Source organism: Jhaorihella thermophila (genome assembly GCF_900108275.1).
Classification (GTDB): Bacteria; Pseudomonadota; Alphaproteobacteria; order Rhodobacterales; family Rhodobacteraceae; genus Jhaorihella; species Jhaorihella thermophila.
In genome coordinates, this window is record NZ_FNVD01000003.1 from 111,720 (window position 1) to 168,760 (window position 57,041).

The following is a 57,041-nucleotide window of genomic DNA, read 5'->3' on the forward strand; positions in this document are numbered from 1 at the left end:
GGCCTACGTCAATGTCGGCACAAAGCCCCTTCCGATCGCGATCGCGGCGGCGCTGCTGTGGACCGCCGCTGCCATGCTGCTGCGCGAAGGTTTGCGGGCCGAGGATGCCTATCGCGCCCGCAAGGTTGCCCGCCGTCCCGCCTTTCCGCGCAAGATCGCGGCCAGCCTGCTGACCGGGCTTGGCGCGGGACTGGCGTCGTGGTGGAACGAGCCGGGGCTGACGGCGGCGCTGGTCTATGGCGGGATAGCGGCGGGGCTGCACCTGATCGCCTTTGGCCCCGACCCGCTGAAGAACAAGGGGATGGAGGGCATCGACAGCTTTCAGCAGGACCGCGTGGCGCGGGTGGTGGAAGAGGCCGAGGCCGTTCTCGAGGCCATGGCCGAGGCGGTCCGGCGTTCGGGCGACCGGGCGATGGAGGCCCGCGTCGAGGCATTCCAGAAGACCGCACGCGACCTCTTTCGCACCGTCGAGGAAGACCCGCGCGACCTGACCGGCGCGCGGCGTTACATGACCGTCTATCTGCGCGGGGCGCGGGATGCGACCGAGAAATTCGCCGACATCTGGTCGCGCAGCCGGGACGCGAAGGCGCGGGCGGATTTCGCGGCGCTGCTGGACGACCTGGAACAGAACTTTGCCGCCCGCACCCGCGAGATGCTGGCCAATGACCGAACCGATCTGACGGTGGAAATCGAAGTGCTGCGCGAAAGGCTGCAGCGCGAAGGCGTCCGGCTGGACGGCTGAACAGGAAGAAAGGAAAACCCATGTCCGAAGACATCCGCAGAAAGGCCGAACAGACGCTGGCCGAGGTCGAGGAGGTGACCGCGAAAATCCTGCCCGAGCCGGCCGGCGGCATTGCCCCGATGGAGGAGGCCGACGAGGATCAGCGCGCCGAGATCCGCAAGCGCATGGACGAGATCGACATGGCCGACACCAATTCGATCGTGTCCTTCGGGTCGGCCGCCCAGGCCGAGCTGCAGGAAATCAGCCAGGCGATGCTGGCCGACGTGCGCAACAAGGACGTGGGCCCCGCGGGCGACAGCCTGCGCGACATCGTGACCACGATCCGCGGCTTTTCCGTCAGCGAACTGGACATGCGCCGCGAACGCAGCTGGTGGGAGAAACTGCTGGGCCGCGCCGCGCCCTTTGCCAAGTTCACCGCCCGCTATGAAGAGGTGCAGAGCCAGATCGACCGGATCACCGACAATCTGCTGGAGCATGAACACACCTTGATGAAGGACATCAAGTCGCTGGACCTGCTCTATGAACGGACGCTGAAATTCTACGACGAGCTGGCGCTCTATATCGCTGCGGGCGAGGAAAAGCTGGCCGAGCTTGACAGCCACGACATCCCCGAACTGGAGGCCGCGGTGGAGGCCGCGCCCGAGGGCGAACAGGTGATGAAGGCGCAGCAGCTGCGCGATTTGCGCGCGGCGCGTGACGATCTGGAACGGCGGGTGCACGACCTGAAGCTGACGCGGCAGGTCACGATGCAGTCGCTGCCGTCGATCCGGCTGGTGCAGGAAAACGACAAGAGCCTCGTCACCAAGATCAACTCGACGCTGGTGAACACGGTGCCGCTGTGGGAAACCCAGCTGGCGCAGGCGGTGACGATCCAGCGCAGCGCCGAGGCTGCGGCGGCGGTGCACGAGGCCAACGACCTGACCAACGAACTGTTGACTGCGAACGCGGCGAACCTGCGCCAATCCAACCGGATGATCCGCGAAGAGATGGAGCGCGGCGTGTTCGACATCGAGGCGGTGAAGAAGGCCAATGCCGAACTGATCGCCACGATCGAGGAAAGCCTTCAGATCGCCGACGAGGGCAAGGCCCGGCGCGCCGCCGCCGAGGCCGAGCTGAAGAAGATGGAGGCCGAGCTGCGCGACACGCTGGCCGCGGCCAAGGCGCGCCGCGACGGGATCGGCGACACTTCCGGCACCTCTGTTCCGGGTTGAGGGGCGCGTGGGGAAAGGGATTCGGAAACGGCTCGCGGCGGCGTTCTGCGTCATGACGGCGCTGGCGGCGTGCGATCCCGCCGCGCTGACGGCCCCGACCAGTTCGCCGGCACCGGCCGCGCGCCCCGAGGTCCGGTCGGCCCGCAGCCGCGATCTGCAACGTTACTACCTTGCGGTGCAGAACGACCTGCTGGCCAACGGGCTGTTGCGCACCGACGGAGGCGGGCCGGACACGCCCTTTGACGCCGATGATCTGGTGCGCAACTTTGAACGCATCGCCTTTTTCGACGAATATTCCCGCGGCGGGCGCGGCGGCGGCACGCTCAGCCGCTGGGAAGTTCCCGTGCGCGTCGGGATCGAATTCGGCCCCTCGGTGCCCCCCGCACAGCGCAATAAGGACGACGCCGACATCCGGGCCTATGTGGCGCGCCTGGCGCGGATCACCGGCCACCCGATCAGCGTGACTGACCGTCGGACGAATTTCCACGTCTTCGTGGCCGGTGAGGATGACCGCGATTTCGTACAGAACCGGATGCGGCAGCTGGTGTCCGGCGTGTCGGATTCGGAACTGTCGCTGTTCCGCGACCTGCCGCGATCCTTCTATTGCTTCGTGGTGGCAGTATCCGACCGCCGGAACCCCAACGCCTATGTCCATGCCGCCGCGCTGATCCGGGCCGAACATCCCGACCTGGTGCACCTGTCCTGCATTCATGAGGAACTGGCCCAGGGGCTGGGGCTGCCCAATGACAGCCCCCAGGTGCGGCCGTCGATCTTCAACGACGACGACGAATTCGCCCTGCTGACAACCCATGACGAGATGCTGCTGCGAATGCTCTATGACCCGCGCCTGTCGCCCGGCATGACCGCCGAACAGGCCCGCCCCGTGGCGCGGATCATCGCAAACGAGCTGATGGGAACGGGGTCCTGACGCCCGTCCTCGCCGCCTGGCCCGGCCGATCGCGGCCGCGCGCCCCCAGCACCCGCTTGCCCTTGCCCCCCGCCCGTTCTAGGACAGGGGAAACAGGTGCGAGGTTCCCATGGCCGACGATCTTTTCAACAGCTTCATGAACGGCCCCGACGAGCGCGGCCGGTTCGGCATCTTTGGCGGGCGGTTCGTGTCCGAGACGCTGATGCCGCTGATCCTGTCGCTTGAGGAGGAATACGACAAGGCCAAGGACGACCCGTCCTTCTGGGCCGAGATGGACCACCTCTGGAAACACTATGTCGGCCGGCCCTCGCCGCTCTATTTCGCCGAGCGGCTGACCGAACGGCTGGGCGGGGCCAAGGTCTATTTCAAGCGGGACGAGCTGAACCACACCGGCGCGCACAAGATCAACAACGTGCTGGGCCAGATCCTGCTGGCCCGCCGCATGGGCAAGACCCGGATCATCGCCGAAACCGGCGCCGGCCAGCACGGCGTGGCCACCGCCACCGTCTGCGCCAAGTTCGGTCTGAAATGCGTGGTCTACATGGGGGCCCATGACGTGCGCCGGCAGGCGCCCAACGTGTTCCGAATGCGGCTTCTGGGGGCCGAGGTGGTGCCGGTGACATCCGGCCGCGGCACGCTGAAGGACGCGATGAACGACGCGCTGCGCGACTGGGTGACCAATGTGCGCGACACGTTCTACTGCATCGGCACCGTGGCCGGGCCGCACCCCTACCCGGCGATGGTGCGCGATTTCCAGTCGATCATCGGCAAGGAAGCGAAACAGCAGATGCTCGAGGCCGAAGGCCGCCTGCCCGACACGATCATCGCCGCGATCGGCGGCGGGTCGAACGCGATGGGACTGTTCTACCCCTTCCTCGACGACGAAAGCGTCCGCATCATCGGGGTCGAGGCCGGCGGCAAGGGCGTGAACGAAAAGATGGAGCACTGCGCCTCGCTCACCGGCGGGCGGCCGGGGGTGCTGCACGGCAACCGCACATACCTGCTGCAGGACGATGACGGGCAGATCCTCGAAGGCTATTCGATCTCGGCGGGACTCGATTATCCCGGCATCGGCCCGGAACACGCCTGGCTGCACGAGGTGGGCCGCGCCGAATATGTCTCGATCACCGACAAGGAGGCGCTGGAGGCGTTCCAGTTGAGCTGCGAGACCGAGGGAATCATCCCCGCGCTGGAACCCTGCCACGCGCTGGGGCATGTGATGAAGATCGCCCCCGACCTGCCCCGCGATCACATCATCTGCATGAACATGTGCGGCCGGGGCGACAAGGACATCTTCACCGTGGCCAAATACCTCGGATTCGACATGTCCGACACCGAGGGCCGCGAGGTCGAGGACTGAAACCTTCGCCACGGCATTTTCGCGTTGCAGGACCGCGCCTTGGACAAACCCGGGGCGCGGTCTTTTTTGTCCGCGCGGCGCGAACACTGGCATAAACCCCGGTTTATGGCCTGCGCCCCAAGGTTTACGACCGGCCGGATAAACCGATCACGAATGGAGCCGTCCGCCGTTCCGACGTCATGTGAGACGTGCCAGCCACCGAAGGCAGTTGTGGCAGGCGTTGCACAACAGTTGGAGCGAGAAAGATGATGAAACGGACCTTCACCTTTGCCGCCATCGGCGCGGCGTTCATGTTCACCGGACATTCGACGCAGGCGGCTCCGGCAACCGGCGTCTCGGCGCTGGCAATTCAGGCGGCCGATTTCGGCAAGCTGCTCGACCACGGATCGCTGGTCACCGAGGTCACGATGCGCAGCTTCAGCGGGCGCGTCGATGACAGTACGGTTTCGGGTGACGATGCTTCGGATGACAGCGGTCGGGGACGGGGGCGAGGGCGCGGGCGGGGCGCCGATGACGGCCCGGACCACGGTGACGACCACGGGCGCCGCGGGCGCGGCATGGACGACGGTTCCGATGATGGTGACGATCATGGCCGTCGTGGACGCGGTGCGGATGACGGGCCGGACCACGATGCAGGCGATGACCACGGCGGCCGGGGGCGCGGGGCGGATGACGGCCCCGGCCACGATGCCGGCGACGACCATGGTGGCCGGGGGCGTGGGGCGGATGACGGCCCCGGCCACGATGCAGGCGACGACCATGGTGGCAACAGCGGTCCCGGCGGTGGCGACGACGGCGACGGCGATGGCGACAGCGACGGCGATGGCGACAGCGACGGCGACGGCGATGACTGAGGCGCCGATCCGCGCAACAGTCGAGACGTGGACGTGAAAGCGCCACGCGACACGAACGCCCTGCGGGGTCCGGGCCATGCCCGGGCCCCGATCGAATGGAAGACACCATGTTGAAACGGCTCCTCCCCCTGTTTTTCCTGGTCCTGATGGCCGCGCCCGCACAGGCCAACCGGATCACGGATGACATCGTGGCCCAGCTCAGAGCCCAGGGGTTCACGGAAATCACGATCAGCCGCACCCTTCTGGGGCGCACCAGGGTCAAGGCCGTCAGCCCCACGATGAGCCGCGAGATCGTGCTGAACCCGCGAACCGGGGTGATCATGCGCGACTATTGGAAGGCCAAGGACGAAACGGCGCGCGGCGCCGTGTCGATCGTGGACCCGAACTCGGGCAGCAACGCCGTTTCCAATGACGACGACGATGGCGGCAAGGGCCGTGGTCGTGGCCGGGGCCGGGGTCGTGGCGGCGACGAAGACGGTGACGATGGCGGCAACAGCGGATCGGGCAGTGACCGCGGCGACGACGGAGATGACGGCGACAGTGGCGGCAACAGCGGGCCCGGAGGAGGCAACGACGGGGACGGCGACGGGGACGGCGACGGGGATGGTGACGGGGATGGTGACGGGGATGGTGACGGGGGCGGCGATGACTGACCCCGACGGGCCGGAGGGTCGCCCATGACCAATCGCTATGTCCTGATCGGATTGCTCGTGCTGCAGGTTCTGTGCGCCGCGTTCTTCGTGCAGGACATCGTGGTGTCGGTGCTCCAGCTGCCGGTGCCGCCGATCAGCTGGGAACTTTACGAGTTGATCGAAATCGGCGCCGCGCTGGGGTTGATCCTCGGCGTGGTGTTCGGCGCGCTGGTTGTGCGGCACTCGGCCCGGTCCGCCGCCCGGGCGCATGACCAGTTGCGCATTGTTTCGGGCGCCTTCATGGAACTGCTCGAGGAACGGTTCGAGGAATGGGGCCTGACCCCGGCCGAGCGCGAGGTCGCCCTGTTCGCCATCAAGGGGCTGACCATCCCCGAAACCGCGGGGCTTCGCAATACGTCCGAAGGCACCGTGAAGGCCCAGACCAACGCGATTTACCGCAAGGCCGGGGTGAACGGCCGGTCGCAGCTGCTGAGCCTGTTCATCGAGGATCTGATGAACGGCGACATCGCGGCCGCCGCGCAGGCGGCGCAGAACTCGAAAAGGACCGCCTGACCGCCGCCGCGGTCAGAGCGCCAGCACCAGCCGCCTTCCCCTGGCACGCGAACAGCAGGTCATCATCCGATCGCCCCGGTCCCGCTCGGCCCGGCTGAGCACCCGGTCGCGGTGGTCGATCTCGCCCTCCAGCACGCGGGCTTCGCAGGTGCCGCACAGGCCCTCGCCACAGTCGGTCTGGAGATCCACCCCCGCCCGGCGCAGCGCCTCGAACACGGTTTCGTCGGGCGCGACCTGAATGGTCATATCGGAATCGGCCAGCACCACCTCGAACCCGTGCTCTCTGGACGGATCCAGCCCCGACGCGCCCGCGCTGAAATATTCGTAATGCAGCGTGCCTTCGGGCCAGCCGCGCGCCAGATCCTGCAACGCCTCCAGCATCCGTTCCGGCCCGCAGGCGTAGACCTGCGTCCCCGCGCCGACCCCCGTCAGCTCAGCGGCCATGTCCAGCCGGGTGCCTTCGTCGCTGACATGCAGGCGCAGCCTGTCGCCGTGATCGCGCATGACACGCTCCAGCAGCGCCATGGCCGCGCGGGTCGCCCCGCAATAGTGCAACCGGTAGGGCCGCCCCAGCGTCCTGAGCCGGTCCGCCATGGCGAGGATCGGCGTGATTCCGATGCCGCCGGCGACCAACACATAGCTCTCGGCGCCCTCGTCCAGCCGGAAGTGGTTGCGCGGACCCGCGATGTGCACCGTCGCGCCCGCCTCGAGCGTGTCGTGGAAATGGCGCGATCCGCCGCGGCCATCCTCTTCGCGCAGGATCGCGATCTGATAGGTCGAGCTGTCCTGCGCATCACCGCACAGCGAATATTTCCGCCGGAACCCGCCCGCCACCAGATCCACATGCGACCCCGGCGTCCATTTCGGCAAGGCCTTGCCGCGCGGATCGGCCAGGCGGTAGCTGCGAACCCCGGTCGCCTCGTCGCGCACCTCCTGCACCACCACGCGGCGCAGGGTGTCGTCGCGCACCGGCGCGCCGATCGGGAAAGACATGGCGCGATCGAGGATCGAGGGATCGTGGCGCTCGGGGTTCTGCGCCGGATCCCATTCCACCAGGAGCCGCGCGGGTCCGCGGAACGAGATATTGCGCAGGTTCTCGAAAGTCTGCCCCGGCACCAGCCGCATGTGCGGCAGGCGGCGGGTGAATTCTTCAAGGAACACGCGCATCTCCATCCGGCCGATATTCTTGCCCATGCACTGATGCGCGCCATAGCCGAAGGTCAGGTGCTCCACCGCGTTGTCGCGGTAGATGTCCACCTGATCGGGGTTCTCCCAATGCGCCGCATCCCGGTTGGCGCTGGCCTGCACGATCAGCAGCTTGCCGCCCTTGGGGATCTTCACGCCGCCTAGTTCGGCGTCATCGGTGGCGATCCGTCGCCAGGCTATGATGGATCCGGCCACGCGCAGGCATTCCTCGACCGCGCTGGGGATCAGGGCGGGGTTCTCGCAGATCTCCTCCCACGCGTCGCGGTGGGTCAGCAGGGTCCAGAACGCGTTGGCCGTGGCGTTCGAGGTGGTTTCGTGCGCCGCAGCCAGAATCGCCATCATCATCGACCGCATGTAGCTTTCGGGCACGATGTCGGGATGTTTGAAATGCTGGCGGACGGTTTCATACATCCAGCCTTCGCCGTCGGGGTTGGCGATCATGTCGTCGAGGATCTCGTTCGCGGTCTGCCAGAACCGGCCCACGTTCTCGGCGATTTCGATCTGCTCTTCGGGGGGCGGCCGCCCCCAGGTGTTGAGCGTGTGCGCCACGGCGAACTGCCGCAGCCTTTCGGCTCCCTCGTCCGGCACGCCGAGGAAATGCAGCGCCACGGTCAGCGGAATTTCATAGAAGATGTCGTTCACCAGATCCGCGTGGCCGCGGTCGATGAACCGGTCCATGTAGTCGCGGCACAGCCGGCGCACCATCGGTTCGTGCCGGGCCAGCCGTTCGGGCAAGAAATCGTCGAGCAGCAGCCGCCGGCGCTCCATGTGCTGGGGCTCGTCCTCGTTCACCATGGTGCGCTGGAGGTTGTAGTTGTATTTTCGCAGGATCGCCTGCGCCTCGGCCGTTGGCGGCGTCATCTTTTCCAGCGCGATCGCGGGCGAGAACAAGTTATTGTCGCGGAAAACCGCTTTCACGTCCTCATACCGTGTCACCACCCAGTAGCCGATGTCGGGGGCGTAGAAGACCGGCTCTCTCTCGCGCGCCCGGCGCAGTGCCTCGGCCGGGTCGAGCTGGTAGGGGCCGTCGAACGGACGAAAGGCGGCGGCATCGGCCGAGATCGGGCAGCCGTTCGGCGCCACGCCATGCGGACAGGGCGCGGTGGAGCTGGTGGCCATCAGGGATACTCCCACGGTTTCGCGTCAGGCATCAGGTCTCCGGCCGATACTGACCCGGTCTGTCCGACGGGTGCAAGGGGGGAGGCTCAGCGGAACTTGTCCACCAGCTTCTGCAGGGGTGAGCGGGTATCCGGTTCGGGGTTCTGCGATGCCCGCTCGGGCTTTGCGGTCTTGCCTTTGTTTCCGGTCGAGGAGCGCGGCGGCGCCGTGCGCAAAGCGACCGCGTTCTGGAACCGCGCTGCGTCGCCTTCGGCGAGCGCGACCGCCCCGTCCGAGATGCCGCGCAGCACATCGCCCAGCCAGTCTTCATCAGCGCGGGAGAAGTCGTGCAGGACATAGCCCGAGACGAGTTCCTTGCGGCCAGGGTGCCCGATGCCGATGCGGACCCGGCCGTAGGCGTCGCCGATATGCTGGTGGATCGACCGCAGCCCGTTGTGGCCCGCATGCCCCCCTCCCTGTTTCACGCGCACCTTGCCGGGGGCGAGGTCGAGTTCGTCATGGAACACGATCACGTCCTCGGGCGAGAGCTTGTAGAAGCGCATCGCCTCGCCCACCGCCTGGCCGGAGAGGTTCATGTAGGTCTGGGGCTTGAGCAGCAGCACCTTTTCGCGGCCGAGCCGGCCTTCGGCCACGAGGCTGTGGAACCGGGATTTCCAGGGTCCAAATCCGTGATCCTCGGCGATGCGATCGACGGCCATGAAGCCGACATTGTGCCTGTTGCGTGCATATTTCGCGCCCGGGTTGCCCAGTCCTGCAAAGATTTTCATGCGCCTTGTCCCGTCTTCGGTACGTGCCTTCATGCACTGAAACCGCCACCGATTCCAGTGCATCCGGCGGGTTCGGGCGGCGCGCCGCGGGTTCTGGCGGCGCGCCTGTCCACCGTTGCCAAGACGGTGCGCCTTCGGCGCAAGTCCTTGTCTCGGCCCCGGCCCGGAGGCCGGGGCCTCGGGTGCCTCCGGCGGGAGTATTTGGCGGCAAGATGAAGGAACAGCGGGATCTCGCCGGAACTATCGGTGTTTCCCGCAAGAGCGCTAATTTGGAAACGCACTGTTTCCAAAACGTGGCGCTCATTGACAAGATTCGCATGAGCCCGCCATTGAGATGATGATGGACAGAAGCAGTGCGCGGATATGTCAGGAGCCGTCGGTCAGGGCGCGGCTGCGTCTTCTGGCGACCACCGATTTGCACATGCATCTGACCGGGTTCGACTACAATCTGGATCGCCCGGATCCGTTCGTCGGTCTGACGCGGGTCGCGACATTGATTCGGCAGGCCCGTGCCGAGGCGGCGGCCATGCGAGCGGGCGTTCTGTTGTTCGACAATGGCGATGCCCTGCAGGGGACCGCACTGGCCGATCTTGCCATCGGACGGACAAGGGGGCGGCATCCGTTGATGGGCGCGCTTGCCGAGCTGGGTTATGACGCGATCGGGCTTGGCAACCATGATTTCGACTTTGGGCTGGACCGGTTGCGGGACGTTCTGGCGCAGGCGCCCTGCCCGGTGATCGGCTCGAACCTCGCGGCCGCGGAGCCGGGTGCGCTGGGGTCCATCAAGCCCCATGCCGTGCTGGAACGAACCCTGCCGACGGCGACCGGCGTTCGGGTCGGGGTCATCTCGCTGCTGCCACCCCAGACGATGCAGTGGAACGCGCATTGGCTGGTCGGGAGAATGACCGTGGGCGACATGCTGCAGGCCGCCCGACGCGCCGTGGCCGAATTGCGACGGCAAGGGGCGGACCTGGTGGTCGCCCTGGCTCATGGCGGGCTGGGGGGCGAAGAACCCCGGACCGGCATGGAGAACCCGGTGATCCCGCTCGCCGCGCTGGAGGGCGTTGACGCGATCGTGGCGGGGCATACGCATCTTGTCTTTCCCGGCCCTCGTCACGCAGGCGTGCCGGAGGCTTCGGGGCCTGTGGATCATGGCGCGGGGACGGTGCATGGGGTGCCCGTCGTTATGGCCGGTTCCGCCGGGTCGCATCTGGGCGTGATAGATCTGGAACTGGAACGGAGCGGGAGCGGGCGGTGGACCGTGACCTGTGCGCGGTCGGAATTACGTCCGGTGGCGCGACGGACCCCCGAAGGTGCGACCGAGAGCGCGACCGAAGAAGATCCCCGGCTGCTGCGGCTGCTGCGTCGTGACCACGAAGCCACGCGCGCCCGGCTTGCCCGGCCGGTCGGTCGGGTTGGCCGCCCCCTGCACAGCTATTTCAGCTTTGTCGCCGAAGATCGCGCCACGGCGCTCGTGGCAGCGGCCCAGGCCGCCGCGCTGCGCCCGCATCTGGCCGACTCTCCCGCCCACGGCCTGCCCGTCCTGTCGGCCGCCGCTCCGGCCCGCAGCGGCGGGCGCGCCGGGCCGTTCGCCTATACCGACATCCCGGCCGGAGACGTGTCGCTTCGCCATGTCATCGCTCTTTGCCCCCATGAAAACACGCTGTGCGCCGTGATCCTGACCGGCGCACAGATCCGGGACTGGCTGGAACATGCCGCCGGTCTGTTCAACCGGGTCCGGCCCGGGGGGCAAGGGCAGGCCCTGATTGATCCATCCTTTCCGGGGCATGATTTCGACATCCTGCACGGGCTCGACTGGATCGTGGATCCGTCCCGGCCTCGCCGGTTCGGCGATGACGGCCGATTGCTGGACTGCGACGGCGGGAGAATCCGCGCGCTGCGCCATGCCGGTCGTCCGGTCCGGCCGGACGAGCGATTCGTCGTCGCGCTCAACAGCTATCGCGCCGCCGGCGGCGGCCATGTGGCGGCGCTTGATGGGGCCAAGGAACTCCCCTTGCCCCGGATCACGATCCGGGACGCCGTGGCGGACTATATCTCGGGGCGCCTGGCAAGGGACGCGTTGGAAGATATCGGCCCCGCGTGGCGGTTCGCGGCGATGCCGGGCACCACGGTCACGGTGCCCACCGGTCCCGGCGCGGCGGCGCATCTGCACGAACTGGAAGGCACCGGCATCAGGGTTCAGGGGCCCGACGCACAAGGTTTCCTGCGGCTGGTGGTGCCATTGTGACCGCCCGGCGCGCGCAATCGCTTGCCAATCCCCCGCCCGCCGCCTATATGCCGCCCCGAGAGGCTGGCGCGGGCAGGCGCCTCGCCAACCCGGTCAGGTCCGGAAGGAAGCAGCCGTAACGAGCCCCGCCTGGGTCGCTGTCCAGTCTCTCACCTTCAGCTCAGATGCAGCCGCCCGGGCCGCCGGGGACCGCTCCGCCCGGCCAGCGCCCATTGCATCTGCGCGTCGGTCTCGATCGCGCAGGGCCGCACCCGGCGCAAATGTTCAAGCGCCGCCTGCGGATCCTCGCCAATCTCGACCAAGAGCCGCAGGGCGATCATCCCCGACCGCCCGCATCCGCCATTGCAATGCACCAGCACCCGTCCGCCGCCCTGCAGCGCCTGGCGCGCGGCCTGGCTGGCCTCGGGCCAGAGACGTTCGACCCGCGGCGCCGGCGTGCCGAAGTCGGCGATCGGCAGGTGCCGCCAGCGGCTGCCCATGCTCTGGATGTCGGTGCCCAGAAGCTGCGCCCCGGCCTTGGCCATCTCCGAGTCGGTCGTCAGGGTCAGGACGAGGCCCGGCTTCCAGTCGCGGATCAGGTCCAGATCGCCCCGATAGCGCCCGCCGCGCCCCGGCAGCGGACAGATGGCCAGCGTCCCCCGGCCCGCCTGCAATGCGTGGATCACCATGCCCGGCATCTTGCCAGCCCCGTTTTCCTCACCCCTGCGGGACTTTAGCCGAACACCGCCCCTGCCCCAAACGGTTTCCGTCCCGGCAATGCTGGACGCCGAGGCGGGCGCGCTCTAGGCTGTCGGGCAACCACGAATCCGCCAGAGCAGAGATGACAGAGACCCCCGCGAAACCCTATCAGGTGCTTGCCCGCAAATACCGGCCCGAAACATTCGCCGATCTGGTCGGGCAGGACGCGATGGTGCGCACGCTGAAGAACGCCTTTGCCGCCGACCGGATCGCGCAGGCCTTCATCATGACCGGCATTCGGGGCACCGGCAAGACGACCACCGCGCGGATCATCGCCAAGGGGATGAACTGCATCGGGCCGGACGGCACCGGCGGGCCGACAACCGAACCCTGCGGCCAGTGCGAACATTGCGTGGCGATCAGCGAGGGCCGCCATGTGGACGTGCTGGAGATGGACGCGGCCAGCCGCACCGGCGTGAACGACATCCGCGAGATCATCGACAGCGTGCGCTATCGGGCGGCCAGCGCGCGCTACAAGATCTACATCATCGACGAGGTTCACATGCTGTCCAACAGCGCCTTCAACGCGCTGCTGAAGACGCTGGAAGAGCCGCCCGAGCATGTGAAGTTCATCTTTGCCACGACCGAGATCCGCAAGGTGCCGGTCACGGTGCTGAGCCGCTGCCAGCGGTTCGACCTGCGCCGGATCGAACCGGAGGAGATGATCAAGCTCTTGCGCCGGATCGCCGATGCCGAGGGGGCAAAGATCACCGACGACGCGCTGGCGCTGATCACGCGCGCGGCCGAAGGGTCGGCGCGGGACGCGACGTCTCTGCTGGATCAGGCGATCAGCCACGGCGCGGGCGAAACCACCGCCGATCAGGTCCGCGCCATGCTGGGGCTGGCCGACCGGGGCCGGGTTCTGGACCTGATGGACATGATCCTGCGCGGCGACGCGGCAGGCGCCCTGACGGAACTGGGCGCGCAATATGCCGAGGGCGCCGACCCGATGGCGGTGCTGCGCGATCTGGCCGAGATCACGCATTGGGTGTCGGTGGTCAGGATCACCCCGGACGCGGCCGAGGATCCCACGATTTCGCCCGACGAACGGGCGCGCGGGGTGCAGATGGCCGAACGCGTGCCGATGCGGGTGCTCACGCGCATGTGGCAGATGCTGCTGAAGGCCCTGGAAGAGGTCGCGGTCGCGCCCAACGCCATGATGGCGGCCGAGATGGCGATCATCCGCCTGACCCATGTGGCCGACCTGCCCAGCCCCGAGGAGCTGGTGCGCAAGCTGCAGGACAGCCCGCCCCCGCCCGTGTCCCCCGGCCCCGGCGGGGGCGGCGGGATGACGGCGGGCGCAACCGGCCCCGCCCCGGCGCAGGGGCGCGCGCCCCTCTCCGGCGGAGGCGGCGGGTCCGCCGTGACGGCGCTCGCGCAGGATGCCGAAACCGCGCTGGCGCGGTTCCCGACCTTCGGCCACGTCATCGAGCTGATCCGCGCCAACCGCGACGTAAAACTTCTGGTCGAGGTGGAAACCTGCGTGCGGCTGGTGTCCTACCAGCCGGGGCGCATCGAGTTCGAACCGTCCGACGACGCCCCCCGCGATCTTGCCCAACGGCTGGGCGCGCGGCTTCAGGCCTGGACCGGCAACCGCTGGGCGATCAGCGTCGTCGCCGAGGGCGGCGCCCCCACCATCGCCGAGGAACGCGATGCCGAAGCGAGCGCCCTGCGCGCCCGCGCCGCGGAACACCCGCTGGTGCAGGCGGTGCTGGCCCGGTTCCCCAAGGCCCGGATCACCGAAATCCGCACGCCGGAACAGTTGCAGGCCACCGCGCAGGCCGAAGCCCTGCCCGAGGTCGAGGACGAATGGGATCCGTTCGAGGATCTCTGATGACAGGCCACGTCCAGGCGCCCAGCCCTTGTGCCGGGGCCGCCGCGCCCGTATCTAGGCGCAAACGCGTTCCACCACAGGAGACCGGACATGCTGAAAGGTTTGGGCCAGCTTGGCGACATGGCCAAGATGATGAAGGCCGCGCAGGAAATGCAGCAGAAGATGGCGCAGCTGCAGGAAGAGATGCACAACCTGCTGGTCACCGGCGAATCCGGGGCCGGGCTGGTCAAGGCCACCTGCACCGCCAAGGGCGAACTGAAGTCGCTGGACATCGACCCGTCGATCTTCAACGCCGAGGACAAGGAAGTGGTCGAGGATCTGATCCTGGCCGCGATCAAGGACGCCCAGACCAAGGCCACCGAGAAGGTGCAGGAGGAAATGGGCAAGCTGACCGAGGGCATGGGCCTGCCCAAGGACATGAAGCTGCCCTTCTGAGGAGTCCGGGCGGGCACCAGAGCCCCGCCCGCCATGCGACATGAGCGCCAGCCGCGAAATCGAGGATCTGATCGAACTGATGGCCCGTCTGCCGGGCCTCGGCCCCCGGTCGGCGCGGCGCGCGGTGCTGCACCTGATCCGCAAGCGGGGGGCACTGCTGGCGCCGCTGGCACAGGCCATGCAGCAGGTCGCCGATTCCGCCCGCGAATGCCTCAACTGCGGCAATATCGGCACCTCGGACATCTGCGACATCTGCGCCTCCGAAAAACGCGCGACGGGCGAACTGTGCGTGGTCGAGGACGTTTCGGACCTGTGGGCGATGGAACGCGCCGGCGTGTTCAAGGGCCGCTATCACGTCCTTGGCGGCACGCTGTCGGCGCTGGATGCGGTGGGGCCCGAGGATCTGCGCATCCCGCGCCTCGTGGAGCGTATCGGCACCGAAGGCATCACCGAGGTGATCCTTGCGCTCAACGCCACCGTGGACGGCCAGACCACCGCCCATTACATCGCCGACCAGTTGCAGGGCCGGGTGCGGCTGACCTCGCTGGCGCAGGGTGTGCCGATCGGCGGCGAGCTGGACTATCTGGACGACGGCACCATCTCGGCCGCGCTGCGCGCGCGCCGGGAATTGTGAACGCCCCGCCCCGGAAACCGTCGGTGCCGCGACCGCCAAGCCCATGGAATATCAGCATGAATGACGCCTCAGACCGATGGTTCAACGACTGCGTGGCCGCGCTCAACGACCCGCGCAACCAGCGCGTCTGGTCGATCATCGTCACCGTGTTCGGCGACCTCGCCCAACGCCCCGGCGACCGTCTGAGCGGCGCGGCACTGTCGCGGATCATCGAACCGCTGGGCGTCCGCCCCGAGGCGATCCGCGTCGCCCTGCACCGGCTGCGCAAGGACGGCTGGCTGGAAAGCGCGCGCGAGGGCCGCGAAAGCCGGCATTTCCTGACCGAGTTCGGCCGCGCCCAAAGCGCCGCCGTCACCCCGCGCATCTATGACCGCGCGCCCGTGGTGGCCGAACGCTGGCACGCACTGATCGCCGGCAATGCGGATGGCGTGGCCGCGCTGCGCGAGTTGTTGCCGGCCGAGAATTACATCGGCGTGGGCGACACCGTGGCGCTGGGCGAAGGGCCACTGCCTGGGAACACGAACGGCCTTCTCGGTCTCGAGATCGGCGCCCTGCGGGTGCCGGACTGGCTGCGGGCGTCAATCATCCCGCCGGACCTGAACGCGGCCTGCAGGGATCTGATGCGGTCATTGGAACAGGCCGACGCGCTGGTGCCCTCCGCCGGGGCGGCCTCGCCCCTGCAGACGGCCACGCTGCGCACGCTGATCGTGCACCGCTGGCGCCGCGTGGTGTTGCGCCACCCCGATCTGCCGGCTGACTTCTACCCCGCCGATTGGCCCGGCGCGAAGTGCCGCGAACGCGTGTTCCGCCTGCTCGATCGCCTGCCACGCCCGCCGATCCCGGAAATCGAGGCCGCGGCCTCTTGAACCGGTTACGCCCCGGTCAGCCGCCCCGCGGCGTGGTCGCTGGCGTCGGTCACCTCGTCCAGCGCGGCCTGCAGGCTCAGCCGCAGCCGCTCCATTTCCTCCTCGCTGGGCTTGCGCGGGACGGTTTCCCGCCATTCCCGGCACATCAGCACGCCCTTGCTGAAAGGCGTGGGCAGCCACATCCTGTCCCACGTGGGAAACTCCAGCACCCGGTTGGCGGAAAACGACACCACGAACACCCGGCATCCCGAACTGCGTGCCCACACCAGCGGCACGGTCGAAGCGATCCGTGCCGGACCGCGCGGCCCGTCGGTGGCGATCCCGATGGAATAGCCGTCGCGGATCTTGCCCAACACCTCGCGCGAGAGCGCGACATGGCGCTTGTGACTGGACATCGCGATTGTGTCGAAACCGAACCGCGCCTGCACCTGCCCCGCCAGCCGCCCCGCCCGCGCCGAGGAGGTCAGCGTGCAGATCCGGCCCAGCGACACGTCGAACAGCCAGGGCGACATCATCAGCCGCTGGTGCCATAGCGCCACGATCACCGGCTCGCCCGCGCGCAGAGCCTCGTCCATCGGCTCGAACCCGATGCGGTCCCAGCTCGAGCTGTCATGGGCAAAGCGGATCCACGCCGCGATCAGCCCCTCGACCGAGCGGTTGAACCATGCGCTGTCCGCGATCTTCTTTCTCAGGCTCATCTGCTCAGGGCGCGTGCGATTGTTCCTGTCGGCCGTGTTCATACTGCACCCGTCCGCCCGCGCAAGTGCAGTGGCATGCGATTTCCTCTTGCCCCTGCCGCGCGGGTGGCTTAGATCGTGCGCGCAACAGGGGTATAGCTCAGTTGGTAGAGCGACGGTCTCCAAAACCGTAGGTCGCGGGTTCGAATCCTGCTGCCCCTGCCATCTCTTCCCCTGCATTGCTTTCCGCGTCACGCAGACTCAGGCGAATCCTGTCGACGATGGGTTTCCTTCACCGTGAATGTCCGTCCAAAAAAAAATTCTGAGACATTTCTACCAATTGAGGCATAATGGAACCCTTAGGGTCACCCCAAAAGGCGTTGTGTCTTGGCATCTTGTCGTTTGTTTCTCATTGCACTTGCCGTTGCTCTGATCTCTTCCGGGCCGCCGACTCTTGCGCATGACATCCGGGATTCGGTTCGCACCGCGCTGGCCTCGAACCCGAAGATGCGGGCGCGGGACGCGGCGGTGCGCGCGGCGGCCTTCGACCTGCTCGAAACCCGCGGCAGCTACATGCCCACCGTGTCCATCTTTGGCACGATCGGCCCGGAATACGTGGACGACCCCGGCGGCCTGACGCCGTCCGACAATGCGCATACCAAGAACGCCCGCGAGATTGGCATCGTGGCCCGGCTGCCAGTGTTCGACGGGCTGCGCCGGGCCAACACCGTCTATGCCCGCGCCGCGCGGCTGGACCGCGAGATGTTCGCCTTTCTCGACGCCTCGGAAACCATGTCGCTGACAGTCGCGCAGGCCCATATCGACGTGGCCCGGCTCGAGGCGCTCATGCGGATCGCGCGGGACCACCTGAACCGCCATCTCGAAATCTCGCGCCAGGTCGAAGAGCTGGTGACTGGCGGGCGCCTGCCGCTCAGCGACCAGCTTCAGGCCGAAACACGGGTCGAAGCCGTGCGGATCACCATCAGCGACCTGGAACGCGACCTGGACCTTGCCAGGGCACGCTATCTGGAGCTGGTCGGCATCCCGCCGCGAGCCCCGCTGACCACGCCGGCGATCCCGGCCCTGCCGCGCAGCCGCGATGCCATGATCCGAACTGCGGTGCGCAACAATTTCCGCATTCGCAGCGCGCAGGCCAACGTGGACGCGCGCAAATTCGAACGCAACATCGCCGAGGCCGACTATCTGCCGCAGGTTTCTGTCAACGCTGGCGCTTCGGTGGGGCGGGATCTCGATGGTTCCAGCGGCGACGAAAGCCGCGTCTTCGTCGGCGTGACGCTGGACTGGCAGATTTTCAGCGGAGGCCGGACCGAACGGCGCCTGGCGTTGATCGAGCGGCAGAACGAGGCGCTCTATGACCGCATGGCGATCATCCGCGAAGTCGAACGGTTGGCTGGCGAGGCCTGGAGCCGGCACCAGTCGTACCAGCGAGTCGCCGATCTGGCGGCGCGGCAGGTGGCGACCAACCGCGAACTGGTGGATCAGTATCTGGTCGAGTTCAACGCGGCGACCCGCAGCCTGCTGGACGTGCTCATCGCCGAGACCGAACTGTTCCACGCGCGCCTGACCCAGTTGAATGCGCGGGCCGGGGCGCTGTTCAGCGCCTACCGCATTCTTGCCGCCGAAAGTCGGCTGGCCGAACATTTCGGGATCGACCGCACCGGCGAACTTCTCGCCCTCGAAGTCCGAGCCACGGAAACGCAAAAACCGTTCAGCGTCATCGACAAGGCCCGGCCGGTCGTGGATAAATGAACCGGTCGGTGGCCGGGGCCGCCCCTGCTCGGCCCGCCGCGCCAGCGGCCGAGGACGAGCGCCTCGATCCGCCGCTGCGGCTGGTGCGCTGGTTCGCCGCGTTTCACGGCCGCCCCTTCACCGCCGCCGCGGTTCTCGCGCGGCTGCCGGCGGGTGCGAATCTTGCCCGGCCCGATGATCTGGAATTGGCGCTGGCGGCGCTGGGTCTGAAGACCCGCAGCCATCGGGCCGACCTGCGACGTCTTGATCCGGCGGTGCCGCCTTGTATCGCGTTTCGCCACAAGGGCAGCCCGGTGGCCGTGGTCTCGATCACCCCCGCGCGCGGGTCGGTCGAACTGTTCGACCCCGAAACCGGCCTGACCGAGCATCACCCGATGCGGGTATTCCGCCGCCGAATCGCGCCAGATCTGCTGCTGGTGGCACCTGAAGAGGATCAGCGGACCCGCCCCGGCGCCCCCCCGGCGCCGACCGCCGCGGCCGACCGGCACTGGTTCTGGGGGCCGGTGCGCGACAACTGGCGCGGCTGGGCACAGGTGGTGCTGGCGACACTGCTCATCAATCTGATGGCGCTGGCGCTGCCGCTTTTCGTGATGAACGTTTATGATCGGGTGATCCCGACCTTCTCGACCGTGACGCTGTGGACTCTGGCGATCGGGGTCGGGCTGGCGATCGCGCTGGACCTGCTGTTGCGGCTGTTGCGGGCGGGACTGCTGGAACGGATCAGCCGGCGGGTCGATCTCAGGGCGGCCTCGGCGCTGTTTCGGCAGGCTCTGAACCTGCGGCTGCTGGACCGGCAGGACGGCGCGGCCTCACTGGCCAGCCGGATCCGGGAATATGAGGCGGTGCGCGAGCTGTTTGCCTCGACCTCGTTCGTGGCGGCGGTGGACCTGCTGTTCGTCGGGCTGTTCATCGGCGTTCTGGCGATCGTCGTCGGCCCGCTGGCCTGGGTGCCGCTGGGGGCGATGGCGGTGATTTTGACGCTGGCGCTGCTGGCGCAGATCCCGATGGCCCGCACCGCCGATACCGCCGGAGACGTGGCCGCGCGCCGTCTGAACGTGCTGGCCGAGGCGCTGGGCGGCGTGCTCACGGTCAAGGCGCTGAATGCCGAACCGGTGATGCAGCGCGAATGGGAACGGGCGGTGGCCGCCTCGGCCCGGCTGAACGGCCGGGCGCGGGTCTGGGCCAATTTCGTGCAAAGCGCGACGCTGGCGGTGCAGCAGCTGACCAGCATCGTGATCGTGGCTTGGGGCGTCTATCTGGTTGTCGATGGAACGATCTCGGTCGGCGCGCTGATTGCCGCGAACATCCTTGCCTCGCGCGCGCTGGCGCCGCTGGCGCTGATCGCCCAGACAGTGTTTCGGGCCCAGTATGCGCGCAAGTCGCTGGGCGCGCTGGACGCGATCATGCAGACCCCGACCGAAAGCACCCAGGCTGTTCGGTCCGGGCTGCGGGTGCGCAGGGGCGAGGTGTCGCTGCGCGATGTGGATTTCACCTGGCCGGGCGCCGCCACCCCGGCGCTGCGGGGCGTGTCGCTGGACATCCCGGCCGGGGCACGGGTGGCTCTGTTGGGCCGAGTCGGGTCCGGCAAATCGACGCTGGGCAAGATGCTGGCGGGGCTGATCGCGCCCGATACTGGCACGGTGCTGATCGACAGCCACGGTGCGAGCCATTACGACCCGGCCGAACTGCGCGCCGGCATCGGCTATCTGCCGCAATCGCCCGAGTTCTTCACCGGCACCCTGCGCGAGAACCTTCTGATCGGGCGCCCCGACGCTACGCAGGACGAAATCGACCGGGCGCTCTACCTGTCCGGCCTCGACGATTTCGTGGCCGCTGCGCCCGAGGGGCTGGCGCTTTTCATCGGCGACCGGGGCGCGCGGCTGTCAGGCGGGCAGGCGCAGGCGCTGTCGCTGGCGCGGCTGCTGATCCGGCGGCCCCGGCTGATGTTCCTCGACGAACCCACCAACTCGATGGACCAGGAAATGGAGGCGCGGGTCTGCCGCCGCCTGGACCGTGATCTGGGCCGCGACTGCGGGCTGATCCTCTGCACCCACCGCCAGCCGCTTGCGGTGATCGCGGATCGTTATGCCGTCCTTGATGCCGGGCGCAAGGTGCTGGACGGCCCCCGCGCCGAGGTGACGGCGGCGCTGTCGGCGGCGCCTGCGGGGGGCGGATAGATGTTCGGACAGAACGCGGAAGAGATGTTCGTGAACAATCCCGGCGCCTCCGTGCATGGTCAGACCGCGCGCGGCGCCGGCGTCCTGTTGCTGGCGATCGCCGCGGCGGTCGGCGCCTTCCTGCTCTGGGCGGCGACTCGCGAGCTCGAGGAATACACCCGCGGTCAGGGCCAGGTGGTCCCGTCGAGCCGCGTTCAGGTCGTGCAAAGCCTCGAAGGGGGCATCGTCCGCAGCATCGAAGTGAACGAAGGCGACCTGGTCGAGCGCGGCGACGTGATCATGCAGATCGACGATACGCGGTTCGCCTCGGAACTGGGCGAACTGAGACAGCGGCGCGGCGCGCTTCTGGCCGAGCGGTTGCGGCTTCAGGCCGAAGCGGCCCTTGCCGACGAGCTGCGCTTTCCCGCCGAACTCGCGGCCGAGAACCCGCGTGCGGTGGCGGCCGAGCGCGAGGTGTTCGAGACCCGCCGCCAGCAGCTGACCCATGAGCTGCAGTTGCGGCAGGACCGACTGCGCCAGCGGCAAAGCGAACTGGCCGAACTGCAAGCCCAGCAGCTCAAGCGCAGCAAGATGATCCGACCCTTGCGCGAAGAGGTCGCGCTGACCGAACAGATGACGAAATCCGGCGCCGTGCCGCGGATCGAACTATTGCGCCTGAGCTCGAAACTGGCGGCTCTGGAAGGCGATCTCGAGGTTGGCAAGGCCACCAGGGCGCGGCTCGAGGCGGCGATCGAACAGGCCCGGACCGAGATCGGAGTGGCAAGGTCGGGCTACGTTCTGGCGGCGCGACAGCGGCTGGCCGAGTTGCAGGTCGAACTGGCAGTGGTCGAGGAAACGCTGCGCGCCGCCCGCGACCGCGTCGCCCGCACCCGGATCCGCGCGCCGGTGCGCGGTGTCGTGAATGCGCTTGGGGTCACGACGCTGGGTGCGGTGGTCAGCCCCGGCCAGTCACTGGCCGAAATCGTGCCCGCCGATGACGGGCTGGTGATCGAGGCCAACCTGCGCCCGGCCCACGTGGCCTTCGTCAAGCCGGGGGCCGAGGTGTCGGTCAAGGTCACGGCCTATGACTATCTGATCTATGGCGACCTGAAGGGCCGGGTGGCGCGGATCGGAGCGGACACGGTTGCCTCGTCAGATGGCACGGAGTTCTTCCGCGTGATGATCGAAACAGACCGCAAGCATTTGGGAACCGAAGACAATCCGCTGCCGATCTCGCCGGGGATGGTGGCGACGGTGGACATCCTGACCGGCCGCAAGACGGTTCTGGATTATTTGCTGAAACCGATCCGGCGGGGCCAATACGAGGCGCTGCGCGAGCGCTGATCACTTCTCGAGCGCGTCGAACACGCCGTCCCAGCCCGGGCCGGGCGGATCCGCCTTCAACCGCCGGATCCGCCGCCGGAACAGCCCGGCATAATGCGACAGATCCAACCGCAGATCGGACGCGCGGCGCTCGATTTCATCCAGCCGCGCGATCGCCGTGTCCCAGTGGCCCGCGCGATATGCCTTCAGCATCGACGCCACTTGAGCCGACAACGCCCGGAACCGCTTTCGCCCGGCCATGCGACGTTCCCCGAACAAGGCGAAAATCCGCTCGGGCCGTGTCTTCCCCTTGACCCGGATCAGATCCAGCTCGATCAGTGCGAAATCGCCCTTGACCGCCTCCGCCGTAGTCGAGCCGACGATGATCGGCACGCCGTAGGTCTTGGACTGTCCCTCCAGCCGCGAAGCCAGGTTCACCGTATCGCCCAGAGCGGTGTAGTCGAAACGCGTGTCGCTGCCCATGTTGCCGACGAAACAGGGGCCCGTGTTGACCGCGATCCCGATCCTGATGGGATGCACCTGTTGCCCCGGTTTCGCCGCACCCCGGCGCTGACGGTTGTATTTCTCGACCGCCCGCATCATCCGCACCGCCGCGCGGCAGGCGGACCGCGGGTGATCGGGATGCGGCAGCGGCGCGTTCCAGAACGCCATCACCGCATCGCCCATGAACTTGTCGATGGTGCCGCGGTGTTCGAGGATCGCGTTCGACATCACCGTGAGAAACCCGTTCATCAGCCGCGTCAGTCCCTGCGGATCGTCGCGGAAACCTTCGGACAGGGTGGTGAACCCCCGCACGTCACTGAACAGCACCGACAGGTCGCGCCGCTCGCCGCCCAGCTTCAACGCCTCGGGGTGATCGGCCAACTGCGCCACGAGATCGGGCGAGACGTATTGGCCAAAGGCATTGCGGATCTCGCGGCGGCGGCGTTCCTCGCGCAAGTAGTTGGTGCTGGACATCAGCATCACCATCAGAACCATCGAGGCCACCGGATAGGTAGGGTCGATCAGCTGCCCGTTTCGCAGGAAGAGCGCGTAGGAAAATGTCGCAAAGGCAGCGACCAGCGCCAGGGTGCTGACGATCAGCCAGCTCGCACGCATCATCGGCGCCAGAGAGATGACCAGCAGCGACAGCGCCGCGATCCAGAACAGTTCCTGCCCCGTGGCCGAGTTGTCCCGCGACAACAGCGTGCCGCCCAGGATGTTCTCGAGCAGTTGCGCGTGGATTTCGACCCCGGCCATCGACACGCCCAGCGGGGTGGGACGGAAGTCCTCTAGCCCGATCGCCGAAGTGCCGACCAGCAGCAGATGCCCCGCCAGCCGCCCCGCCGGCACCCGGCCATTCAGCAGATCGGCAGCCGATACGAACCGGCCTGGGTCCGACGGAGAAAAGCGCGGCCAGACGGTGCCGTCGCCCTGGGTGCGGATCAGCTGGCCGGCGACGACCACGCCGTCGATCCCGGCCTCGTTCGACCGGATCGCGAAGGCGTCGCCCCCTGTCGCGATCCGCAAAAGTTCGGCCGTCAGCGTCAGGCGCAGCGCGCCTTCGACCATCATCACCACCGGCATGCGGCGATAGATGCCGTCCGGGTCGGGGATCACGGTGAACACCCCGCGCCCGGCGGCGGCATCCTCGAGCTCGGGCAGGTTCTGCACCAGCTCGGGAAACTTCAACAGAAACGGCGTGGGATCGGGGCCGATGATGGCGTGGGGCACCTGCCGGATCTGCTGCGCCGAAACCCCGGTCTGGGTGGCGTCGCGCACGCTGGTCTGGCCGGTCACGATCCGGGCTCGGGCAAAGCTGTCCGCCAGGATCATGTCGTTGGACGGCAATTTCAGCATCTCGGCGCGCAGGCGGTCGGGCAGGATCGGGTTGTCCCGCGCGATCAGCGCCGGCGACAGCCGGTCGGGTTCGGAAAACACGATGTCGAAGGCCACCGCGACCGCGCCGGCCTGCATCGCGCGGTCCACAAGCTCGGCGATCTTCGTGCGCGGCCAGGGCCACTGGCCGATCTCGGCGAGACTGCGGTCATCGACATCCAGGACGGCGACAGGAAAAGCACGGTCCTCGGGCGGGGCGATCCGCTGATACAGATCGAACGCCTGCAGGCGGAGCCGCTCGACGACGATCGGATCGACGACCCGCAGCGCCAGCAGTCCGGCCAGCAGCGTCAGACCGGCGATCCGGCCCCAACTGAACATTTCGGCGATCCTGCTCCACACGCGGCTCGACCCTCCATATGGCGGCCAGGGTGAGCATCCCCCCAAGATGTGCCACAGGTGCGGCCGCAACTCCACCAAACCCCCGTAAGTTTAGGATAAATTTCCGTTTCATGCTAATGTGAGCGGATTGGTGATGTTTTTCTGGGTGGGGGGCCGAGATGGTTACGTCGGCCAAGACCGTTTTCGAAACGGGCGATCAAGCTGTTTCACTTGCCGCGAACATCGGCGGAGAGGCGGTCACTCTGCCTGCCGGGTTTCAGTTGTTCTCGGCGCGCTTTGCGCGGCAGGGATCCGATTTGCGGATCGACGCCGTCGACGGTGACCGCGTCGTTGTCACCGATTACTTCACGCGGCTGGCTCCACCCGATCTGGTCACCGCCGAGAACGGCGTTCTGCACGGCGATGCCGTGCGCCTGCTGGCGGGCGCCGGGGTCGGGGCCGAATTGGTTCAGGCCGGCGCAGGCGCCGCGCCGATCCCGATCGGTCAAGTCGAAACGGTCACCGGCAGCGTGCGCGCTCAGCGGCTGGACGGCACCATCGACACGCTGGCGGTCGGCTCCAAGATCTATGCCCGCGACGTGGTGACCACCGATGCCGACGGCCGGGTGTCGCTCACCTTCGCGGACGGCACGATCTTTTCCATGTCCGAATCGTCTCGGATGGTGATCGACGAGTTGGTCTACAATCCCGCGGGCGAGAACAACTCGGCAGCCTTCAATCTGATCAATGGCGGCTTCGTGTTCATCGCCGGCCAGGTCGCCAAGACCGGCGACATGACGGTGGAAACCCCCGCAGCAACGATGGGCATCCGCGGCACCAACGTCTCGGCCCAGATCGAGCGCAGCGAAGAAGTGACCCGCGTCACCGTGGCGCTGAACCGCGACCCCGACGGCAGCATCGGGCAGATCCAGCTGTTCGATCTCGACAACAACCTGATCACCACGATCACCGCGACTGATACGATGTGGGTGATTTCTCCCAGCGATGACCTGGTGCTGGAAATGGCGCGAACCGCCGGTGACGACAGCGACGACGCGGTGCTGATCGCCGATGCTCTGACCGCCTACCAGATCGCGCAGCAGCGGGTCCAGGCCGGCCAGACCTATGTCGAGATGGGCTCGGGCGGCGGCCCGGGGGCGGGCGGGCGCCCCGACACCGGGTTCCCCGGACCCGCACCTGAACAGGACGAGCCGAACGAGCCCGAGGATCAGGATCCCGACACGGATGACACCTTCGACGAAGGCCGGATCGACCTTGACAACGTGCGCGATCCGCTGCGCGCGGCCGAGGCCATCGACATCGAGGTATCGGGTCCCGAGGATTCCGGCGAGGACTCGCCCATTTCCGGGCAGATCGGCATCGACACGGCGGCCATCGTCCCCGACAGCTTCGCGCTCGAAACCGCGCCGTCGAACGGCAGCGCCACGGTTCTTCAGGACGGAACCTTCCTGTACGTCCCCGAGCCCGATTTTTTCGGAACCGACACGTTTTCCTACCAGGTGACCGGCGCGGACGGGACGCCGGTATCCGGGACCGTCACGGTCAATGTCGAGCCGGTGAACGACCCGCCGAACGCTGCCCCCGACGCCTTTGCCGGATCCGAGGACGGCATCATTTCCGGCACGCTTCTGGCCAACGACACCGATGTCGAGGATGACCCGCTCACGGTGAGCATCGCCACCTCTCCGGCACATGGAACGCTCACGATCGCGCCCGATGGCAGTTTCAGCTACACGCCGGACGCGGATTTCCACGGCACCGACAGCTTCGTCTACTCGATCGATGACGGAAACGGCGGCATCGACTCGGCGGGCGTGACTCTGACAGTCGCCGAGGTCAACGACGCGCCGGTCGCCACCGGCGACAGCGTGACCACAAACGAGGACAGCCCCGTCACCTTTGCCGTCACCGCCAACGATGCCGACACCGATGGCGATCCGCTTGCGGTCAGCGCGATCTCCCAGCCGGCCAACGGCAGCGCGGTCCTGAACGCCGACGGCTCGATCACCTACACGCCGGATGCGGATTTTCACGGCACCGACAGCTTTGCCTACACCGTCGCCGACGGACGGGGCGGTTCCGATGCCGGCCAGGTCACCGTGACCGTCGCCGAGGTCAACGACGCGCCCGCATTGAATGCCGGGGCGCTGGCTGCGCGGGAGAACGGACCGGTGACGACTCTGGATCTGGCCGCGCTGGGCAGCGATCAGGACGGCGACGATGACGGCGCCACGCTGACCTACACGGTCACGGGTCAGCCATCGCACGGCTCCGCCTCGATCAGCGGCACCACGCTGAGGTTCGACCCGGGGGCGGATTTCGACGGCTTGGCTGCCGACGAAACGCGGTCGGTCACCATCCAGGTCACCGCGACCGACCGGCACGGCGCGACGGCGACGAACGACATTACCGTGACCGTCCAGGGCACGAACCAGGCCCCGGCGGCGCGCTCGGATTTCGCGGTCACGCCGCAAGGGTCGGGCGTCACCCTGGACGTGACGAGAAATGACACCGACGCCGACGGCGACGCCCTGTCGGTCACCGCCGCCACCGCACCTGCCAACGGGAGCGTGTCGTTCGGCGACGGGTCGATCACCTATACGCCGAACACAGGCTTTTACGGGGTGGATACACTGGCCTACACCGTCAGCGACGGTCACGGCGGAACCGACGGCGCAACGCTGACCGTGCTGGTCGAACAGGACACAACGCAGCTGCCGCCGGATGTCCCGGTATCTATCACCTTCAATCCGGACACGCCCGGGGACCCGCCCGGAACCTTCCTGCTGGACGTGACACCGGTTTCGTCGGCGCAGGTGCACCTTGTCGTGGCGATGGACAGTTCCGGCAGCATTTCGTCCTCGGGCTGGAACGACATGAAGGACTCGGTCTCCAGCGCACTCGAGGCGCTGCGGGACGAGTTCACGGGTTCGGCCACGCCGGTCAATGTCGCCTTCGTTGCCTACAGCAACGGAGCCGAGACCACCGCCACCTTCGACCTGATCGATGACTTCGACGCGATGACCGAGACGCTGGACGGGCTGTCCTTCCAGGGGGGCGGAACCAACTGGGAGGCGGCCTTTGACGCCACCGCCGGGCTGTTCGCGGGTGCCGCGCCGGGGGACTCCAGGATTCTCTATTTCCTGACCGACGGCAACCCGTACCCGGAAAGCCAGGACTGGCAGGGCGCGTTGGCCGATCTGACCGCGGGCAATGACGTTGATATCGAGGCCTTCGCGATCGGCAGCAACGTCAACCTGACCAACCTGAATGCGGTGGACTCGGACGGAACCGCAACCACGGTCACCGATCCGGCGGCGCTGGAAAATGCCTTTGCCCAGACGCCACTGTTCAACGCCCAGCTGGTCGAATTCTCGCTGCGGCTGACCGTGGACGGCGTCGATCAGGGCGTGATTGCCGACGAAACCAGCCCCGCGCTACAGACCAGCGGGCTGGATTTCTCGATTTCCCTGCAGGACATTCCCGGCCTCGACGCGCTGCTGGGCGATGTCAACGTCTTTGCGGCCACCGCGGTCTTCGACCTGGACGGAGACCCGGCAACCACCGGCGATCAGATCGAGTTGTTCGCCGGCGGCGTGGTGGAACAGGTGCATGTCGCCTCGGCCAGTTCGGCGATGGTGACGGACACCGACGCCCCGTCGCAACTCGCGCTTCCCAGCGATGACGCGCTGCCGGTGCCGACCGTCGCGGCCGAGACGCAAAGCGCCCAATCCGACGGTCAGGGCGCCCTGTCGCTGGCCGCGCTGTTTGCCCCGCCTTCGGGCGATGGCGACCTGCCCGGCCTGGCGCCGCCGCCCGGCAGCGCCGGACCGTTCGCCCCGGTCAGTGGAGGCGCTCCGGGCAGCAGTCCGGCCATGGGGCTTGGCCTCATCAGCGCCGGCATCCTCGACGGCACCGGGCTGGACGACAGCGCGGCGGCGACGCTGACGTCATAGGCGCCGCCCGCCCCGTGGCCGCCCGTTCCGGCATGGCCCGCATGATGCAGATGGGCAGTGCCATCACCGAAGCGTGGCATAACTGAACGCCGCTGCCGACGCCCCGGTCCGAGGCGCATCGGGACCTTATGCTCAAACCGGTGCGCAACCGGGGTCCGGTCGATGACACCGACGCTCAAGCGTTCCCGGATACGGGGTTCACCACCGAGAACGCGCTTGAAGCGATCCTTGGCCTGGCGCAAAAGGTGATGTCGAATTACGCTTATCGCTTGGCCCGAACGCCGGGGAAAGGGTATTCAAGAACAAGCCTGGACCCGCGCCGATCCGGCGCAAGCGGCCAGCTGACCGTCACGGACAGGAAACACGACCATGAGCCCGGATCCCCTTCGCATCGACATCGTGTCGGACGTGATGTGTCCCTGGTGCGTGATCGGCTATCGCCAGTTGGCGCGGGCGCTGGAGGAAACCGGCACGGCGCATGAAATTCACTGGCACCCTTTCGAGTTGAACCCGCACATGCCGCGCGAAGGGCAGAACCTGCGCGACCACCTGATCGAGAAATACGGCATCACGGCCCAGCAGTCGCGACAGACTCGCAGTCAGATCACGGCACTGGGCGCCGAACTGGGCTTCGAGTTCCGGTTCTCCGACGACATGAGGATGCACAACACCTTCACCGCGCACCAATTGCTGCACTGGGCGCGCGAGCTGGGACGGGCGCATGAACTGGAGATGGCGCTGTTCGCCGCCCATTTCACCCACGGGCGCGACCTGTCGGATATCGAGGTTCTGGCCGACATCGCCGGCGAAACCGGGCTGGACCGCGACACAGCCCTGGAGGTTCTGCGCAACCAGCGTTTCGCGCGCGACGTGCGGGCGCATGAAGGATTCTGGGTAAACCAGGGGATCCGGGGCGTTCCCGCCATGATTTTCAGATCGCGCCATCTTGTCACCGGCGCGCAGGGCGTCGAAAATTATGCCAGAATCCTGAACCACCTGGCCGAGCACGAGGGCTGAACACATGGCGCGCGCAGCCGCATATGATCGCGACACCGCCCTGCAGGCGGCGATGGTTCTGTTCTGGCGCAAGGGGTATCACGCGACCTCGCTGAAGGATCTCGAAGCCGCGCTGAACATGAAACCCGGCAGCATCTACGCCGCCTTCTCGAGCAAGGAAACCCTGTATCTTCTTGCTCTGAAGCGGTATTTCGAGACGTCACGCGAACGGTTCCGGGAACGGGTCGCACAATCTCGATCGCCACTGGCGGCGCTGGCCGACAACCTGCGGGCCTATGTCCGGATCTCGCCGGACGACGCGGCGCGGCGGGTCTGCATGCTGACCAAGACCCTAGTGGACACCCAGGCGACCGACCCAAAGATAGCCGCCGTCACCCGGGACTATCTGGTGCAGATGCGCGGCGAGTTCGCCCAGGCCTTTCGCGCCGCCCGCGATGTCGGCGAATTGCCCCCGGACGCCGACCCGGACCGATTGGCGCGCCGCTATCAGGCGAATGTCACGGCGCTTCGGTTCGAACTGCATCGCGGCGCTCTGCGGCACGAGATCGAGGAACTGGCCGAAGACATGGCCCGCGAGGTCGAGGCACTGCGCCCCTGACCCACCGGCGCCCCGACCGGCAAGGCCGGCGATCTCGCCGGTCCTTTGCCCGGCCCTTCGCCGCGCTCAGGCCTCCAACGCCCGGCGCAGCAGTTCCACATCCTCGGCCAGCTGCCCGTCGGTTTGGGTCAGTTCCTCGATCCGGCGCACACCGTGCATCACCGTCGTATGGTCTCGCCCGCCGAAGCGGCGGCCGATTTCCGGCAACGAACGGCTGGTCAGTTGCTTGCACAGATACATGGCCACCTGACGCGGCCGCGCATAGGACCGCAGCCGCTTGGGGCCGATGATGTCGGAAAGCCGGATGTTGTAGTATTCGGCAACCTTCCTCTGGATTTCCTCGACCGTGATCTTCCGATCCGACGCGCGCAGAACGTCGGCCAGACAGTCCTGGGTGAGATCCATGTCGATCTCGCGCCCCACCAGCGATGCGAAGGCAAAAAGCCGGGTCAGCGCCCCTTCCAGCACGCGCACATTGGTCGAGATCCGATGCGCGAGGAATTCCAGTACCCCATCGGAGATCTCCAGATCCGGATAGGTCGCCCGGTACTGCTGGACCTTGCTTTGCAGGATGCCCAGCCGCAGTTCGTAATCGGTCGGATGCAGATCCACCACCAGCCCGCACTGCAGGCGCGACTTCACCCGCTCTTCGAGATCCTTGATCTCGCCGGGCGCGCGGTCGGCGGAAATGATGATCTGCTTGTTCTGATCCACCAAGGCGTTGAACGTGTGGAAAAATTCCTCCTGCGTGCTGTCCTTGCCGGCGATGAACTGCACGTCGTCCACCATCAGCACATCGACCGAACGGAACAGGTGCTTGAAGTCCATCATCCGCTTTTCCCGCAGCGCCTGGACAAAGCGATACATGAACTGTTCCGCCGACAGATAGACCACGTTCATGTCGGGACGCCGGGCGCGCAGTTCCCACGCGATCGCGTGCATCAGATGGGTCTTGCCCAACCCCACGCCCCCGTAAAGGAACAGCGGATTGAAGGTAACGGGGCCGCCTTCGCTCACGCGGCGGGCAGCGGCATGGGCCAGTTCATTAGGCTTGCCGACGACGAAAGTGTCAAAGGTGAACCGCGCATCCAGAGGGGCGGCCAGCAGGTCGTCCGCCAGCCGCTTTTCGCTGCCCGAAATGCCGTTGCCCGGCACGCGCGAGGACTCGGCCGCGATGGGGCGGGCGGCGCCCTTGTCCTTGCCGTCGCTTTCGGCGCGGGGACGCGTAGGCTTGTTCGAAGCCGTTCGGAAGGCAATGCGCCGGACCGATTCGCCCGAGGAATTCAACTGATACAGGATCACGTCCGAGAAATTCTGGCTGACATAATTGCCCATGAAATTCGTCGGCACCTCGAAAACCGCCACGCCGTCTTCAAGCTCGACGAATTCAAGCGGCTCGATCCAGGTCGTGTAGTTGTTCCTGCCGACGGTCTTTCGAAGTTTCTGTCTGAGCTGTCCCCATTTTTCCTCGGTCATCAAACGCCTCATGTGTCCCGCATTATGGCCGGCCCCATCTCCGGCATCTTTGTATCCGGCATCCGCCAGTACCGATTCACCGACTCACACGGGCCCACGATTGCGACCACACAGCAGCACGGAACACCGACGGGTTCCATTGCCAAGAAAAACACCCAATCCTTGCGGCGGAACGCAGGTATCCACCGCGAATAACCGTCACAGTCATGTTTCTGACAGGGCGCTCGGCCAAGCCGAAAGCGCTGCAGACATCCGGTTCTTGCTTCACCGAACCTTCTGACTGCCCCTTCTCCGGACAAAGCCCGAAGCCCGGATACGGGTGCCGCCTGTCCCCCCAAGCGAGTGAATCGCTGACTACGGGATAGCAATTCCCTCCCTGTCCGGGCAACGAAACTATGCTGTTGACTCGGGATTCCGGAGCAAAGAATCTCTCGCAGGCGCAGCAAAACATCAAGCCGCTACATCAACGAAAAAAGGCGTCGCCCGAGGCAACGCCTTGTCCTGATCTCGTTTTCTCGGGGGTTCCCCCTGGACGATCAGCCCAGCGCCTTCACCCGCGCCGACAGGCGCGACATCTTGCGCGCGGCGGTGTTCTTGTGAAACACGCCCTTGGTGACTCCGCGCATCAGTTCGGGCTGGGCGGCGCGCAGAGCGGCCTGCGCGGCCTCCTTGTCGCCCGAGGCGATTGCTTCCTCGACCTTGCGCAGGAAGGTGCGGATGCGCGAACGGCGCGCCTTGTTGACGGCATAGCGCTTCTGGTTCTGACGAGCGCGCTTCTTTGCTTGCGGCGAATTGGCCATGATCTATCTACCTCGATTCGGGTCCGGTTCGTTCCTTGCGCATGCCGAACCCGAAACAGGCCGATCCCGGCCGGGGTGATTCTAGCCTGAGCGGGCTGCACGCGCATGTATGACGGCGCCGTTTAACGGACTTCAAGCCGTTTGCCAACCGGAAATCCTTGGGTCTCTTCAGTCCTTCATCTTGCCGAAAATACTCCGGGGAGCATGAGGGGCAGCGCCCCTCATACCCGGCCCATGGCGTGCGCCGCAGGCGCGCATTTTCCTAGGCCGCCATCGCGTGGCCGCCACGGATCCGCTCAAGCGCGATTCGCTCGGCGATCTCCTCGGCGGGCACACCCTCGGCCTCGGACCGGCGCAGGATCTCCAGAACGGTGTCGTAGATCCCCTTGATCTTGCGCAGCGCAAGATCCCGGTCATGGGCGGCGAAGATCGGCAGCGAGCCGCGCATCACACCGCCCGCGTTCACCACGAAGTCGGGCGCGTAGGCAATGCCGCGTTCCATCAACGCCCGACCATGCTCCGGCCGCTCGAGTTGATTGTTGGCCAGCCCCGCGATCCCCTTGCAGCGCAGACGTCGAATCGTGTCGTCGTTCAGGATCCCGCCCAGCGCGCAGGGAGCGAACACGTCCACGTCCTGGTCGTAGATCGCATCGGGCGCCACCGCACGGATCCCGTGCTGTTCGACCACGCGACGAAGCGCGGCCTCGTTCACGTCCGTCGCCACCAGCTCGGCCCCGGCGGCGACCAGCTGGCCGATCAGATCGGCCCCGGTCTGACCGACGCCCTGAACCGCGACCTTCAGCCCTGCCAGATTGTCCGCCCCCCGCAGATAGGCCGCCAGCGCCCGGATCCCGTGGAACCCGCCCAGCGCGGTATAATGCGCCGGCGGATCGTCGTCGGCGAATTCCGAGGCGCGAGTAAACACGAACTCGCATTCCTCGGCCATCACGTCCACATCCGCCGGGCCGACGCCCACGTCGATCGCGGTCCAGTAGCGGCCGCCCAGACGCTGCACTTGCCGGGCCAGAGCCCGCAGCAGGTCATGCTTGTTGGCCGCGGCCGGGTCGGCGATGATCACGCATTTGCCGCCCCCGAGCGGCAGGCCGGCCAGCGCGTTCTTCATGGTCATGCCGCGCGACAGGCGCAGCACGTCCTTCAGTGCCGCCTCCTCCGAAGCATAGGGATACATCCGGCAGCCCCCCGCCGCGGGGCCAAGCGTGGTGTCATGCAACGCGATGATCCCCCGCAGGCCGCAGGAGCGGTCGGACACGAACAGAACCTGTTCGTGTTCGTCGTAGGATGGATGCAAAAAAACGTCCGCCATGGGTTCTCCTCCCACTGAAAACTCTGACCCAAGAATACACCCTTTCACAGGGTGAATCCTTGCATTTTTCCTCAACTTTGCGCGATATTGCGCAATATTTCCCTATCAAGTACCAATTAGGCAGAGAAAATGACCATGATCGAACTTGATTCCATAGATCTTCGCATCCTCGAGATTCTCCAGGCCGAGGGGCGCATTTCGAATCTCGAACTGGCCGAGCGGGTCAATCTGTCGCCGACGCCCTGCAGCCGCCGGCTGAAACGGCTTGAAGAGTCGGGGGTGATCACGGGCTACGGCGCGCGCATCAATACCGAGGCGCTGGGGTTCGGCGTCAATGCGCTGGTCACGGTGCGGCTGGCGCGGCAGACGCCCGAGGACGTCAAGGCGTTTCTGGATGCGATCGACACCCTGCCCGAGATCACCGAAACGCTGCTGGTGGCGGGCAGTCTCGACTATGTGCTGCGGGTCATGGTGCGCGACGTGGACGAATTGCGGGCCTTCATCCTCGAAGGGCTCAAGCAGTTGCCCGGCGTGGCGGAAACAACCACCATGCTGATCCTCGAGACGCGAAAGCGCCCGCTGTCGCCCACGCGCCTGCCGCCCACGAAATGAAAAGGGCAGGCGCGGCGGCCTGCCCCGATTCCCGCACGATCCCGACCGGCCCGCGCGTCACTTGTCGCGGAACTGCGGCTCGCGCTTTTCAAGGAAGGCCGCCATGCCTTCCTTCTGATCCTCGGTCGCGAACAGCGAATGGAACACGCGACGCTCGAACAGCATGCCTTCGGACAGCGGTAGCTCGTAGGAGCGGTTGACCGATTCCTTGGCGGCCATGACCGCGATCATCGACTTCTCGGCGATCTTCTGAGCTGCGGCCAGCGCCTCTTCGATCAGTTTCTTGGCCGGCACGACGCGGCTGACCAGCCCGCTGCGTTCGGCCTCTTCGGCGTCCATGAAACGGCCCGTCAGGTTCATGTCCATCGCCTTGGACTTGCCGATAAAGCGCGTCAGACGCTGCGATCCACCCATGCCGGCGATGACGCCCAGGTTGATCTCGGGCTGGCCGAACTTGGCTGTGTCGGCGGCGATGATGAAGTCGCACATCATGGCCAGCTCGCACCCGCCGCCCAGCGCATAGCCCGCCACCGCGGCGATGATCGGCTTGCGGATCGCGGCGATGCGGTCATTGGCATCGGCAAAGAGGTTCTCGGTGAACACCTCGACATAGGATTTGGTGGACATCTCCTTGATGTCGGCCCCAGCGGCAAAGGCGCGTTCCGAACCGGTGATGACGATGCAGCGCACCTTGTCGTTGGCGTCGGCCTCTTCCAGCGCCTGGCAGAGTTCCCCCAGAAGCTGGGTATTCAGCGCGTTCAGCGCATCCGGGCGGTTCAGTCTGATCAGGGCGACGTGGTCCTCGATCTCGACGATGATCGTCTCAAAGGCCATGGAATCTGCTTTCGGTTGTTCACTGTCAGGGGCGATTCCTTACCACGCAGGGGACATGGTTCAAGCTATCTTTGGCATTTCGGGCAGTAGAAGCTGGACCGCCCACCCTGCACGATGCGGCGAATCGTGGCCGCGCAGCCGGGGGTCCGGCAGGGTTCGCCCTCGCGCCCGTAGACATCGAAACTGTGCTGGAAATAGCCCAACTCCCCGTCCGCCTGCCGGAAATCGCGCAGGGACGATCCGCCCGCGGCGATCGCATCTTGCAGCACCTGCCGGATCACCGGCACCAGCGCGGTGACGCGTCCGGCCGCGATCCGCCCGGCCTTGCGGCGCGGGTCGATTCGGGCGCGATAGAGCGCTTCGCACACATAGATGTTGCCCAGCCCCGCCACGATTCGCTGGTCCAGCAGCGCCGCCTTGATCGCGGTCTGGCGTCCCTTCAGCGCGGCAACGAGGTAGGGTTCGTCGAAAGCGTTGCCCAGGGGTTCAGGCCCCAGCCCCGTCAGCAGGCGGTGCGCCTCGGCGGCCTCGGTCGGGAACAGGTCCATAGCCCCGAACCGGCGCGGGTCGTTGAAGGTAACCCGGGCGCCAGAGCCCATGTGAAGCACCACATGATCATGTTTCTGACGCGCCGGGTGGTCGTGCACGAACCGGCCCAACGGGTCGCCCGAAACGGTCATCCGGCCCGACATGCCGAGGTGAATCAGCAGGGTTTCCCCCCCATCCAGATCGGCGAGGATGTATTTCGACCGCCGCCGCAGGCGCTCGACCCGCCGCCCCGTCAGCCGCTCGGCCATGCGATCCGGGAAAGGCCAGCGCAGATCGGGGCGGTTGATGTCGGCGCGTGCGATCACCTGCCCCTCCATCACCGGGGCCAGCCCGCGACGGACTGTCTCGACCTCTGGCAGTTCGGGCATTTTCCTGTCTCTCCTTTGGGCGCCGCCATTGTGCCCGGCCGCAACACGCCTATAACGGGGGCGACTGCGACAATGGGCAAACGCCATGGCCGAGACAAGCGACAAGACCACCCATTTCGGGTTCCAGACCGTGCCCGAGGATGAAAAGGCCAGCCGCGTGCAGGGCGTGTTCAACTCGGTCGCATCGAAATACGACATCATGAACGACGTGATGAGCGCCGGCATCCACCGCGTCTGGAAGGATGCGATGATGGACTGGCTGGCACCGCGCCCGGGCCAGCGGCTGCTGGATGTCGCGGGGGGGACCGGCGACATTTCCTTCCGGTTCCTGAAACGCGCCGGCCACGGTCACGCCACCGTGCTGGATCTGACCGAGCCGATGCTGGTCGAGGGCCGCAAACGGGCCGAAGCCGCGCAGATGGCCGACAGCCTCGACTGGGTGGTGGGCGACGCGATGGCGCTGCCGTTTCCGGACAACACGTTCGACGTCTACTCGATCAGTTTCGGCATCCGGAACGTGACGCGACCCCAGGACGCCCTGAACGAAGCCTTCCGCGTGCTGCGCCCCGGCGGGCGGCTGATGGTGCTGGAATTCAGCCAATTGCCGAATCCCGCGATGCAGAAGCTCTACGACCTCTACAGCTTCAACGTGATCCCGCGCATGGGACAGCTGATCGCGAATGACCGGGACAGTTATCAATACCTGGTGGAATCGATCCGCCGCTTTCCCGATCAGGAAACCTTCCTCGGCATGGTCCGCCAGGCAGGGTTCGGGAACGCCAAGTATCGCAACCTGACCATGGGCATCGCCGCCCTGCATTCGGGATGGAAACTCTGAGATGCGCGGCCCCCACAACATCTGGCGGCTGATCCGCACCGGCGCCACGCTGGAACGCACCGGCGCGATGAAGGTGGTGCTGGACGCGTTCGAGGCGCCCCGGTCGATCCGCTTCCTCGCCCATGCGTTGGGCAAACCCTTCATGTGGCTGGGTTACAAGGGCGACCCGTCCATGCCCCCCGCGACCCGCGCGCTGACCGCGCTGGGGCCGGCCTACATCAAATTCGGGCAGGTGCTTTCGACCCGCCCCGACGTGGTCGGGCAGGAGCTGGCCGACCACCTGCGCGTGCTTCAGGACAAGCTGCCCCCCTTCCCACGCGAAGAGGCCATGGCCGAAGTCGAACGCGAACTGGAACGGCCGCTGTCGGAAATGTTTTCGGAGTTCAGCGAACCCATCGCAGCGGCCTCGATCGCGCAGGTGCACAAGGCGCGTCTGGTCGAAACCGGAGAAGAGGTCGCGGTCAAGGTGCTTCGCCCCGGCATCGAACGCGCCTTTCGCCGCGACATCGACGCCTTCTACTTTGCCGCCGGCGTGATCGAGAAACTGATCCCCGGCACCCGCCGCCTGCGCCCGATCGACGTGATCACCCATTTCGACGGCGTGGTGCAGGGCGAGCTCGACCTGCGGCTGGAAAGCGCCGCGGCGTCGGAATTCGCCGCCAACACGAAGGACGACGAAGGCTTCCGCCTGCCGCCGGTGATGTGGGCCTACTCGGCGCGGCGGGTAATGACGCTGGGCTGGGTCGATGGCGTGCCGCTGGGCGACAACGCGGCGCTGGACGCCGCCGGCCATGACCGCCGGGCACTGGGCGAACGGGTCCTGACCCTGTTCCTGCGGCACGCCCTGCGCGACGGTTATTTCCACGCCGACATGCACCAGGGCAACATGAAGGTGGCACCTGACGGGGACATCGTGGCCTATGACTTCGGCATCATGGGCCATATCGACGAATACACCCGCCGGGTCTATGCCGAGATCCTCTATGGCTTCATCAGGCGCGACTACCGCCGCGTGGCCGAGGTGCATTTCGAGGCGGGCTACGTCCCCGCCGACCGCGACGTGGACGAATTCGCCCGCGCCCTGCGCGCCGTGGGCGAGCCGATCTTCGGCATGGATGCCGCACATATTTCGATGGGCCGGCTCCTGAGCTATCTATTCGAAGTGACCGAGAAGTTCGGGATGCAGACCCGGACCGAACTGATCCTGCTGCAGCGCACCATGGTCGTGGTCGAGGGCGTGGCCCGCTCGCTGGACCCGCATATCAATATCTGGCAGGTCGCCCGCCCGGTGGTCGAGGATTACATCAAGCAATCCATCGGCCCGCGAGCGGTCGCCGCGGACCTGCTGAAGACCGCCCGCGTTCTGGCCCGCTTCGGCCCGCGCCTGCCCGGCATGGTCGAGGCCGCCCTGATCGCCCAGGCCAACCCCGCGCGGGACGACCCGGCGCCGGGGCGGCGCTCGGGGGTCTGGCCCGCGCTCGCAGGGCTGGCGGTCGGCGCAACGCTGGTGTTGCTGGCGGGAAACTTCTGAACCGCTTCCAGGCCTGCATATACACGCCGACCCCTGGACGCCTCGGCCCGCCGTCTCCCCTCATCCTCTTGCGACAAATATCCTCCGGGGGAGCGCGAGGGGGTGGAAAACCCCCTCGCCCCCGTCCGGCGCGGCCACCCCCGCGCGTCCTGCATTATCCATGCCGCGCCGCGACCGTCTTGAGCGTCGAAAACCCGTAAAGCGCCTCGAACCCCTTTTCGCGGCCATGACCCGACTTGCGGACCCCGCCGAATGGCAGTTCCACCCCGCCGCCGGCGCCATAATTGTTGATGAACACCTGCCCCGCACGCAGCCGCCTGGCCAGCCGCATCTGCCGCGCCCCGTCGCGGGTCCAGATCCCCGCCACCAGCCCATAGCCGGTACCATTCGCGATCCGAACCGCTTCTTCTTCGGTCTCGAACGGGATCAACACCTGAACCGGGCCGAAAATCTCCTCCTGCGCCAGCGGATGCTCGGGCGGCACGTCGGCAAAAAGCGTCGGCCGCACATAGGCCCCGGCGGCAGGCGCGTGATCGACGATCACGCCCTGCCCCGCCACGGGCAGGTCCGCGCCGCGCGCCAGGAACCCCTCGACGATCTCCTTCTGCCGGGCCGAGATCAGCGGTCCGACCTTCAGATCCTCCAGCGCCGGCCCAACGGTCAGCGCGCCATAGGCCGCCGCCATCCGCGCCCTGACCTCTTCGTAAACACCGCGCTGGGCCAGAATTCGCGAAGAGGCTGAACAGGTCTGGCCCGCATTCTGACAGCCCGCATTGACCAGAAACGGCAGGGCGTCGTCCAGATCGGTGTCGTCGAACACCAACTGGGGCGACTTGCCCCCCAGTTCCAGCGTCACCGGCACCACGTTGCGCGCCGCCGCCGCCTGCACCCGCGCGCCGGTGGCCACCGAGCCGGTAAAGCTGACATGGTTGACGCCCGGATGCGCCGAAAGCGCCGCCCCGGCCTCCCCCCCCAGACCCGGGACCACGTTCAGCGCGCCCGCCGGCAGCCCCGCGCGCACCGCCAGATCGGCGAATGCCAGCGCCGTCAGGCACGCCTCTTCCGCAGGCTTCAGCACGCAGGCATTGCCCATCGCAAGCGCCGCCCCGACCGAGCGACCGATGATCTGCATGGGGTAATTCCACGGCACGATATGCCCCGTGACCCCGTGCGGCTCGCGCAACGTATAGACGGTGTAACCGCCCAGATAGGGAATGGTCTCCCCCATCACCTTGTCGGCCGCGCCGCCGTAGAATTCGCAATACCGCGCCAGCGCGATCGCATCGTTGCGCGCCTGGGTCAGCGGCTTGCCCACATCCATCGCCTCCAGCCGCGCCAGCTCCTCGACCCGCTCCAGCACCAGCTGCCCCAGCCGGGTCAGAATCCGTCCCCGTTCGAAGGCCGCCATCCCGCCCCACGCGCTCGCCAGCGCCTCCCGCGCCGCCGCCACTGCGGCATCCACGTCCCGCACCCTGCCCCGCGCAATCCGGCAGATCTCCGATCCGTCCGAAGGGTTGACCAACGACAAGGTGCCCCCTTCCATGGGCGGAACCCATTCCCCGCCGATCAGGCACATCCCCGGATCGAACCACATCGCCTCTCCCATCAAATCCTCCCTCCCGCTTCTTTCTGGTCCCAAATACCCCCGCCGGAGGCAACGGCGAAGCCGTTCCGCTGCCATCTCAGCGCTCGCCGACGCCGACATCGGGCAACCGCGGCGCCGCCGCTATCAGCGCCCGCGTATAGGGATGGCGCGGGGCCGAAAACACGTCTTCCGTCGCGCCCTCTTCCACGATCTCGCCCGCCTTCATCACCAGCACCCGATCGGTCACCGAACGCACCACGCTCAGATCATGGCTGATGAAGATGTATGTCAGGTCATATTCCCGGCAGAGATCGGCCAGCAGGTCCAGAATCTGCGCCCGCACCGACACGTCCAGCGCCGATACCGCCTCGTCGAACAAAATCAGCTCGGGCCGGATGATCAGCGCCCGCGCAATCGCGATCCGCTGCCGCTGCCCGCCGGAGAACTCGTGGATGTATTTGCCCGCGTCCTCGGGCGAAAGCCCCACCGCCCGCAACGCCTCGGCCACCGCCGCGCGCCGCGCCGCACCCTTCGGCGGATCGTCCAGCAGATGAAACGGCTCGGTGATCAGCCGCTCGACCCGGTGCCGCGGGTTGAAACTGCCGTAAGGGTCCTGAAACACCACCTGCATCTTCCGCCGCACTGCAAGGTTCGGCCGATGCCCCGTCCAGACCGGCTCGCCATCCAGCAGGATCTCGCCCTCCTGCACCGGCTCCAGCCCCAGAATCGCCCGCGTCAGCGTGGACTTGCCGCAGCCCGACTCGCCGACCAGCCCCAGCCGCTCACCACGGTTGAGAACGAAACTTACATTCCGCACCGCACGGAAATGGCCCGGATCGCGAAACAGCCGCCTGCGCGGCAGGCGGTAGTCGCGGCTGACGCCCTTCACCTGCAACAGCGGCGCGGGCGGCGGCGGGTCTGGCAGATCGACCGCATGGACGGACGCCTCGAACAGCATCCGCGTATAGGGGTGACGCATGTTCGCCAGCAGCGCGCGCGTGGAACCTGCTTCCACCACCTGGCCCCGGCGCATGACCACGATCCGGTCGGCCATGTCCGCCACCACCGCCAGGTCATGGGTGATCATCAGCATTCCCATGCCGTAATCCGCCACCAGCCCCTTCAACAGATCGAGGATCTGCGCCTGCGTGGTCACGTCCAGAGCCGTGGTCGGCTCGTCCGCGATCAGGAGCTTCGGGCGCAACGCGATGGCCATGGCGATCACCACCCGCTGACGCTGCCCCCCGCTGAGTTCATGCGGATAGCGCGACGGGGGAAAGCGGTCCGCCGGCAGGCCCACGCGGTCGAGAACCTCGCGAGCACGGTCACGGGCGGCATCGCGGGCCATCGCGCGGTGGATCAGGATCGTCTCCATCACCTGATCGGCGATGGTCCTGACCGGATTCAGCGCCGTCATCGGCTCCTGGAACACCATGCCGATGTCACGCCCCCGGATCGCGCACATCGCGTCCTCGTCCAGCGCCAGCAGATCCCGGTCGCCCAGACGAATCGCACCGCGCGTCACGGCGCGTTCGGGCAGCAGCCCCATCACCGACAGCGCCGTCATCGACTTGCCCGAGCCGGATTCGCCGGTCACCGCCACGATCTCGCCCGGCGCGACCGACAGCGAAACGCCCTTCAGCACCGGCAGCGCGCCGATCTCCAGCGAAAGGTCGGAGATGGAAAGAAGGGACTCCGTCATCCCATCGCCCCTCTTGCCTTGTGTGACAAGGGCGGCGGCCGCCCGTGGTGGGCGCGAAAGCGCCCGCCTGGGGGGCGGGCGGGCGCTGCCCGGCGGTTCCCGCCGGGCGGAGCAGGTCGGCGACTGCTGCGCAAGATCGTCCACCTCATGCCCGCGCCGCCCGGATCCGCGGGTCCAGCCAGTCGCGCAACCCATCCCCCATAAGGTTCAGGCCCAGCACGGTGACGATGATCGCCAGCCCCGGAATCAGCGCAAGATGTGGCGCGAAACTGACCATCGTCTGCGCATCCGCCAGCATCCGCCCCCAACTGGGCGTGGGCGGCTGCGCGCCCAGGCCGACATAGCTGAGCCCCGCCTCGGCCAGAATACCGAGGCTGAACTGGATCGTTCCCTGCACGATCAGCAGATTCACCACGTTGGGCAGGATATGCTCGACGGAAATCCTCGCATCTGACTTGCCCGCGACCCGCGCGGCCATGATGAATTCGCGCTCCCACAGTGACAGAGCCGCCCCGCGCGTGATGCGGGCAAAGACGGGGATGTTGAAGATGCCGATGGCGATGATCGCATTGATCGCGCCCGCGCCGTAGACTGCGGTAATCAGGATCGCGATGACGAGGCTCGGGAAGGCAAATACCAGATCGTTGCCGCGCATGATGACCTCGTCCAGCCATGACCCCTTGCGCGCCGCCGCCGCCAGCCCCAGCGGCACGCCCAGCCCCATGCCGATCCCCACCGCCACCAACGCCACCGCGATCGAGGTGCGCGCGCCCACCATGATCATCGAAAACATGTCGCGCCCGAAATGGTCGGTGCCGAACCAGTGCCGCGCATTCGGCGTCTGGAGCTTCTCGGGGATGTTCATCGCGGCAAAGTCGTAGGGCGTCCAGACGAAGGAGATCAGCGCCGCTGCAAGGATCAGCGACGACAGCGCCGCGCCAAGGATCAGATTGCGGCTCATGTCCGGCTCCTCAGCCGCGGGTCCACCGCGGCATAGGCCAGATCGACGAGGAAATTCACCACGATCACGGCGAATACCAGCAGCATCACCACCGATTCCACCACGATCAGATCGCGCGAGGAAATCGCCTGGAACACCAGCCGGCCAAGGCCGGGCAGATAGAATACCTGTTCGATGATGATCGACCCGGCCAGCAGAAAGGAAAACTGCAACCCGATGATCGTCAGCACCGGGATCAGCGCGTTGCGCACCCCGTGCCGCCACAGGGCCTGGCGGCGGCTCAGCCCCTTGGCGCGGGCGGTGCGCATGTAGTCCTCGCCCAGAACGTCCAAGAGCGCCGAGCGCATCACCCGCGCCAGAATCGCCGCCTGCGGCAGGGCCAGCGCGACGGCCGGCAGCGTCAGCGATTTCATTGCCGCCCAGGCCCCCTTGTCCCATCCGGCGAAACCGCCCGCGCCGAAGAGCCGCAGCTTGATTGCGAAGATCAGCACCAGCATCATCGCGAACCAGAAATTCGGGATCGCGATGCCCAGCTGCGTCACCCCCATCACGGCAGCATCCGCCGGCCTGCCGCGACGGGCGGCCGCAAAGATCCCTGCGGGAAAGGCAATCAGCGTCGAAAGCATGAGCGCATAGAGCGCCAGCGGCAGCGACACCCACAGCCGGTCCGCCACCATCTGCGCCACCGGGGTCCGATAAGTGTAGGAAGTGCCGAAATCCCCCGTCGCCATGCCGCCGACCCAATCGAGGTATCGCTGCCATTTCGGCACGTCCAGCCCCAACTCCGCCCGCAGCGCCGCCACCGTGTCGGGCTGGGCATTGATCCCCAGCATGAAACGCGCCGGATCGCCCGGTGCCACCTCGACCACCGAGAAGATGACCAGACTCGCCACCGCAAGACTGACGATCAGCGAAGCCAGGCGTTTGAGCGAATAGCGCAGCATGGCCGACAGGTTAGCCCACGAGACAGAGCGTTGGAACCGCTCCGGGCGGGCGGGCCTGTATGCCTCGTCTCTTCATCTTGCCCGCAATACTCCGGGGGAGCGCGAGGGGGCAGCGCCCCCTCGCATCGGTCGGATCGGCGGTGCCGATCCGAAAACCTGCACCCCGCATGACAGGCAGGCCTCTCATCCCGTCCACAAATAGTAATAGGCCGCGAACAGGACCACGCCGGCATAGCCAAAGGGATAGATCCACTTGACCACGTATTTGTCGGCCAGCGCAGCGGCCCCGGCGCGTCCCTTCGCCTCCAGTCGGCTGAGCAGCACGTTGAACACCACGATCGCCCCGGTCACCAGGAACACGCATTGCAGCAGAAAATCGAGGAAGGTCACATAACCCAGTCTGGGCAAGTCCGCGGCGATCGCCCAGTTGAACGCGACAAAGACCAGCAGGTTGCCGCCGGCGATCTCGATCCGCTTGCTGTAATCCTCCAGAAAGAACGAACTCCACCCCACCACGATCAGGATCAGAATCGGCAAAAAGATCCGCAGCGCATAATACTGAATTGCCGATGCGCCTCGAACCGCAATGCCATGCGATCGCTCTCCTGCCCGGAAAGACCGGGCTGCGAGGAAAGCTGCATCCGGGCATTGCCAAAGACCCACTCCTCCTCGCCCAGCAATTCGCCCAGGCCCGAGACATCCTCCAGCGGGTAGAAATGCACCCACTGAGACGGATAGACCGACATGATTTCGAAGAAGAAGGTCTGCGTGTCAAAGGGATAGCGGCGAAAGTTGAAATAGGGTGCCTGCAGCGTCAAAGAGGACTTCTCGAAATACCGGATCCCGCCGCCGGAATCCACGGCGACCACCGCCTGATGGATCCAGCGGTTCGACTGCTGGTTCTCCACCACGAAACAGGGCACAGGCGCCCCCCGCTCGCGCGCCAGATCGATCAGGTCGTCGGGTTGCATCACCTTGACCTCGCCCCCCTCGCCGGCCGGATCGAAGGCCAGTTCCGGCGCATCCCACACCATCCGCAGCGACACCACCGCGCCGAAATTCTCGGATTTCTGATCGACCGAAGTGATCTGGTCGATCTTGATCCCGACCCCCACATCGAGCGGCCGGGCAGGAGGCCGCGACACCGGTGCCGCGCCGGTCGTGGACAGCCCCTCGGCCGCTGCCGGACCGGGCAGAACCGGCAAGGCCAGATGAAGAATCAGTCCGGCGACCAGGATCCAGTTGCGCATGCAAATCGCTCCAATGCGTTGCGGCCCCCTTGGGTCCGTCCGGCCCGGCGCCGAGAATGCGCGCCGGACCGCAAGGATCAGTTCTCCCAATAGACCGCCGTCAGGTCGGTGGCCTGGGTCGGCGCGTTGGCCCAGAGCCCCCGCACGCCCGCCTTGGCCACCGTCAGCGCCGGCAGCTGGAACAGATAGCCGTTGACGTAATCCTCGGCGATGATCCGCTGCGCCTTTTGCAGCAGTTCCGTCCGCTTCGCCGGGTCCGTGGCGGCGTTCAGCTCCTTCATCAGCGCCTGAAAATCGGGGTTGTCATACTGGAAATAGTAATCGGGCCGGGCATAGATACCAATATCCATCGGCTCGGTATGGCTGACGATGGTCAGGGCATAGTTCTTGCCCCGGAATACGGTTTCCAGCCATTGCGCCCATTCCACGTTGATGATCTCGGCCTTGATGCCGACCGCGGCAAGCTGTGCCTGGATGATCTCGCCCCCGCGCCGGGCATAGGACGGCGGCGGCAGGTGCAGCGTGGTTTCGAACCCGTCCGGGAACCCGGCCTCGGCCAGCAGCTTGCGGCTGAGGTCGGGATCGTATGCAGACAGGTCCGTCAGGTCCACATAGGCCGGGTGATGCGGCGCGAAATGGGTGCCGATCGGTGTGCCATAGCCGAACATCGCCCCGTCGATCAGCGCCTGCCGGTCGATCGCATGGGCCACGGCCTCGCGCACCTTCACGTTGTCAAAAGGCGGCTGCTTGTTGTTGGTGGAGAGGATCGTTTCGCCCTCGGTCGAGCCCACCAGAACCTGAAAGCGCGGGTCGGCCTCGAATTGCGGCAGGTTTTCCGGCGCGGGAAAGCCGGTGAAAACATCCACGTCTTCGGCCATCACCGCGGCGAAGGCGGCGGTCGGATCGCTGATGAACTTGAATGTCACATGGTCCAGCTTCGCCGGCGTGCCCCAGTAATCGGGGTTTTTCACAAGCTCGATCCTGTCGCCCTGCACCCAGCTGGAGAACTTGAAGGCCCCGGTGCCGACGGGATGCTGCTTGATGCCGTCGATGCTTTCGGGGGCGACGATCACCGCGTCGCCCCAGGCCATGTTGAACAGGAAATTGCCGTTGGGCTCCTTCAGCGTGACGCGCACGGTCAGCGGGTCCACCACCTCGACGCTTTCAATCCCGGAAAACAGCGCTTTCTGGGCGTTGGCGCTGTCTTCGGCCCGGGCGCGGTCGAGGCTGAACTTCACGTCCTCGGCATCCATGGTGGTGCCGTCATGGAAGGTCACGCCCTCGTGCAGGTGAAAGGTATAGACCGTGCCGTCGTCGGAAATGTCCCAGCTTTTCGCCAGCCCCGGCACGATCGACCCGTCGCCCATGAACCGGGTCAGCCCCTCGAACACATTGGAATAGAGAACCGAATCAATCGCCCCCGCCGCCGCCGAGGTCGGATCCAGATGCGGCGGCTCGAGCTGCATCGCCACGGTTATATCGCCCTGTGCCGACGCCGCGCCGGCCCAGATGGCCGCCGAAAGGGCAAGGGCCGAGCCCATGCCGCGCCTGAAAATGTTGAAACCCATGCCGAAATCCCCCCTGCTGTATCGCCTTGGGACCGGCCCGAAACCGGCCTTGTGACGCAAAGTCTTTCCGCAAATTGCAAACCGATCAAGGATTTGTTGGCGCTACCGCAGTGGATCGCTGCGCTGCGGCGTGTTATTCGGGGCGCCAATCCGAACCGCGAACGGACCGAAGATGAGCGCAAATCCCCCAAAGCCCGCCCCCACGGCCGAAGACATCCGCGCCCGCAAGGGGGGCGAACCGATCGTTAGCCTGACGGCCTATACCACGCCGATGGCGCAGCTGATGGATGCCCATTGCGACTTCGTTCTGGTGGGCGACAGCGTGGGCATGGTGCTGCATGGGCTGCCTTCGACGCTCGGCGTGACGATGGAGATGATGATTCTGCACGGGCGCGCCGTCGCGCGTGGGCTTAGCCGGGCGATGATGGTGATCGACATGCCGTTCGGCACTTACGAGGAAAGCCCGGCGCAGGCCTTTCGCAATGCCGCGAGGCTGATGGCGAAAACCGGCGCCGGCGCGGTCAAGCTCGAAGGCGGGCAGCACATGGCCGACACCATCGCCTTTCTCGTGGCGCGGGGGATTCCGGTGATGGGGCATGTGGGGCTGACGCCGCAGTCGATCAACACTCTGGGTGGCTATCGCGTGCAGGGCCGCGACGACGACGGCGCGCGGGTGCTGGCCGATGCAAGCGCGGTGGCCGAAGCGGGCGCCTTCGCCGTGGTGCTGGAGAAGGTGCCGCAGGGTCTGGCCGACCGGATCACGGCGGAGGTGCCGATCCCCACCATCGGCATCGGCGCGTCGGCAGGCTGCGACGGGCAGGTTCTGGTGGTCGATGACATGCTGGGCTTTTTCCAGGCGTTCAAGCCGAAATTCGTCAAGCGCTATGCCGATCTGGGCGCTCAGGCCGAGGCCGCGATCGCCACATACGCCGCCGAGGTGCGCGCGCGGACCTTTCCGGCGGCCGAGCATGTCTTTGCCGACACCGTCCCGGCGAAGGGAGCGAAGCAATGAACGCGCCGATCCTGCGCAAACTGGCCGACCTGCGGGCGGTGACCGCCGAATGGAAACGCGCGGGCGAGGTGATCGGCGTGGTGCCGACCATGGGCGCGCTGCATGCGGGCCACCTGTCGCTGGTCGAGGCGGCCTGCGCCGCCTGCGACCGCGTGATCGTGACGATCTTCGTCAACCCCAAACAGTTCAACAACCCCGAGGATCTGGCCAACTATCCCCGCACCGAACACGAGGATGCGGAGAAACTGTCGGCCCATCGGGTGGACGCGATCTGGGCGCCGGATGCCGACCAGGTCTATCCCGAAGGCTTTGCCACCACCGTGTCGGTGGCGGGTCTGACCGACGTGATGGAAGGTGCCTTCCGCCCCGGCCATTTCGACGGGGTGGCGACGGTCTGCGCCAAGCTGTTCCTGCAGACGGGAGCCGACAGGGCGTTCTTTGGAGAAAAGGATTTCCAGCAGCTCAAGATCGTGCGGCGGATGGCGCGGGATCTGGACATCCCCGTCGAGATCAACGCCTGCCCCACGGTGCGCGAGCCGTCGGGGCTGGCGATGTCGTCGCGCAACCTGCGCCTGTCGGCGGAGGCGCGGGAAAGGGCGGCGTCGCTGAATGCCGTGATGCGGGACGTGGTGGCCGGGCTGGCCGAGGGGCGCGCCTTTGAGGGGCTGGCGACCGTGGCGCGCATCAGGCTGAAGGAGGCGGGATTTTCCGAGGTCGAGTATCTGGATCTGCGGGCAGAGGAGGATCTGGCACGGATCGAGCGGCCCGATCGACCGGCGCGGCTGTTCGCGGCAGCCTGGATGGAGGGGATCCGGCTGATCGACAACCTGGCCGTGCCGGTTTTGCAGGACTGCTGATCCGACTGCATCCGGACACGGCATTGGTTTCGGATTGGCTGCGCCAATCCGACCGATACGAGGGGGCGCTGCCCCCTCGCGCTCCCCCGGAGTATTTCAGGCAAGATGAAGGAAGTGGGCGCAATCCGTTTCTCGCGCGCGGCAGGCTGTTTTCAAGTCGGCGGACATTGGTCTAACGTCCCCGCAAATCGAACCGGGGGAGACACCGCATGAGCCATATCCTGTCCATCGACCAGGGCACCACATCGACCCGCGCAATCCTGTTCGACAGAGGAATGCGAGTCGTCGCGATCGCCCAACAGGAATTCACCCAGCACTATCCGCAGGCGGGGTGGGTCGAGCATGATCCCGAAGAAATCTGGCGGACCACGGTGGCAGTCTGTCGCGGGGCGCTGGACAAGGCCGGCCTGTCGGCTGCCGATCTGGCCGGCATCGGCATCACCAACCAGCGGGAAACCACGGTGGTCTGGGACCGGGCCACCGGCAAGGCGATTCACAATGCCATCGTGTGGCAGGATCGGCGCACGGCGCGCCTGTGCGAAACGTTGCGCCGCGAAGGCCACGAGGCGCAGATCACCGCCCGAACGGGTCTGTTGCTGGACCCCTATTTCTCGGGCACCAAGGTGCGCTGGATCTTTGACAACGTGCCCGATGCCCGAGAAAGGGCCGGCCGCGGAGAGCTGGCATTCGGCACGATCGACTCGTTCCTGATCTGGCGGCTCACCGGCGGCAAGGTGCATGCGACCGATGCCACCAACGCGGCGCGGACGCTGCTGTTCGACATCCATTCGGGGGCGTGGAGCGAGGAGATCTGCGGCCTGCTGGACGTGCCGATGTCGCTGTTGCCCGAGGTGCGCAACTGTTCTGCCGATTTCGGCACGACCGATCCGGCGCTTCTGGGCGGCGCGGTGCCGATCCTGGGCGTGGCCGGCGACCAGCAGGCGGCCACGATCGGACAGGCCTGTTTCGCGCCGGGGATGATGAAATCCACCTATGGCACGGGCTGTTTCGCGCTGCTCAACACCGGCGAGACTCCGGTCGCGTCGAAGAACCGGATGCTGACCACGGTTGCCTACCAGCTGGACGGCAAGCGGACCTATGCGCTGGAGGGGTCGATATTCGTCGCCGGGGCGGCGGTGCAATGGCTGCGCGACGGGCTGGGCATCATCGACAGCGCCGCGCAGTCCGGCGAACTGGCACAGCAGGCCGATCCGGCGCAGGACGTGATCCTGGTGCCCGCCTTTACCGGGCTGGGGGCACCCTATTGGAATCCCGATTGCCGGGGGGCGATGTTCGGGCTCACGCGCAATTCCGGCCCGGCCGAGTTCGCCCGCGCGGCGCTGGAAAGCGTCGGTTTCCAGACCCGCGACCTGCTGGGCGCGATGCAGGCGGATTGGAGCGGCGGCGCGGAGGTGGTGCTGCGGGTCGATGGCGGGATGAGCGCCTCTGACTGGACCATGCAGCGACTGTCGGACCTGCTGGGCGCGCCGGTGGACCGGCCGGTGATGCAGGAAACCACCGCGCTGGGGGCGGCATGGCTGGCGGGGATGAAGGCCGGCGTCTACCCCGACATGGACGGGTTCGCCCAGACATGGGCGCTGGACCGGCGGTTCACGCCCGGCATGGGCGCCGGCGAACGCGAGGCGCGCTATGCCCGCTGGCAGCGGGCGGTGCAGGCGGCGATGGCGTTCTAGCGGTTGACCCGCGCGCCTTCCGGTATGATCGGCGGGCGCGCGTTCAGCTCTTCGATCGAGAACCCGGCAATGGATTTGTATTTCGCCGCGTGCGCGGCGAGTTCTTCGCGCGGGATCACGTCGTCGATGGTATCGAACGCGCCGCCGCAGCGGTCCTCGACCCATTGCAGCACGGCGTCCGGCCCGCCGCCCGCGCGGTTGGCAAGGCCCACGGCGGTGGTGACCGGGCGGACTTCGGCCTCATAGGCTTCCAGCGCGGCGGGGGTGAGTCCATGCTCCAGCAGCTTGGCGCCGATCACGCGGGCGTCGATGATCGCCTGGCTCGCCCCGTTCGACCCCACGGGATAGGTCGGATGGGCGGCATCCCCCATCAGCGTCACGCGCCCGTCGGTCCAGCGCGGCAGGGGGTCGCGGTCCACCATCGGGTATTCATAGACCACATCGGCCCCCTCGATCAGGGCCGGCACGTCGATCCAGTCGAACCTCCAATCATCGAACAGCGGCAGAAAGTCGTTGATGTCCGCCTGCCGGTTCCAGTCCTCCTTTTTCCAGTCGGCATCCAGCGGGAACTGCTTTTCCGCGATCCAGTTGATCGTGGCGATGCCGGTTTCCGGGTCGGGATCCGAGATCGGGTAGGCCACGAATCGCAAACTGTCATGGCCGATCATCACCATCGCGCCGCCGCCGAAAAAGGGCCGGGGCCTCGGTCGTGGCGCGCCACAGGATGCGGCCGTTCCAGATCGGTTCGCCTTCGTCAGGATACATCTGCGCGCGCAGGGCGGAATGGATACCGTCGGCGGCGATGACGAGGCTGCCCTCGACCCGTTCGCCGTTCTCCAGCAGCAGCGTCGCGCCATCCGCGCGGGTCTCATAGCCCACCGCGCGGGCACCGGTGCGGACGTGGTTCAGATCAGCCCGGCCCACCAGCGCCGAGAACATCACCAGTTGCAGCTTGCCACGATGCACCGAAAATTGCGGCCAGTCGTAGCCCGCCCATTGGCCGCGCGGCTCTTCCCAGATCGTCTTGCCGTGTTTGGAGTAGAACCCGTATTGCCGGGTGCGAACGCCGATCATGTCCAGTTCGGCCTCGAGCCCGAGGTCGAACAGTTCGCGCACCGCGTTCGGCTGCAGGTTGATGCCGACGCCCAGCAGGCGAAGCTGCGCGGCCGATTCGAAGATGCGGAACGGCACCCCGATCTGGTGCAGAGTAAGCCCCAGAGAAAGACCGGCGATCCCGGCGCCGGCGATCAAGACTGTCATGCGCTGCGTTCCCCTTTCGTGAAACAGAGAAACAGGCGGGCGCGTTCGGCGCAAGCCCTAGCGTCGGGCGGCGAGGATCAGATCGGGACCAAAAATCGTGTCGGCGTAGTCTTCGAGATAGATCTTGAGCCAAGGCGTGAAGCGGTCGGGATGGCGGCGCACTTCGGCCAGAAGATCGTGGTAATCGACCCAGCGCGTATCCATCACTTCGTCGGGGTTCGGCGCGATGTCGATGTCATGCCAGGCATGGGCCAGAAAAACGTCCACGGCCTCATGCTCGACCATGCCGTTGCCCACATCGGCGCGATATTCCAGGTGGTGGCGGAATTCGGGGTATAGCCCTGTGATGCCAAGCTCTTCGCGCAGACGGCGCACGGCGCAGGTGGCGGAAGGCTCCTCCCAGCCCGGGTGGGTGCAGCAGGTGTTCGCCCAGAGCCCAGGCGTGTGATACTTGGACAGCGCCCGGCGCTGCATCAGGATGTCACGGCCGCGCACGACAAACACCGACACAGCCTTGTGCCGCAGGCCGCGAACATGCGCCTCGAGCTTGTCCACGGGCGTCAGCTTGCCATCCACCCAGGCCGGGATCAGGGTGGTCATGGCAGGTTCGACCGAGATGCCGGCACGCGCTGGACGGTTTTGCGTGGCTTCGTCAAGATCGGCCCCTCGGATCTGCGTGGTTTCGCGGTTCGCCACCATGTAAGTCGCCCTTGGAGTTTGCCCAAGACCTCTGGGCCGCGACCAGTGCGCATTCTGTCGCTGCGGCCCAAGCGAAAGGCCGCGGCATTGCACCGCGGCCCGTTGTCGATCATCGCCCTTGCGGGCAGGACTGCGCCTTACTGCGAGACGCTTTCGAGATAGGCGTAGATGTCCTCGGCGCCCTTCCTGAGCTTGAAGGTCATCTTGGACTTGGCCTTGGGATCGCCGGTATGCTCTTTCAGGAATTTCTTCGGATTCTTGGTCCAGGCGACGAAATTGTCCTTGTCCCAGACCAGCCCGGCCTCGCCCGCGGCCTTCAGCGAATCGCTGTACTTGAAGCCTTCGACCGAGCCGGCCGGCTTGCCGATGATTCCATAAAGGTTCGGGCCGGTCTTGCCGCCCTTGACGATGGCGGTGCCGTCAGGCGCCACGATCACGTGGCAGGACTTGCACTTCCTGAAGGCTTTTTCGCCCTTGGCGGCGTCGCCGTCGGCAAAGGCCGGAGCGGCCAGAAGTCCGACGAGAGCGGTGGCAATGATCCGTTTCATTCTTGTGTCTCCCATATGATCTGCGCTCAGATGACTGAGGTTGCGTCCCGAAGTCAATTGCCACAATCCGGCGCGACAGGAAATGCGCGGAAGGTCGCATCGCGCGTTTCAGGCATTGTCCTGCGCCCATGTGGGCAGCGTGTCGCCGGGTTCGGGCCGGGCCAGATAGACCGCGCGCGCGATGGCGCGGGCAAGACACAGCGCGGCGGCATGGCCGATCTCGCCCAGCTCGCGATCGGGGTCGGCAAGAGGGCGCGCCCCGGCCGATGCCGCGAAAACGAGATCCCCGTCAAAGGGCGAATGGCTGGGCACGATGGCGCGGGCGATGCCGTCATGGGCGGCGATGGCCATGCGCTGGCACTGTGCCTTGGTCAGCGCCGCGTCGGTGGCGACGATGGCGATGGTGGTATTGACGCGCTCTTCCATCATGTCCAGCATGGTCTGCATGCGGCGGCTTTGCAGATCGCGCCCCAGCCCGCCGGACGGATCGGCGCCGAACCCGCCGAATTCGTCGCCGATCTCGAAGGGCGCGGCCCAGAAATGACGTCCGCCCGCTGTGGTGACGCTGCCCATCGGGTTGGCGGCGACGAGTGCGCCGACCGTTGTGCCGTCGCCCAGCACCAGCGAGGCCGAACCCAACCCGCCCTTGTGCATGGCCGTCAAAGCGCCGGTTCCGGCCCCGGCGGTGCCCAAGTCGAAATCGGGCGCGGCGGCCTCGAACGCGGCACGACCGAGGGCGCGATAGGGGTTTTCGTCCCAATCCTTGTCGCCGCCATTGAGCAGGTCGAACAGGATCGCGCCGGGCACGATGGGGACGATGGCAGGGCCGACGCGGAAGCCCCGCCCCCGCGCCCGCAGCGCATCCATCACGCCCGAGCAGGCGTCGAGCCCGTAGGCCGAGCCGCCGGAGAGGACCAGTGCATCGACCTGGGCCACCGATTTGTCGGGGGCCAGCAGGTCGGTTTCCCGCGTCCCCGGCGCGCCACCCATGACATGGACCGAGGCGGTGAAAGGTTGGTCGGCGGTCAGCACGGTGACGCCGGATTTCAGTTTCGCGTCCTGCGCATTGCCGACGCGCAGCCCGGCGATGTCGGTGATGAGGTTCTTCGGTCCCGGCGTCATGGGGAGAGGTTTCCAAGCGGTGCGCGCTGCGCGCGCGAGGGGTTCGTTTGCGCGCCGGCGGCGCGCGGGTGGGTATTTGGAACCAGAAAGAAGCAAAAGAGCATCAGATGCAACGGCCCCCGTCGACTTCGAGCGCGACGCCGGTGATCATGGAGGCCTCGTCCGAACACAGGAAGGCTGCGGCATTGCCCATGTCCTGCGGGGTCGAGAAGCGGCCCAGCGGGATGGTGGCCAGGAACTTCGCGCGCATCTCGGGCGTGTCCTCGCCCATGAAGGATTTCAGCAGCGGAGTTTCACCCGCGACCGGACAAAGCGCGTTGACCCGGATGCTTTCGGGGGCGAGTTCGACGGCCATGGTCTTGGTCGCCGTGATCATCCAGCCCTTTGAGGCGTTGTACCAGTTCAGTCGGGGCCGCGGACTGAGACCGGCGGTGGAGGCGATGTTGAGGATCGTCCCCGCCTTGCGGGATTTCATGTGCGGCACCAACGCGCGGGCGGTGAGGTAGACGGATTTCACGTTGACGGCGAGGACGCGGTCGAAGTCCTCTTCCGTGACGTCTTCGAGGGGTGCGGGAAGGTGGGTGATCCCGGCATTGTTGACGAGGATGTCGAGATGGCCGAACGCGGACAGCGCGGCATCCGCCATGGCCTGCACCGAGGCTCCGTCCGCGACATCGACCCGTTGCGCAAGCGCGTTCGCGCCGCAATCGGCGGCCATGGCGGTGGCGGCCTCTTCGTTGATGTCGGCGATCATCACTCGGGCGCCTTCGTCGAGGAACTTGCGCACGATGCCCGCGCCGAAGCCCGAAGCGCCCCCCGTTACAATGGCGGTTTTTCCTTGCAGGCGCATGTGGTTCCTCCCCTCGCTGCAGCGGCGTGTCGCCGTGACACTAGTGATCGCGCGGGGGGCGGGCAACCGTCCGTCAGGCGCCGGTTTCCTCGGCCAGAAGCGCACGCAGCCCGGTGCGGTAGTCGGGGTATTTCAGGGTCACGCCCAGTTCGGTCTTTATGCGGTCGTTGCGGACGCGTTTGCTTTCACCGTAGAAGCTGCGGGCCATCGGAGTCATCTCGGCCTGATCGAAGGGAATGGCCGGGGGCACGGGCAGGTTCAGCAGCCGGGCAGCATATTCGATCACCGCCTGCGGCGGCGCAGGATCGTCGTCGCAAACATTGTAGATCGCACCGGGATCGGGGCGGGCGATCGAGGCCGCCAGAACCTGGGCGATGTCATCCACATGGATTCGCGAGAACACCTGGCCCGGCTTGACGATGCGGCGTGCGGTGCCCGCGCGGACCTTGGCAAAGGGGCCGCGGCCGGGACCGTAGATCCCGGCCAGGCGGAAGATGTGCAGCGGCAGGCCCGGGATCGCCGACCACGCCCGTTCCGCGCGAACCCGCCATTCGCCCCGGCGCGAGGCAGGCGCGGGCGGCGTGTCCTCGTCCACCCAGCCGCCGGCATGATCGCCATAGACGGCGGTGGTGGAGAGATAGCCGACCCATTGCAGCCGGTCAGCGATGGCCGTAATCCGGTCGCCCAGCGCGTTCAGCACGGGGTCACCCGCTGCGTCCGGGGCGACCGAGATCAGCAGATGCGTGGCCTCGTCCAGCGGAACCGGGTCGGTGCCCGGCCAGACCAGCGGCTCGGCCCCCGAGGCGCGAACGTCTTGGATGCCTTCGGCCGTGCGGGTCGTGCCGATGATCCGCCAGCCCCGCGGTACCAACAGCCGGGCCAGCGCGCGGGCCGTGTATCCATGTCCGAATGAAAGCAAGGTGCCGGTCATGCCCCGTTGATGGGCGACGGTCGCGCCGGATGCAAGCAAGATGGCTTGATTCGAATCCGCTTTCCGGCGTTTGATGAGGCATGAGCACCAAGACACCCGGTCTGAACGACGCCTATTCACTGAAATCGCCCGAGGACTCCCGCAGGCTCTATGCCGAATGGGCGGGTGACTACGACGAGTCCTTCGCCGCGCGCGAAGACTATCAGCTGCACATTCATACGGCGCGCGCCTTTGTCGCCGCCGGCGGGCAGGGGCCGGTGCTGGATGTGGGCGCGGGCACAGGGCTGTGCGGCGCGGTGCTGTGCGACCTGGGCGTGGGGCCGATCGACGCCACCGACATCAGCGGCGAAATGCTGACGCAGGCGATGCGCAAGGACATCTATCGCGATGCGATCGAGGCCGACATCAACGAAGGAATCCCGGTCCGGCGCGACAGCTATTCGGGCATCGTATCCTCGGGCACCTTCACCCATGGTCATGTCGGGCCAGAGCCGATCGACGAATTGCTGCGGATCGCCCGGCATGGAGCGCAGTTCGCCCTGTCGATCAACAGCGACTTTTTCCGCGAGGCCGGGTTTGCGGACAAGTTCCGTCAGCTCGAGCGGGACCACCGGATCACCAATCTCAAGCTGCACGAGGTGCGGATCTATGGCGATCTGGCCTCGGGGCCGAACAAGGACGATACCGCCTATATCGCCCTGTTCGAGAAGGCCTGATCAGGAGTTTTCTTGCAGAAAGGCGCGCATCCGTTCGATCGCCCGGCGGATGTTGTCCTGGCTGTTGGCATAGCTCAGCCGGATGTAGCCTTCGCCCAGAATCCCGAAATCGGGGCCGCCGATCGTGGCCACGCCCGCCTCTTCCAGCAGTTTCGAGGCCAGCTCCTTGGCCTTGAACCCGGTGCCGGTGATGTTGGGAAAGGCGTAGAAGGCGCCCTTTGGCGTGATGCAGCTGACGCCGGGAAGGTCGTTCAGCAGCTCCACCACCAGTTTGCGGCGGGCGTCGAACTCGGCCACCATTTCAGCCACCGCGTCCTGGGGACCGGTCAGCGCCTCGATGGCAGCATATTGCGCCGGGGCGTTGACGCAGGACCAGGCGTTCACCGCCAGCTTGCGCACCTTGTCATACAGCACATCCGGCCAGACCGAATAGCCCAGCCGCCAGCCGGTCATGGCATAGGTCTTGGACCAGCCGTTCAGCAGGATCAGGCGGTCGCGGATTTCGGGATAGTCCAGCAGGGTGACGTGTTCCTCGCCGTCATAGACCATCTGGTCGTAGATCTCGTCCGACAGGATCGCCACCTGCGGGTGGTCGGCAAGACCCGCGACCAGCCGGTCGATCTCGGCCCGCGGGGTGACACCGCCGCAGGGATTGGCGGGCGAGTTCAGAATCATCAGCCGCGTCCGGGGCGTGATCAGCGACAGCATCTCTTCGCCCGAGATGCCGAACCCGTTTTCTTCGCGAATCGGCACTGGGACCGGGCGAGCGCCGGTGAACTCGATCATCGAGCGGTAGATCGGGAAACCGGGATCGGGATACAGGATGTCCACGCCCGGTTCGCCGAACATGAGAATGGCGGCGAACATGGTCACCTTGCCGCCCGGCACGATGATCACGTTGTCGGGGTTGACCTCGGCATTGAACCGGCGGTGCAGGTCGGCGCACACGGCCTCGCGCAGCGCGGGGATGCCGGTGGCCGGCGTATAGCCGTGCTGGCCGTCGCGCAGCGCCCTGATCGCCGCCTCGACGATATTGTCGGGGGTGCGGAAATCGGGCTGGCCGATGCCAAGGTTGATGATGTCGCGGCCCTCTGCCGCCAGCGCCTGCGCGCGAGCCAGGACGGC

Annotated in this window: 48 protein-coding genes, 1 tRNA gene, 1 other RNA gene and 1 pseudogene (2 of these 51 cut by a window edge); 27 read left to right on the forward strand and 24 right to left on the reverse strand. The window is 66.6% G+C overall.

The window, feature by feature from the left end; genetic code table 11:
- The 7 genes from C4S70_RS05360 to C4S70_RS05390 all read left to right on the forward strand — a co-directional run.
- Positions 1–742, forward strand: the 3' portion of a protein-coding gene (locus tag C4S70_RS05360; RefSeq protein WP_104007089.1) for a 5-bromo-4-chloroindolyl phosphate hydrolysis family protein. It extends 146 nt beyond the left edge of the window; 742 of the gene's 888 nt are visible here — the last part of the coding sequence; the start codon falls outside the window, past its left edge; the stop codon is at positions 740–742.
- Between the two features lie 20 nt (positions 743–762).
- Positions 763–1,953 carry a toxic anion resistance protein gene (locus tag C4S70_RS05365; RefSeq protein WP_104007090.1) on the forward strand — a complete coding sequence of 397 codons (1,191 nt, stop codon included), beginning with the start codon at positions 763–765 and terminating at the stop codon, positions 1,951–1,953.
- Between the two features lie 52 nt (positions 1,954–2,005).
- Entirely contained in the window at positions 2,006–2,881 is an 876-nt protein-coding gene (locus tag C4S70_RS05370; RefSeq protein WP_104007091.1) for a DUF2927 domain-containing protein, read from the forward strand.
- A gap of 109 nt (positions 2,882–2,990) precedes the next feature.
- Entirely contained in the window at positions 2,991–4,241 is a 1,251-nt protein-coding gene (trpB, locus tag C4S70_RS05375) for a tryptophan synthase subunit beta (protein ID WP_104007092.1), read from the forward strand.
- 245 nt (positions 4,242–4,486) lie between these two features.
- Positions 4,487–5,095 (forward strand): hypothetical protein, encoded by a 609-nt coding sequence (locus C4S70_RS05380; RefSeq protein ID WP_104007093.1) that lies wholly within the window; start codon positions 4,487–4,489, stop codon positions 5,093–5,095.
- Positions 5,096–5,202: 107 nt separating this feature from the next.
- Positions 5,203–5,748: a hypothetical protein gene (locus C4S70_RS05385; RefSeq protein ID WP_146064176.1), complete on the forward strand. Its 546-nt coding sequence runs from the start codon at positions 5,203–5,205 to the stop codon at positions 5,746–5,748.
- A 24-nt stretch (positions 5,749–5,772) separates the two neighbouring features.
- On the forward strand, positions 5,773–6,300 hold the full coding sequence (locus C4S70_RS05390; protein WP_104007095.1) for a helix-turn-helix transcriptional regulator: 528 nt from the start codon (positions 5,773–5,775) through the stop codon (positions 6,298–6,300).
- A gap of 12 nt (positions 6,301–6,312) precedes the next feature.
- Here the strand turns inward: C4S70_RS05390 and C4S70_RS05395 are convergent, their stop codons facing one another.
- Both C4S70_RS05395 and pth read right to left on the reverse strand, forming a co-directional pair.
- Complete coding sequence (locus tag C4S70_RS05395) at positions 6,313–8,625, reverse strand: cytochrome P450/oxidoreductase (protein ID WP_104007096.1); 2,313 nt, start codon at positions 8,623–8,625, stop codon at positions 6,313–6,315.
- Between the two features lie 86 nt (positions 8,626–8,711).
- Positions 8,712–9,392, reverse strand: coding sequence for an aminoacyl-tRNA hydrolase (pth, locus tag C4S70_RS05400; protein ID WP_104007225.1), 681 nt, complete (start codon positions 9,390–9,392; stop codon positions 8,712–8,714).
- Between the two features lie 340 nt (positions 9,393–9,732).
- Between pth and C4S70_RS05405 the strand changes: the two genes are divergently transcribed.
- Together C4S70_RS05405 and ffs are read left to right on the forward strand one after the other, a co-directional pair.
- Entirely contained in the window at positions 9,733–11,640 is a 1,908-nt protein-coding gene (locus C4S70_RS05405) for a 5'-nucleotidase C-terminal domain-containing protein (RefSeq protein ID WP_160114846.1), read from the forward strand.
- A 56-nt stretch (positions 11,641–11,696) separates the two neighbouring features.
- Positions 11,697–11,795, forward strand: an RNA gene (gene ffs, locus C4S70_RS05410) — signal recognition particle sRNA small type.
- Here ffs and C4S70_RS05415 read toward each other — a convergent pair.
- Positions 11,796–12,317, reverse strand: a complete 522-nt coding sequence (locus tag C4S70_RS05415; RefSeq protein WP_104007098.1) for a phosphatase domain-containing protein — start codon at positions 12,315–12,317, stop codon at positions 11,796–11,798.
- On the opposite strand from C4S70_RS05415, the gene C4S70_RS05420 reads away from it, so the two are divergent.
- From C4S70_RS05420 to C4S70_RS05435, 4 genes are all read left to right on the forward strand, one after another.
- Positions 12,293–14,212, forward strand: a complete 1,920-nt coding sequence (locus C4S70_RS05420; protein ID WP_104007099.1) for a DNA polymerase III subunit gamma/tau — start codon at positions 12,293–12,295, stop codon at positions 14,210–14,212. The two genes, C4S70_RS05415 and C4S70_RS05420, sit on opposite strands and share 25 nt — an antisense overlap.
- A 90-nt stretch (positions 14,213–14,302) precedes the next feature.
- On the forward strand, positions 14,303–14,647 hold the full coding sequence (locus tag C4S70_RS05425; protein ID WP_104007100.1) for a YbaB/EbfC family nucleoid-associated protein: 345 nt from the start codon (positions 14,303–14,305) through the stop codon (positions 14,645–14,647).
- 40 nt (positions 14,648–14,687) lie between these two features.
- Positions 14,688–15,281: a recombination mediator RecR gene (gene recR / locus C4S70_RS05430; protein ID WP_104007101.1), complete on the forward strand. Its 594-nt coding sequence runs from the start codon at positions 14,688–14,690 to the stop codon at positions 15,279–15,281.
- A gap of 56 nt (positions 15,282–15,337) precedes the next feature.
- Positions 15,338–16,147 (forward strand): PaaX family transcriptional regulator C-terminal domain-containing protein, encoded by an 810-nt coding sequence (locus tag C4S70_RS05435; RefSeq protein WP_104007102.1) that lies wholly within the window; start codon positions 15,338–15,340, stop codon positions 16,145–16,147.
- Between the two features lie 5 nt (positions 16,148–16,152).
- Here C4S70_RS05435 and C4S70_RS05440 read toward each other — a convergent pair whose 3' ends face one another.
- A complete protein-coding gene (locus C4S70_RS05440) occupies positions 16,153–16,845 on the reverse strand; it encodes a lysophospholipid acyltransferase family protein (protein WP_160114847.1) in 693 nt (230 codons plus the stop codon).
- A 128-nt stretch (positions 16,846–16,973) separates the two neighbouring features.
- Between C4S70_RS05440 and C4S70_RS05445 the strand changes: the two genes are divergently transcribed.
- The 4 genes from C4S70_RS05445 (at position 16,974) to C4S70_RS05460 (ending at position 22,094) form a co-directional block, all read left to right on the forward strand.
- Positions 16,974–17,049: transfer RNA gene (locus tag C4S70_RS05445), tRNA-Trp, on the forward strand.
- A 177-nt stretch (positions 17,050–17,226) separates the two neighbouring features.
- Entirely contained in the window at positions 17,227–18,594 is a 1,368-nt protein-coding gene (locus C4S70_RS05450; RefSeq protein ID WP_104007104.1) for a TolC family protein, read from the forward strand.
- Positions 18,591–20,771 (forward strand): ATP-binding cassette domain-containing protein, encoded by a 2,181-nt coding sequence (locus C4S70_RS05455; protein ID WP_104007105.1) that lies wholly within the window; start codon positions 18,591–18,593, stop codon positions 20,769–20,771. The genes C4S70_RS05450 and C4S70_RS05455 overlap by 4 nt, the downstream gene beginning before the upstream one ends.
- On the forward strand, positions 20,772–22,094 hold the full coding sequence (locus C4S70_RS05460) for an HlyD family type I secretion periplasmic adaptor subunit (protein ID WP_104007106.1): 1,323 nt from the start codon (positions 20,772–20,774) through the stop codon (positions 22,092–22,094).
- On the opposite strand, the gene C4S70_RS05465 is transcribed toward C4S70_RS05460, so the two are convergent.
- Positions 22,095–24,293 (reverse strand): CHASE2 domain-containing protein, encoded by a 2,199-nt coding sequence (locus C4S70_RS05465; protein WP_104007107.1) that lies wholly within the window; start codon positions 24,291–24,293, stop codon positions 22,095–22,097.
- A 179-nt stretch (positions 24,294–24,472) separates the two neighbouring features.
- Between C4S70_RS05465 and C4S70_RS05470 the strand changes: the two genes are divergently transcribed.
- The 3 genes from C4S70_RS05470 (at position 24,473) to C4S70_RS05480 (ending at position 29,885) form a co-directional block, all read left to right on the forward strand.
- On the forward strand, positions 24,473–28,270 hold the full coding sequence (locus C4S70_RS05470) for an Ig-like domain-containing protein (RefSeq protein ID WP_104007108.1): 3,798 nt from the start codon (positions 24,473–24,475) through the stop codon (positions 28,268–28,270).
- Between the two features lie 369 nt (positions 28,271–28,639).
- A complete protein-coding gene (locus C4S70_RS05475; RefSeq protein WP_104007109.1) occupies positions 28,640–29,287 on the forward strand; it encodes a DsbA family oxidoreductase in 648 nt (215 codons plus the stop codon).
- Between the two features lie 4 nt (positions 29,288–29,291).
- The gene (locus C4S70_RS05480; RefSeq protein WP_104007110.1) at positions 29,292–29,885 is read left to right on the forward strand and encodes a TetR/AcrR family transcriptional regulator; all 594 of its coding nucleotides are present in this window, start codon (positions 29,292–29,294) and stop codon (positions 29,883–29,885) included.
- Between the two features lie 66 nt (positions 29,886–29,951).
- Here the strand turns inward: C4S70_RS05480 and dnaA are convergent, their stop codons facing one another.
- The 3 genes from dnaA to C4S70_RS05495 form a co-directional block, all read right to left on the reverse strand.
- Positions 29,952–31,361, reverse strand: a complete 1,410-nt coding sequence (gene dnaA / locus C4S70_RS05485) for a chromosomal replication initiator protein DnaA (protein ID WP_104007111.1) — start codon at positions 31,359–31,361, stop codon at positions 29,952–29,954.
- A 536-nt stretch (positions 31,362–31,897) separates the two neighbouring features.
- The gene (rpsT, locus tag C4S70_RS05490; RefSeq protein ID WP_104007112.1) at positions 31,898–32,161 is read right to left on the reverse strand and encodes a 30S ribosomal protein S20; all 264 of its coding nucleotides are present in this window, start codon (positions 32,159–32,161) and stop codon (positions 31,898–31,900) included.
- 262 nt (positions 32,162–32,423) lie between these two features.
- Complete coding sequence (locus C4S70_RS05495; protein ID WP_104007113.1) at positions 32,424–33,485, reverse strand: Leu/Phe/Val dehydrogenase; 1,062 nt, start codon at positions 33,483–33,485, stop codon at positions 32,424–32,426.
- A 129-nt stretch (positions 33,486–33,614) separates the two neighbouring features.
- Between C4S70_RS05495 and C4S70_RS05500 the strand changes: the two genes are divergently transcribed.
- Entirely contained in the window at positions 33,615–34,097 is a 483-nt protein-coding gene (locus C4S70_RS05500) for an Lrp/AsnC family transcriptional regulator (RefSeq protein WP_235003721.1), read from the forward strand.
- Between the two features lie 57 nt (positions 34,098–34,154).
- Here the strand turns inward: C4S70_RS05500 and C4S70_RS05505 are convergent, their stop codons facing one another.
- Complete coding sequence (locus C4S70_RS05505) at positions 34,155–34,931, reverse strand: enoyl-CoA hydratase (protein ID WP_104007114.1); 777 nt, start codon at positions 34,929–34,931, stop codon at positions 34,155–34,157.
- Positions 34,932–34,996: 65 nt separating this feature from the next.
- A complete protein-coding gene (gene mutM / locus C4S70_RS05510; protein ID WP_104007115.1) occupies positions 34,997–35,848 on the reverse strand; it encodes a bifunctional DNA-formamidopyrimidine glycosylase/DNA-(apurinic or apyrimidinic site) lyase in 852 nt (283 codons plus the stop codon).
- An 85-nt stretch (positions 35,849–35,933) separates the two neighbouring features.
- On the opposite strand from mutM, the gene ubiE reads away from it, so the two are divergent.
- Positions 35,934–36,686, forward strand: a complete 753-nt coding sequence (gene ubiE / locus C4S70_RS05515) for a bifunctional demethylmenaquinone methyltransferase/2-methoxy-6-polyprenyl-1,4-benzoquinol methylase UbiE (RefSeq protein ID WP_104007116.1) — start codon at positions 35,934–35,936, stop codon at positions 36,684–36,686.
- 1 nt (position 36,687) lies between these two features.
- Complete coding sequence (ubiB, locus tag C4S70_RS05520) at positions 36,688–38,217, forward strand: 2-polyprenylphenol 6-hydroxylase (RefSeq protein WP_104007117.1); 1,530 nt, start codon at positions 36,688–36,690, stop codon at positions 38,215–38,217.
- 154 nt (positions 38,218–38,371) lie between these two features.
- Here the strand turns inward: ubiB and C4S70_RS05525 are convergent, their stop codons facing one another.
- The 7 genes from C4S70_RS05525 to C4S70_RS05550 all read right to left on the reverse strand — a co-directional run bounded on the left by C4S70_RS05525 (position 38,372) and on the right by C4S70_RS05550 (position 46,227).
- Positions 38,372–39,823 (reverse strand): aldehyde dehydrogenase family protein, encoded by a 1,452-nt coding sequence (locus tag C4S70_RS05525; protein ID WP_104007118.1) that lies wholly within the window; start codon positions 39,821–39,823, stop codon positions 38,372–38,374.
- Between the two features lie 76 nt (positions 39,824–39,899).
- On the reverse strand, positions 39,900–41,504 hold the full coding sequence (locus C4S70_RS05530; RefSeq protein ID WP_104007119.1) for an ABC transporter ATP-binding protein: 1,605 nt from the start codon (positions 41,502–41,504) through the stop codon (positions 39,900–39,902).
- Positions 41,505–41,649: 145 nt separating this feature from the next.
- Positions 41,650–42,465, reverse strand: a complete 816-nt coding sequence (locus C4S70_RS05535) for an ABC transporter permease (protein ID WP_104007120.1) — start codon at positions 42,463–42,465, stop codon at positions 41,650–41,652.
- Positions 42,462–43,409: an ABC transporter permease gene (locus tag C4S70_RS05540; protein ID WP_104007121.1), complete on the reverse strand. Its 948-nt coding sequence runs from the start codon at positions 43,407–43,409 to the stop codon at positions 42,462–42,464. The genes C4S70_RS05535 and C4S70_RS05540 overlap by 4 nt, the downstream gene beginning before the upstream one ends.
- A gap of 183 nt (positions 43,410–43,592) precedes the next feature.
- Positions 43,593–43,946, reverse strand: a complete 354-nt coding sequence (locus C4S70_RS19020) for a hypothetical protein (protein WP_235003722.1) — start codon at positions 43,944–43,946, stop codon at positions 43,593–43,595.
- Complete coding sequence (locus tag C4S70_RS05545; RefSeq protein WP_235003723.1) at positions 43,934–44,659, reverse strand: ligand-gated ion channel; 726 nt, start codon at positions 44,657–44,659, stop codon at positions 43,934–43,936. The genes C4S70_RS19020 and C4S70_RS05545 overlap by 13 nt, the downstream gene beginning before the upstream one ends.
- A gap of 77 nt (positions 44,660–44,736) precedes the next feature.
- A complete protein-coding gene (locus C4S70_RS05550) occupies positions 44,737–46,227 on the reverse strand; it encodes an ABC transporter substrate-binding protein (protein WP_235003725.1) in 1,491 nt (496 codons plus the stop codon).
- Positions 46,228–46,399: 172 nt separating this feature from the next.
- On the opposite strand from C4S70_RS05550, the gene panB reads away from it, so the two are divergent.
- From panB to glpK, 3 genes are all read left to right on the forward strand, one after another.
- On the forward strand, positions 46,400–47,239 hold the full coding sequence (gene panB, locus C4S70_RS05555) for a 3-methyl-2-oxobutanoate hydroxymethyltransferase (RefSeq protein WP_104007122.1): 840 nt from the start codon (positions 46,400–46,402) through the stop codon (positions 47,237–47,239).
- Positions 47,236–48,096 (forward strand): pantoate--beta-alanine ligase, encoded by an 861-nt coding sequence (panC, locus tag C4S70_RS05560; RefSeq protein ID WP_104007123.1) that lies wholly within the window; start codon positions 47,236–47,238, stop codon positions 48,094–48,096. Before panB ends, panC begins: the two co-directional genes overlap by 4 nt.
- 209 nt (positions 48,097–48,305) lie before the next feature.
- Complete coding sequence (glpK, locus tag C4S70_RS05565) at positions 48,306–49,790, forward strand: glycerol kinase GlpK (protein WP_104007124.1); 1,485 nt, start codon at positions 48,306–48,308, stop codon at positions 49,788–49,790.
- Here the strand turns inward: glpK and C4S70_RS05570 are convergent.
- From C4S70_RS05570 to C4S70_RS05595, 6 genes and pseudogenes are all read right to left on the reverse strand, one after another.
- A pseudogene (locus C4S70_RS05570) lies at positions 49,787–51,050 on the reverse strand (flavin-dependent oxidoreductase). The gene glpK and the pseudogene C4S70_RS05570 overlap by 4 nt on opposite strands.
- A gap of 57 nt (positions 51,051–51,107) precedes the next feature.
- The gene (idi, locus tag C4S70_RS05575; RefSeq protein ID WP_104007228.1) at positions 51,108–51,650 is read right to left on the reverse strand and encodes an isopentenyl-diphosphate Delta-isomerase; all 543 of its coding nucleotides are present in this window, start codon (positions 51,648–51,650) and stop codon (positions 51,108–51,110) included.
- Positions 51,651–51,886: 236 nt separating this feature from the next.
- Complete coding sequence (locus C4S70_RS05580) at positions 51,887–52,297, reverse strand: c-type cytochrome (RefSeq protein WP_104007125.1); 411 nt, start codon at positions 52,295–52,297, stop codon at positions 51,887–51,889.
- Between the two features lie 108 nt (positions 52,298–52,405).
- Entirely contained in the window at positions 52,406–53,419 is a 1,014-nt protein-coding gene (locus C4S70_RS05585) for a P1 family peptidase (RefSeq protein ID WP_104007126.1), read from the reverse strand.
- A gap of 103 nt (positions 53,420–53,522) precedes the next feature.
- On the reverse strand, positions 53,523–54,269 hold the full coding sequence (locus tag C4S70_RS05590) for an SDR family oxidoreductase (protein ID WP_104007127.1): 747 nt from the start codon (positions 54,267–54,269) through the stop codon (positions 53,523–53,525).
- A 73-nt stretch (positions 54,270–54,342) separates the two neighbouring features.
- Entirely contained in the window at positions 54,343–55,200 is an 858-nt protein-coding gene (locus C4S70_RS05595) for an SDR family oxidoreductase (RefSeq protein ID WP_104007128.1), read from the reverse strand.
- Positions 55,201–55,280: 80 nt separating this feature from the next.
- Between C4S70_RS05595 and C4S70_RS05600 the strand changes: the two genes are divergently transcribed.
- Positions 55,281–55,916 carry a class I SAM-dependent DNA methyltransferase gene (locus C4S70_RS05600; protein ID WP_104007129.1) on the forward strand — a complete coding sequence of 212 codons (636 nt, stop codon included), beginning with the start codon at positions 55,281–55,283 and terminating at the stop codon, positions 55,914–55,916.
- Here the strand turns inward: C4S70_RS05600 and C4S70_RS05605 are convergent, their stop codons facing one another.
- Positions 55,917–57,041 carry the 3' portion of a pyridoxal phosphate-dependent aminotransferase gene (locus tag C4S70_RS05605; protein WP_104007130.1) on the reverse strand. It continues 60 nt past the right edge of the window, so only the last 1,125 of its 1,185 coding nucleotides appear in the window; its start codon lies off the right edge, out of view — the gene reads right to left on this strand; its stop codon occupies positions 55,917–55,919. It lies immediately after the preceding gene.

What these genes read in the sequence shown, in the direction of transcription:
- C4S70_RS05365 (WP_104007090.1), top strand. Translation starts at nt 763, where the DNA reads ATGTCCGAAGACATCCGCAGAAAGGCCGAACAGACGCTGGCCGAGGTC.
- C4S70_RS05370 (WP_104007091.1), top strand. Translation starts at nt 2,006, where the DNA reads ATGACGGCGCTGGCGGCGTGCGATCCCGCCGCGCTGACGGCCCCGACC.
- trpB (WP_104007092.1), top strand. Translation starts at nt 2,991, where the DNA reads ATGGCCGACGATCTTTTCAACAGCTTCATGAACGGCCCCGACGAGCGC.
- C4S70_RS05380 (WP_104007093.1), top strand. Translation starts at nt 4,487, where the DNA reads ATGATGAAACGGACCTTCACCTTTGCCGCCATCGGCGCGGCGTTCATG.
- C4S70_RS05385 (WP_146064176.1), top strand. Translation starts at nt 5,203, where the DNA reads ATGTTGAAACGGCTCCTCCCCCTGTTTTTCCTGGTCCTGATGGCCGCG.
- C4S70_RS05390 (WP_104007095.1), top strand. Translation starts at nt 5,773, where the DNA reads ATGACCAATCGCTATGTCCTGATCGGATTGCTCGTGCTGCAGGTTCTG.
- C4S70_RS05395 (WP_104007096.1), bottom strand. Translation starts at nt 8,625, where the DNA reads ATGGCCACCAGCTCCACCGCGCCCTGTCCGCATGGCGTGGCGCCGAAC.
- pth (WP_104007225.1), bottom strand. Translation starts at nt 9,392, where the DNA reads ATGAAAATCTTTGCAGGACTGGGCAACCCGGGCGCGAAATATGCACGC.
- C4S70_RS05405 (WP_160114846.1), top strand. Translation starts at nt 9,733, where the DNA reads ATGGACAGAAGCAGTGCGCGGATATGTCAGGAGCCGTCGGTCAGGGCG.
- C4S70_RS05420 (WP_104007099.1), top strand. Translation starts at nt 12,293, where the DNA reads ATGCGTGGATCACCATGCCCGGCATCTTGCCAGCCCCGTTTTCCTCAC.
- C4S70_RS05415 (WP_104007098.1), bottom strand. Translation starts at nt 12,317, where the DNA reads ATGCCGGGCATGGTGATCCACGCATTGCAGGCGGGCCGGGGGACGCTG.
- C4S70_RS05425 (WP_104007100.1), top strand. Translation starts at nt 14,303, where the DNA reads ATGCTGAAAGGTTTGGGCCAGCTTGGCGACATGGCCAAGATGATGAAG.
- recR (WP_104007101.1), top strand. Translation starts at nt 14,688, where the DNA reads ATGAGCGCCAGCCGCGAAATCGAGGATCTGATCGAACTGATGGCCCGT.
- C4S70_RS05435 (WP_104007102.1), top strand. Translation starts at nt 15,338, where the DNA reads ATGAATGACGCCTCAGACCGATGGTTCAACGACTGCGTGGCCGCGCTC.
- C4S70_RS05440 (WP_160114847.1), bottom strand. Translation starts at nt 16,845, where the DNA reads ATGAGCCTGAGAAAGAAGATCGCGGACAGCGCATGGTTCAACCGCTCG.
- C4S70_RS05455 (WP_104007105.1), top strand. Translation starts at nt 18,591, where the DNA reads ATGAACCGGTCGGTGGCCGGGGCCGCCCCTGCTCGGCCCGCCGCGCCA.
- C4S70_RS05460 (WP_104007106.1), top strand. Translation starts at nt 20,772, where the DNA reads ATGTTCGGACAGAACGCGGAAGAGATGTTCGTGAACAATCCCGGCGCC.
- C4S70_RS05465 (WP_104007107.1), bottom strand. Translation starts at nt 24,293, where the DNA reads ATGTTCAGTTGGGGCCGGATCGCCGGTCTGACGCTGCTGGCCGGACTG.
- C4S70_RS05470 (WP_104007108.1), top strand. Translation starts at nt 24,473, where the DNA reads ATGGTTACGTCGGCCAAGACCGTTTTCGAAACGGGCGATCAAGCTGTT.
- C4S70_RS05475 (WP_104007109.1), top strand. Translation starts at nt 28,640, where the DNA reads ATGAGCCCGGATCCCCTTCGCATCGACATCGTGTCGGACGTGATGTGT.
- C4S70_RS05480 (WP_104007110.1), top strand. Translation starts at nt 29,292, where the DNA reads ATGGCGCGCGCAGCCGCATATGATCGCGACACCGCCCTGCAGGCGGCG.
- dnaA (WP_104007111.1), bottom strand. Translation starts at nt 31,361, where the DNA reads ATGACCGAGGAAAAATGGGGACAGCTCAGACAGAAACTTCGAAAGACC.
- rpsT (WP_104007112.1), bottom strand. Translation starts at nt 32,161, where the DNA reads ATGGCCAATTCGCCGCAAGCAAAGAAGCGCGCTCGTCAGAACCAGAAG.
- C4S70_RS05495 (WP_104007113.1), bottom strand. Translation starts at nt 33,485, where the DNA reads ATGGCGGACGTTTTTTTGCATCCATCCTACGACGAACACGAACAGGTT.
- C4S70_RS05500 (WP_235003721.1), top strand. Translation starts at nt 33,615, where the DNA reads ATGACCATGATCGAACTTGATTCCATAGATCTTCGCATCCTCGAGATT.
- C4S70_RS05505 (WP_104007114.1), bottom strand. Translation starts at nt 34,931, where the DNA reads ATGGCCTTTGAGACGATCATCGTCGAGATCGAGGACCACGTCGCCCTG.
- mutM (WP_104007115.1), bottom strand. Translation starts at nt 35,848, where the DNA reads ATGCCCGAACTGCCAGAGGTCGAGACAGTCCGTCGCGGGCTGGCCCCG.
- ubiE (WP_104007116.1), top strand. Translation starts at nt 35,934, where the DNA reads ATGGCCGAGACAAGCGACAAGACCACCCATTTCGGGTTCCAGACCGTG.
- ubiB (WP_104007117.1), top strand. Translation starts at nt 36,688, where the DNA reads ATGCGCGGCCCCCACAACATCTGGCGGCTGATCCGCACCGGCGCCACG.
- C4S70_RS05525 (WP_104007118.1), bottom strand. Translation starts at nt 39,823, where the DNA reads ATGGGAGAGGCGATGTGGTTCGATCCGGGGATGTGCCTGATCGGCGGG.
- C4S70_RS05530 (WP_104007119.1), bottom strand. Translation starts at nt 41,504, where the DNA reads ATGACGGAGTCCCTTCTTTCCATCTCCGACCTTTCGCTGGAGATCGGC.
- C4S70_RS05535 (WP_104007120.1), bottom strand. Translation starts at nt 42,465, where the DNA reads ATGAGCCGCAATCTGATCCTTGGCGCGGCGCTGTCGTCGCTGATCCTT.
- C4S70_RS05540 (WP_104007121.1), bottom strand. Translation starts at nt 43,409, where the DNA reads ATGCTGCGCTATTCGCTCAAACGCCTGGCTTCGCTGATCGTCAGTCTT.
- C4S70_RS05545 (WP_235003723.1), bottom strand. Translation starts at nt 44,659, where the DNA reads ATGCGCAACTGGATCCTGGTCGCCGGACTGATTCTTCATCTGGCCTTG.
- C4S70_RS05550 (WP_235003725.1), bottom strand. Translation starts at nt 46,227, where the DNA reads ATGGGTTTCAACATTTTCAGGCGCGGCATGGGCTCGGCCCTTGCCCTT.
- panB (WP_104007122.1), top strand. Translation starts at nt 46,400, where the DNA reads ATGAGCGCAAATCCCCCAAAGCCCGCCCCCACGGCCGAAGACATCCGC.
- panC (WP_104007123.1), top strand. Translation starts at nt 47,236, where the DNA reads ATGAACGCGCCGATCCTGCGCAAACTGGCCGACCTGCGGGCGGTGACC.
- glpK (WP_104007124.1), top strand. Translation starts at nt 48,306, where the DNA reads ATGAGCCATATCCTGTCCATCGACCAGGGCACCACATCGACCCGCGCA.
- idi (WP_104007228.1), bottom strand. Translation starts at nt 51,650, where the DNA reads ATGACCACCCTGATCCCGGCCTGGGTGGATGGCAAGCTGACGCCCGTG.
- C4S70_RS05580 (WP_104007125.1), bottom strand. Translation starts at nt 52,297, where the DNA reads ATGAAACGGATCATTGCCACCGCTCTCGTCGGACTTCTGGCCGCTCCG.
- C4S70_RS05585 (WP_104007126.1), bottom strand. Translation starts at nt 53,419, where the DNA reads ATGACGCCGGGACCGAAGAACCTCATCACCGACATCGCCGGGCTGCGC.
- C4S70_RS05590 (WP_104007127.1), bottom strand. Translation starts at nt 54,269, where the DNA reads ATGCGCCTGCAAGGAAAAACCGCCATTGTAACGGGGGGCGCTTCGGGC.
- C4S70_RS05595 (WP_104007128.1), bottom strand. Translation starts at nt 55,200, where the DNA reads ATGACCGGCACCTTGCTTTCATTCGGACATGGATACACGGCCCGCGCG.
- C4S70_RS05600 (WP_104007129.1), top strand. Translation starts at nt 55,281, where the DNA reads ATGAGCACCAAGACACCCGGTCTGAACGACGCCTATTCACTGAAATCG.